This window comes from Streptomyces sp. NPDC093591 (assembly GCF_044764885.1).
Lineage (GTDB): Bacteria > Actinomycetota > Actinomycetes > Streptomycetales > Streptomycetaceae > Streptomyces.
Genome location: NZ_JBIWIY010000017.1, coordinates 227,517 through 282,600 on the forward strand (window position 1 = coordinate 227,517; position 55,084 = coordinate 282,600).

Genomic DNA, 55,084 nt, shown 5'->3' on the forward strand with positions numbered 1-55,084 from the left:
CAGTTCGACCCCGGGCTGGACGCCGAGCACCGGCAGATAGGCCTTCTGCGCGATGTCACCGAGTCCGATGCAGCCGACCTTCACGGGGTGTTCTCCTCTGGTGGGTGCCTGCCGGGGCCTTCCCCGCAGCATACGGCGCCTGTGTGGGCCGCCGGCCGGCGATGCCCGCGAAGCCCCTGGGGGACGGCAGGGCCCGGCCTCGCACCGCGCCCGGTCACCGTCACCTTGACGGCCTGGCGGGCTACGACACGTCGACGCGGCAGGCCGACTCGCGTGTACGGCGAGATCGTCGGCGCGGGCGGCGGACGGTCCTCGATGACGATTGCCACGCCGCCCCGGCGTCGGCGGTCCGGCGGCGCGGCATCCCCCACTTGGGCGACGCTTGAGCGCGGGCCCTGGCGACCGCGATGAGTTCGACGGACCCGGCCCGGCACGTGCCGTCCCTGGTCGGCTGGGCGGAGGGGCTGATGTTCGACCGCGTGGCCGGGTCCATCGGCACCGAAGCGCCGGGACTGGCGGAGGCGCGGGCAGGACCGCGCGAGCTGCCGGTCGGCTGCCCGGCCGACGACACCGGGCATTCGGGCACTCGGGCACTCGGGCACTCGCAGAACTCCTGGCACCCGCCGCGACCGTAAAACTCCTGGTGGCCTCACGGGAGTTGAGCGAGGATTCGGGAATGACCATAGAACGCAATGAGCCCTCCGCCACCGCCGACGAGCGCACCATGCTGGAGGGCTGGCTGGACTACCACCGGCAGACCCTCGCCTGGAAGTGCGAGGGCCTGACCGACGCCCAGCTCAAGACCGCCTCCGTGGAGCCGTCCGAGCTGACCCTGCTGGGGCTGGTGCGGCACATGGCTTTGGTGGAGCGGTACTGGTTCCACGAGATCCTCCTGGGCGAGGACCTCGGAGTGCTCTACGCGACCGACGAGGACCCGGACGGCGACTTCCACTTCTCCGAGACCGACACCTGGGAAGAGGCGCACACCACCTGGCGGGCCGAGATCGAGAACGCCCGGCGCAACATGGCCGGTGTCGGTCTCGACGAGATCTCCAAGGGGCGGAGCCGACGCACCGGCGAGCAGTTCAATCTGCGCTGGATCATCACCCACATGATCGAGGAGTACGCCCGCCACAACGGCCACGCCGACCTGATCCGCGAGCGCCTCGACGGCGCCACCGGCGACTGACGTCAGCCGCGAGGGGCCCGCGCCGCCCGTACGGGGACAGAGATCACCCGTCCGGAGCAACCTCTGCTCGTCCGGAGTCCCAACGGCAGCCGGAACCAGCAGAGTTGCGCGGGTGCATCGAACGACGACCACCGCAACGCTCCTGGTCACCGTGGCCGTCTCGGCCCTCTCGGGCTGCGTGACGATCCCGCGCTCACCGTCGCCCGGCCCGCCGACGGCACCGTCCCAGCCACCGGCGACCCATCCGGGCGAGGAGGCGGACCCGCGGATCGTGCAGGCACCGGCTCGCGAGGCGCTGGCGCACACCGGACCGTCCCCCAGCCCGGCCCCCACCACGCCCGCCGCACAGTCCGCGTCCCCCACCGCCCCGTCGGCGGCGCACACACCAGGAGCCCCGCGCTCGCACACCCATCCCCGTCCCCACCCCCATCCCCGCCACCAGCACCGGGAACCCCACCGCCCTGCCGTCGACACCCCGAAACGGCCGCACATCGAGACCCCCGACATGCCCGAGTCGGTCCGCAACGAGGTCCCGAGAGGGAACGCGGACCTCTGCACGCTGGGCAAGAAGTACGGCGGCTGGAGGGCGGACAGCCCCGAGTCGAGGATCTGCGAGCAGACGTACGGCCATTGAGGTGCGCGGCCGCTACGGCCCCTCCCCCAGCCACGCCTCCAATCGCCGCAGCTCCGCCCGCACCCCGTCCCCGTAGCTGTCGTCCCGCAAGGCCCCCACCGCTCCGCGCGCCCGGCGCAGATGCACCCGGGCGGCCTCCGCGCGGTCGAGCTTCACATAGTCGGCGGCCAGATTCAGATGCAGCGAGGGGTACAGGGCCCGGACGGCAAGCGCGCCGCCGGCGCCCTCGGCCTCGGTCAACGCCCGCAGATCCCAGGCCAGTTCGTCCGAGGGGTCGTCCTGGGTGTCCGCCAGGTAGTGCGCCAGCGTGCAGCGGTGCAGTGGGTCGCCGTCCTCGCCGAGCTCGGTCCACAGGTCCAGCAACCGGCGACGGGCCTCCTCACGGTCCCCGGCGTGATGCAGAATGACGACCTGCCCGATCCGCGTCAGCACCGCGTCCGGCGCCGCCTGCTCCTGTTGCTCCGCCACCGCGTCCTCCGGGCCCTCGTCGGCTGGTCCCTCCCGACGCTAACGGCCCGCACCGGCAATCCCCGTCAGGCGGCTCCGTACGGCACCGGGCCGGACCGGCGAAGGACCGGCCCGGTGGAACGGATCAGCCCAGGTCGGGGATGCGCCAGTCGATCGGCTCGTGCCCCTGCCGGGCCACCGCCTCGTTGATCTGCGTGAACGGGCGGGACCCGAAGAACTTCTTCGCCGACAGCGGCGAGGGGTGCGCCCCCTTGACCACGACATGCCGCGTCTCGTCGATGAGCGGGAGCTTCTTCTGCGCGTAGTTGCCCCACAGCACGAAGACGGCCGGGTCGGGCCGGTGGGCCACGGCCCGGATCACCGCGTCGGTGAACTTCTCCCAGCCCTTGCCCTTGTGCGAGTTGGCCTCACCGCCGCGGACGGTGAGCACGGCGTTGAGCAGCAGGACGCCCTGCTGGGCCCACGGCATCAGATAGCCGTTGTCGGGGACGGGGAGGCCGAGCTCCTCCTTCATCTCCTTGTAGATGTTGCGCAGCGACGGCGGTGTCTTCACGCCGGGGCGGACCGAGAAGCACAGGCCGTGTCCCTGGCCCTCGCCGTGATACGGGTCCTGACCGAGGACCAGGACCTTGACCTTGTCGTACGGCGTCGCGTCCAGGGCGGCGAAGACCTCGTCGCGCGGCGGATAGACGGGACCCCTCGCCCGCTCCTCCTCGACGAACTCCGTCAGCTCCTTGAAGTAGGGCTGCTGCAGCTCGTCACCCAGAACCCCGCGCCAGGACTCGGGCAGCATGGCGATGTCGGTCACGTCAACTTCCTTACGATGTGCGGCGAACGGTGAGAGGTGACCGCCGCGCGGTCACTTCCAGGCCTTTGAACCTACAGGCGGGCACTGACAATCGCCCCGCCCACCGCACATCGGGCCGCTACCAGCTGGTCTTGCGGTACAGCTCCCCCACCAACATGATCGTCGACGGGTCCAGCGCCCGCTCCGCGCCCGAGATCTCCGCGCTCGCGGCCACGTACTGCCGGCCCTGCCACAGCGGCAGCAGTCGCGCGTCCTCGACGAGGATCCGCTGGGCCTCCTCGAAGTCCTTGACCACGTTGGCGCGGTCGCTCTGGGAGCGGGAGTTCGGCAGCAGCGTCTCGGTGATCTTGGGCGTCACGTACGGCGTACCGAGCGCGTTCTGCTTGCCGACGAACGGCGCGATGAAGTTGTCCGCGTCCGGGAAGTCGGGGAACCAGCCACGACCGAACACCGGGTACTCGCCGTTCTGGTAGCCCGCGACGTACGTCTTCCAGGGGCGGCTCTTGAGGGTGATCTCGAAGAGACCGGACTTCTCGAGCTGGCTCTTCAGCTCCTGGAACTCGGCCTTGGTGGCGGAGCCGTAGCGGTCGGTGGTGTACCAGAGCTCGAGCGGGACGGGGGCCGTGATGCCAGCGTCGGAGAGGATCTTGGCGGCCTTGGCCTTGCTGGGCTCGCCGTAGTCGTCGAAGAAGCCCGTGGTGTGTCCGGTCAGCCCCTTGGGGACCATGGAGTACAGCGGCTCGACGGTGTCCTTGTAGACCTTGTGGGCGATCGCGGGGCGGTCGATGACCTGGGCGATGGCCTTGCGGACGGCGGACTTGCCCGCCATGGGGTCCTTGGGGTTGAAGACCAGGTAGTTGATCTCGGTGCCGGAGCCCTCGATCAGCTGGAGTTCGTCCTCGTCGTCGGTCTGGAGGTCGACGATGTCGTCGGCGGCGAGACCACGGATGGCAACGTCGAGTTCCTTGGCGCGCAGCGCGGCGACCATGGTGGGCGAGTCCTGGAAGTAACGGATGGTCACCGCATCGTTCTTGCGCTCCGCGTACCCCCGGTAGCCGTCGTACTTGACGAGCTCGGCCTGCTGGCCCTCGTCGTAGGACTCGAGGGTGTACGGCCCGGAACCGACGATGGTGGCGTCGTCGCGCAGCTTGTCGGCCGGGTAGTCGTCGGGGTCGACGATCGACATGGCGGGCGTGGCGAGTACGAACGGGAAGGTCGCGTCGGCCTTGTTGAGGTGGAAGACGACCTCTCGGTCGTTGAGCACCTGGACCCGGTCGAGGCTGCCCAGCAGACCGGCGGGTCCGCCGTTGACGTTGATCTCCCGGATCCGGTCGATCGAGTGCTTGACCGCCTTCGCGTCGAGAGTGTGCCCGTCGGAGAACTTCAGGCCCTCGCGCAGCTCGCACTTGTACTTCATGTTCGAGCTGTCGGTGAACTGGCAGCTCTCGGCGGCGTCGGGCTCGGGCGTGGTCGCGCCGGAGGGGTAGCTCAGCAGCGTCTGGTAAACGTTCCGGAACAGTTCCCAGGAGCTGTCCCAGGCCGCGGCGGGATCAAGGGTGCTGGGGGCGGCGGTCGTCCCCACGACGATCGCGCCCTCCTCCTCCGTCGAATCGGACGAGAGGACGCCGCACCCTGCCACCAGGGACGATATGGACGCGATGGCCGCCACCTGCCGCAGGCGTCGGATCCGGTTGAACACGCGCACGCTCCTCGATCTGCCATGCCAAGGGTCGGCAAAACATACCGCAGTGTTCCGGCCGGTGGACCTCCGGTCTCAGGAGCACTTGGTCACCTCTGTGTTGACTACGTTGTCAAGGGCTGTTGATCTCCCTTGATACGCAGACACGGGCGCCGCTGGTGTCCAGCGGCGCCCGTGCCCTGAGTCCCGTGTCCTGAGCCCCCTGCGTCAGCCGACGCCGGCGTTGAGGAAGATGCCGCCGTCGACGACGAGCGTCTGCCCGGTGACCCAGTCCGACTGGTCCGAGGTGAGGAACGCGGCGGCGCCGCCGATGTCGGAGGGCACGCCGAGCCGGCCCAGCGGGTAGGACGCTGCGGCCTCCGCCTCGCGGCCCTCGTACAGGGCCTGGGCGAACTTGGTCTTCACCACGGCCGGGGCGATGGCGTTGACCCGCACCTTGGGCGCGAACTCGTGCGCCATCTGCTGGGTGAGGTTGATCATCGCGGCCTTGCTGACGCCGTAGGCGGCGATGAACGGCGAGGGCGCGATGCCCGCGACGGAGGCGATGTTGACGATCGCGCCGCCGTTGTCCTTCTGCCAGGCGTGCCAGGTCTTCTGCGCGAAGCCGAGCGCCGAGATCACATTGGTCTCGAAGACCTTGCGGGCCACGTTCAGGTCGAGGTCGGCGAGCGGGCCGAACACCGGGTTCGTGCCCGCGTTGTTGACCAGGTAGTCGACCCGGCCGAAGGCCTCCATGGCGCGCTCGACGGCGATGGCCTGGTGGGCCTCGTCGTGCGCCTTGCCGGCCACGTAGACGGCGCGCTCCGCGCCGAGCTGCTCGACGGCCTCCTTGAGGGCGTCCTCGCCCCGGCCGGTGATGACGACGCGGTCGCCGCGCGCGACGAGCGCCTCGGCGACGCCGTAGCCGATGCCGCGGCTGGCGCCCGTGACGAGGGCGACCTTGCCGGAGAGTTCAGGCAGTGCAGTCATGTCCGTGTGTCCCCAGTTCCCTAGTCGAGCGGTCCGCCGGCGACGTACAGCACCTGACCGGAGACGAAGCCGGCCGCCTCGCCGGTGAAGAAGGCGATGGCGTTGGCGATGTCCTCCGGCTCACCGACCCGGGCCACGGGGATCTGGGTGGCGGCGGCGGCCTTGAAGTCCTCGAAGCCCATGCCGACGCGCTCGGCGGTGGCCTTGGTCATCTCGGTGGCGATGAAGCCGGGGGCGACGGCGTTGGCGGTGACGCCGAACTTGCCGAGCTCCTTGGCGAGGGTCTTGGTGAAGCCCTGGAGGCCGGCCTTGGCGGCGGAGTAGTTGACCTGGCCGCGGTTGCCGAGCGCGGAGGACGAGGAGAGGTTGACGATCCGGCCGAAGCCCGCGTCCACCATGTGCTTCTGACAGGCCTTGGACATCAGGAAGGCGCCGCGCAGGTGGACGTTCATGACGGTGTCCCAGTCGGCGACGCTCATCTTGAACAGCAGGTTGTCCCGGAGCACGCCCGCGTTGTTGACCAGGATCGTCGGGGCGCCGAGCTCCTCGGCGATCCGCGCGACGGCCGCCTCGACCTGCGCCTCGTCGGAGACGTCACAGCCGATCGCGATGGCCTTGCCGCCGGCCGCGGTGATCTTCTCCACGGTGTCCTTGCAGGCGGCCTCGTCGAGGTCGATCACGGCGACCGCGCGGCCCTCGGCGGCCAGTCGTACGGCGGTGGCGGCGCCGATGCCGCGCGCTCCGCCGGTGACTACGGCGACCCGCTGCTCAGTGGTGGACATGGATGACTCTCCTCGGGTGAGCGACCGCTTAGTACCTTCGATGGACGTGACGCTAGAAGTCCTGGCACGCGGTGTCAACGGCCACCGCGCGCATGTGATCCATTACCTGATCCGTAACCCGATCCGTCACTTCACCAACAGATCGAGCAGCCGCTGCGCCTCGGCCGCCGGATCCGAGGTGAGCCCGGTGTGCACGGGCCCCGGCTGGACGACGGTCGAACGGGGCGCGATCAGCCAGCGAAAGCGCCGGCCGGCGTCGTCGGCCCCGGCCTGCCCGGCAGCGTCGCCGCCCGCGCAGACGCCCTCGACGGCCCGGAGCGCGGCCCGCACCCCGGCGACATCGGCGGCGGGGTCCAGCGCCCGCAGTCGGGGCTCGTCCAGGTGGGTCCGGGCGGCGACGAAGGACCGGGCGCGGCAGTACACGAGCACGCCCGCGTTGAGGCACTCCCCGCGCTCGATGCGCGGGACGACCCGCAGCAGCGCGTACTCGAAGACGTCCTGTGTGCGGGAACGGGTCCCCAGGGTGCGCTCGCTCACTTGATCCCCTCGATGCGTTCGTGGATGACGGCGGCCCGTGCGACCAGCGGCTGCGCGTATGCCTTGCGGAGTGCGTCCGCCGACTCGAATCCCGGCTCGTCCACCAGCCACACGCCGGGGATCTCGGCGGTCACCTCGGCGAGCAGTTCCTCGGTGACCTGCGGCGCCAACTCGGCCGCGGCTGCCCGGACATCCGGGGCGAAGGAGGCCAGGGCGTGGTCGGAGGCGTCGTACGGGCGCGCCGCCGAAGTCTGTGCCCCGGGCCAGTTGTGCTGCCAGATCATGGTCGCGCCGTGGTCGATGAGCCACAACTGGCCCCGCCACATCAGCAGGTTGGGGTTGCGCCAGGAGCGGTCGACGTTGTTCACCAGGGCGTCGAACCAGACGATCCGGCCGGCTTCTTCCGGGCTCACCTCGAACGCGAGGGGGTCGAAGCCGAGCGCGCCGGAGAGGAAGTCCATGCCGAGGTTGGTGCCGCCGCTGGCCTTGAGCAGCCCCTGCACCTCCTGGTCGGGTTCACCGAGTCCCAGCACCGGGTCGAGCTCCACGGTCACCAGGCGGGGCATCCGCAGGCCCAGCCTGCGGGCGAGTTCACCGCAGACGACCTCGGCGACCAGGGTCTTGCGGCCCTGTCCGGCGCCGGTGAACTTGATGACGTAGGTCCCGAGGTCGTCGGCCTCGACGAGCCCCGGCAGCGAGCCGCCCTCACGCAGGGGCGTGATGAAGCGGGTCGCGATGACTTCCTTGAGCATCGCCCCAGGTTACTGGCGCGGAGGCGGGGCACGGGACGGCCCGGGCGGGCGACGGCGAGTTCGCGCCGACAGCAGATCGACAGCCCCGGACAGTGAACCGACAGCTCCGCTTTACCCACCTCTTCGCCGGCCGGGGTCAGGATTTCGACTGCGTCTGAACAGCAGGTCCGCAAGGGCCGTACCTCTCGCCAGATCAAGAAATCCGCGGAAGGAACGTCAGCATGACCAGCGAATCAGTTCAGCCGGTGTCGGGCCCGAGTCGCCGTACCGTCGTGGCGGCGGTCGGCTCGGCGGGGCTCGCCGTTGCGCTGACCGCGTGCGGGTCGGACGACGACACGTCCGGCTCGTCCACCGAGCAGGGTGCCGCCGGCGGTGGCGCGACCACCGAGGCGGGCGGCGGCTCGTCCAGCGAGGCCGGTGCCGGCGGTACGGCGCTCGCGAAGACCAGCGACATCCCGGAGGGCGGCGGCAAGGTCTTCAGCGACGAGAAGGTGGTGGTCTCGCAGCCGACGGCCGGTGACTACAAGGCCTTCTCGACGATCTGCACCCACCAGAACTGTCCGATGACGGACCTGGCGGGTGACACCATCACGTGCGCCTGCCACAAGAGCCAGTTCTCCGTCCTGGACGGCAGCGTGAAGAAGGGGCCCGCCACCGAGCCGCTGGCCGCCAAGCAGATCAGCGTGGCGGGCGACTCGATCACTCTCGCCTGACCTGACGCGGACGCTTGAAGCCGTCCAGTACCTCGTCCGTGGTCGCGACCGTGGCGACCAATGCGAGGGTGTGGCGGATCATCGCGGGGGTGTAGTCGGAGGGCACTCCCGCGATGGCGTCCCGGGGTACGACCACGACGTAACCCCGGTTCACGGCGTCGAAGACGGCGTTGGGGATGGCCACGTTGGCCGAGACACCGGTGACGATCAGTGTGCGGCAGCCGAGGTTGCGCAACAGGGCGTCGACGTCGGTGCCCTGGATCGGGGACAGGCCGTGCAGCCGTCGTACGACGAGGTCCTCCTCGGCGACCTCGATCGGCGCCGCCACGCGGACCGCCGACGAACCGGACAGCTGCTGGACGGGGAGCCGTGCCGCGGCCCGGAACAGGCGGGCGTTGCGGTTGGCGCCGCGGCCGTCGGGGCGGCGTTCGGCGACCGCGTGGACCACCTGGACGCCGTCGGCATGGGCGGCCGCGACCAGCCGGGCGACGTTGGCGAGGGCGCCCGAGGAGCGGGCCTGCTCGGCGAGTTCGGGCAGTGCGCCGTCCGGTCCGACGACGCCCTGCTGGCACTCGACGGTGAGCAGGACGGTGGTCGAGGGGTCGAGGAGGTCGCTGAGTTCGGCGTACGACGGCATGGGTCCCCCTGTGGCCGACGGCGGCGTGGGCCGGGAGCGTAGCCACCTTCGGATGAGGACGGAACCACCATTGCGTGCGGACGGAAGACGACCCATCCTTTTCTGACGTGATGTCAGAGGATCTCTCCTCTGACACGACGTGAGAGAAGAGGGGGCCGTATGACCGTCACTGAGCAGCGCCGGGGCCGGAAGATCATGATGACGCCCGGTGAGCTGGACGAGTTCCTCACCAGCCAGCGCACCTGCCGGGTCGCCACGGTGTCCGCCGACGGCTTCCCGCATGTCAGCGCCCTGTGGTTCGCCTGGGACGGCACCTCGCTGTGGCTGTACTCGGTCGTCCGCAGCAAGCGGTGGGCCGAGATGCGCCGCGATCCGCGGGTCGCCGTCGTGATCGACACGGGCGAGGAGTACGAGCAGCTGCGCGGCGTCGAGCTGTCCGGGACCGTCGAGTTCGTGGGCGAGAGTCCTCGCGTCGGCGAGCTGCGCGCCGAACTCGACGTGCCCGAGACGCTGTTCGCGCGCAAGAACTTCGGCCTCGACGAGATGCCGCACGACGGCCGGCACGCGTGGGTGCGGCTGACGCCCGAGAAGATCGTGTCCTGGGACTTCCGGAAGCTGGGAGCGCTGTAGCCGGCGTCAGGAGACGTTCGCCCCCGCCTCCTGCAGCGCCCGTACCGCCGCCCGGATCGACGGTCGGCGGTCGGCGTCGGCCCGCCAGACGACGTACACATGGCGCCGCACCCGCTGCTTCAGCGGCACGGTCACGACCCCCTCGGGCATCGGGTGCCGTCCCAGCAGCGGTGCGATGCACACACCGAGTCCGGCCGCGACCAGCGCCAGCTGGGTGTGGGTCTCGGGGGCGCGGTGGCCGAGCAGCGGCTCGATGCCCTTGGAGCGCAGGGTGAACATCAGCCACTCGTGGCAGAACTCGCCCTCGCCCCAAGTGATCCACTCGTCCTCGGCGAACTCGGCGAGGTCGACCTCGTCCCGGTCGGCGAACCGGTGCCCCGCGGGCATCGCCACGTCGGCCGGATCGTCCAGGATGTGCGCCTTCACCAGGCCCTCGGGCAGCGCCATCGGCTTGTTGTACCAGTCGAGCACGACGGCCAGGTCGAGGTCGCCGCGGATCACCCCGGCGATGCCGCTCTCCGGCTCCAGCTCGCAACTGCGCACGCGCAGCGCGGGATGCGCCGTGCGCAGGGCGGAGAGCGCGGCCGGGAACAGCCCTCGGGCGCCCGTCGGGAACGCCGCCAGCCGCAGCTCGCCGACGACCTTCCCGCGCTGCGCCTCCAGGTCGGACTGGGCCAGCTCCACCTGCGACAGGATGCGCGCCGCGTGCTCGGCCAGCAGCCGGCCCGCGTCGGTGAGCCGTACACCCCGGCCGTTCTTGGCGAGGAGCTGCTGGCCGACCTCCCGCTCCAGTTTCGACATCTGCTGCGACACGGCCGACGTCGTGATGTGCAGCCCCTCGGCCGCGCCGCTGACCGAGCCGTGCCGGGCGAGGGCGTCGAGGGTGCGCAGGCGCTCCAGATTCAACATGTAAGCAATGCTACGAGATATCACGTGCGAAATCTCGATTGTGCTACGAGATCGGCTGCAGCATCGTTGCTGCCATGACCACCGCCACCGCGTCCCGCAACCCGGCCGAAGCCACCGCCCGCCCACTCCCCCGCGCCCGCCTCGACTGGCGTCTGCGCTTCGCCGCCCTCTCCCTGATCTGGGGCTTCAGCTTCCTGCTCATCAAGGTGGGCACCGACGGCTACGCCCCCTTCCAAGTCACGCTCGGGCGGCTGGTGTTCGGTACGGCCGTACTGGCCGCGGCGATGGCGGTGAAGCGGGAGCGGCTGCCGCGCGGGGCGCGCACGTGGGGGCATCTGACGGTCGCCGCGTTCCTGCTCAACGCGCTGCCGTTCTCGTTGTTCGCGTACTCCGAGCTGACGATCCCGTCCACGCTCGCGGGCATCTGCAACGCGACCTCGCCGCTGTGGGGCATGGCCCTGTCCCTGGTCGCCCTCTCGGAGGACCGGCCGACGCGGGTCAGGGTCGCCGGTCTCGGCATCGGCTTCCTCGGTGTGCTGACGGTGCTCGGGGCGTGGCAGGGCTTCGCCGGGCTGGATGCCAGGGGGACGGCGATGGCGTTGCTCGCCTCGTTGAGCTACCCGATCGGCTGGATCTACGTCCGCCGCACGCTCGCCGGGTCCAGCGCGTCGCATCTGTCGCTGACGGGAGCGCAGTTGTTGCTGGGCACCGTCCAACTGGCCGTTGTGACGCCGGTGTTCACGTCCGTGCCGAGCAGCTTTCCGGTGCTGCCTCTGCTCTCGATCGTGGCGCTGGGTGCGCTGGGTACGGGGCTCGCGGTTCTGCTTCAGTACGGACTGGTCGCGGAGGTCGGGCCGACCACGGCTCAGATGGTCACGTACTTCATTCCGGTCATCGCGACGGCCGCGGGGGTCGCTGTCCTCGGGGAGTCGCTTCGCTGGACCACGCCGGTCGGTGCGGTGATCGTTCTTGTGGGGGCGGCGCTTACTCAGGTGAAGCGGGGCGTCTAGGGGGTGGGGTGCGGGGGGTGTCGGCGCCTGCAGGCCGAGCGTGGCTGGTCGCGCCCACGCGGCGGAGCCGCACATCGACACAGCCCCGCGCCCCCGAAGACGGTTGACCGCACCTGCTCCTGTCTAGACGTAGCCCCTTGCCGGTGCTGGGCCCACCGCCGTCGCCACTGCCTCGGCCAGCGGACCGACCTCATCCGCAGCGAGCGTCGCGATGGTGATCCGGATCCCGGGCGGCGCGTTCATACGGAACCGCGCGCCCGGCGCGACCGCCCAGCCGGCGTGCAGCAGCCGGGCCACCGCGCCCGTCTCGTCGGGCACCGGAATCCACACGTTGAGGCCGCTGCGTCCGTGTGCCGTGATCCCCCGCTCCGCGAGCGCGGCGATCAGCGCGTCCCGGCGACCGGCGTACGCCTGCGCCACCACCCTCGGATCGACAGCGCCGTCGGCCCACAGCCGCGCCAGGACCCGCTGGCCGATGCGGCTGATCCAGCCGGGGCCGAGGCGCTGGCGGCCGCGCACCCGGTCGACGGTGACGGCGTCGCCGGTGAACACGGCGAGCCGCAGGTCCGGGCCGTACGCCTTGGCGGCCGAGCGGACGAACGCCCAGGAGCGGGTGACGCCGGCCAGGGCGTGCAGGGGCAGGTCGACGATGCCGTGGCCGTGGTCGTCCTCGATGAGCAGGACGTCCGGGTGGTCCTTCAGCACGGATCGGAGGGCACGCGCGCGTGCGGCGCTCACGACCGCACCGGTCGGGTTCTGCGCCCGGTCGGTGACGATCAGAGCGCGCGCCCCCGCTTCCAGGGCCCGGCGCACGTCGTCCGGGAGCGGCCCCTCGTCGTCCAATCCGACAGGAACCGTCCGCAGCCCGATGGCCGGGACGAGGTCGAGCAGACTGCCCCATCCGGGATCCTCGACGGCGACGGCGTCGCCGGGCTTGAGGTGGGCCGCGAGGACCCGTTCGATCATGTCGAGCGAGCCGGAGGTGACGGCGATCGGCCCGTCCGGGACGCCGTCGGTGTCGAGCGCGGCCCGCGCGATGCGTGCCAGCTCCGGTTCCACGGCCTCGTCGCCGTACATGACGGGCGCGCGGTCGTTCTGTTCGGCGGCCGCCGCGAACGCCTCGGCCAACGGCGGCAGCAGCACCGGGTCCGGGTTGCCGGTCGCCACGTCCCGTACACCCTCCGGTACGTCCACCCGGATGTACTCGCGCCCGGTCGTGGCCGGTTTGGACCGCACCCGGCTGCCCCGACGCCCCGCCGTCTCGATCACCCCGCGCTCCCGCAGGATGCGGTACGCGGCCGCGACGGTATTGGGATTCACCCCCAGCTCGGCCGCCAACTCCCGCATGGGCGGCAGCAGTTGACCCGGCTCCAGCTCCCCGGCCCCGACCGCGCGCTCGACGCTCGCCGCGATCTCGGCTGCACGTCGCCCTTCGATCCGATATCCTCCTAGCACAAAGCAGATTATGCACTAGTGCAATCTAGAACGCAAGGGAGAGCGTCATGCAGGGGACCCAGCAGCCGACGTCGCCGCCCGCCGCCTACTCGCCGACCGACCGCACCGTGCCCACGCGCTCCCCGGACCGGGCGTCGTACGACAAGGAACTGGTGCACGCGATACTCGACGAGGCCTACGTCTGCCATCTCGGCTTCGTGCGCGACGGCGCGCCGGTCGTGCTGCCCACACTGTTCGGCCGGGTCGGCGAGACGCTCTACGTCCACGGCTCGACGGGTTCGCGCCCGCTGCGGATGACCGGCCGGACCGACCCGGGGCTGCCGGTGTGTCTGACGGTCACGCATGTCGACGCGCTGATCCTGGCCCGCTCCGCCTTCCACCACTCGATCAACTACCGGTCCGTGGTGGTGCACGGCCTCGCGTACGACGTGACGGATCCCGAGGAGAAGCGAGTCGCCCTCGACGCCCTGGTCGACCACGTGGTGCCGGGCCGGTCGGCCGACTCCCGCCCTGCCAACAAGAAGGAGCTGGCCGCCACCGCCGTGATCCGCCTCGACCTGAACGAGGTCTCCGCCAAGCTCCGCACCGGCGGCGTGAACGACGAGCCCGAGGACCTCGCCCTGCCCCACTGGGCCGGCGTCGTTCCCCTGCGCAAGGGCTATGACACGCCCGTCGGGGACCCCGGCCTGGCCCCGGGCACCGAGGTCCCCGACTACCTCGGAGCCCTGTGATGCTGATCCATCCCTGGGACGCGCCCCGCGACGACGCGGAGTGGCAGGCGTGGCTGGGCGTCCACGATTTCGGGCAGCTCGTCGTGAACGGGCTGGACGGCGAGCCGCCGCACGTCCAGCCGCTGCACTTCGCGTACGACGCCGAGCGCGGTGAGGCCGTGACGCACCTGGCCCGCCCCAACCCGATGTGGCCCGCGCTGCTGGCCGCCCCCGAGGTGGTCCTGAGCGTGGTCGACGACTACGCGTACGTGCCGGGCCCTTGGCAGGCCGACCCGGACGGCCCGTCCGAACACGGCGTGCCCACGAGCTTCTACGCGGCGGTCCAACTCCGTTGCCGGGCCCGTCCGGTGGACGACCCGGCGGAGAAGGCCGCGCTCCTCAACCGTCAGGTCGGCCATTTTCAGCCGGAGGGCGGTTCCGCGCGGGTGGCGGTGGGTGAGGTGCCGTACGGGCGGATGCTGTCGGGGATTCGAGGGCTGCGGCTCGAAGTGACCGGCGTACGGGCGAAGTTCAAGTACGCCGGTACGCGGTCCGCGCAGGTGCAGGACCGGATCGCGGCCGGGCTGGCCAGGCGCGGTGGTCCGGGGGATACGGCGGCCCGCGAGCACCTGCTGCGACGGCGAGGAGCCTGAGCATGGGGCCCTGCGAAGAGCCAGGGCCCCACAGGCTCAGACGAGCACCGGTTCCTCCCGCCGGCCTGCGCCCCGTGCCTCCGCGACCGCCAGCCACACGACCGACCCCAGCATGAGCAGGGTGCCGACAATCGTGGCCGCCGTGAGGTGCTCACCGAGCAGGACGACGGCGAGCACCGCCGCGCTCACCGGCTCCAGCAGCATGATCACGGAGACGGTGGCGGACCGGACGACGGCCGCGCCCGCGAAGTAGAGGGCGTAGGCGAGGGCCGTGGGGATCGCCGCGAGATAGGCCAGCAACAGCAGCACCCGGGTGGGGTCGGCGAGGTGCGGCAGCGGTCCCTCACCCAGGGCGAGCGGCAGCAGGCACAAGGCGGCCGCACCGAACGTCCCCACGGCCGTGGCCGAGGCGTCGGCCCGGCCGCTGCGACCCCAACGCCGCGTGAGCAGCGTCACCGCGCACTGTCCGGCGGCGGACATGAGAGCGAACAGCACGCCCAACGGCCGTACCGTCGCGCCCGAATTCCCCAGCACGACCTCCCCCAGTCCGAGAAGGGCGCCGGCCACGGCGACGACGCCCCCGAGTCCGGGTCGCTCCCCCATGGTCAGCCGCGCGCCGAGCGCGATCAGGACGGGACCGGTGCCGAGGGTGACGACCGTGGCCACGGCGAGCCCGGTGGCCGAGACGGCGGCGAAGTAGGCGCCCTGGAACACGGCGAGCCCCAGGCCGGTCGCCGCGCTGCGCAGCACCCTGCGCCCGAGCGATTCGGATGCGGTGGGCCGGAAGCGGGGGCGCAGGAGATGGACGCCGAGCAGCAGGACGAACCCTGCCGCACAGCGCCAGAAGGACAGGGCGACGGGCCCCATGTCACTGCACCGGTAGACCAGCGAGGCCGCGGCGCCGGCCGTCCCCCAGACGGCGCCGGCGACGATCAGATAGAGAAGGCCTCGCCCAACGGGCAGGCCGGAAGCATTCGACACGACTTCTCTCCGCAGACGCGCGGCGGCGCCCCGGAGAGCGGCGGCCGCGCGGAAGTTCGGGAACGGACCTCGCGCGGGGCGCGTCAGGTCCTCGGACTTCGTCTGCGGGCAGCACCGTCACGCCCGGCGTGGGGGTTCGGTCCCCGTGCCGTCCCGGGCGTGGTGTCCGGAGGGCCCGCGTCAGGCGGCCGGCGGAGAGATGATGAGGGTGCCGTGATGCATGGCCCGGAGCCTAGGCGGCCGTTTCCCGGGCCGACAACTCGGTTTCCGTGCCGCCGTCACCGCCCGCCACGGGCCCGGCGGAGCCCTTCGCGGGCGCGGACGACTGCGCGATGAACGCCCCGACGAGGACGACCGCGCCGCCGATGATCTGCGGCGCCGAGAGGTGCTCGCCGAGCAGGAACCAGGCGAGGACGGTGGCGATGACCGCTTCGAGGCAGGCCACGACTCCGGCCACCTGCGGTGAGAGCCGGCGTACGGAGAGCACGCCGGTGACGTAGGCGACGACCGTGGCGAGCAGCACGATCCAGGCCAGCAGCACGGTGGCCGCGACCGGGGTGCCGTTCATGTCGGCGGTGCCCGCGAGGACCGCCCAGTCCATGCTCCACGGGCGGGCGACGACGGTCAGGACGGCGGCGCCGACGAGCAGGCCGTAGGCGATGACGCCGAGCGGGTCGGGCGCCGCCTCGCCGGAGTCGCTGCCCTGGTCGGACAGGACGAAGTAGCCGACCTGGCAGCATGCCGCGCCGAGTGCGAGGAGCAGGCCGAGGGCGTCGAAGCTCAGGCCCGACCAGACCTCGACGACACAGGCCAGGCCGCCGACCGCGAGGACCACGCCGAGCGCGGCGGCACGCGTCACCGGCCGCCGCTGCACGAACCGCACCCAGCCGAGCACGAGGGCGGGGGCGAAGTACTCGACGAGCAGGGCGACCCCGACCGGTATCCGGGAGATCGAGGCGAAGTAGAACGCCTGCACACCGGCCACGCCGAGCAGGCCGAACCCGGCGAGCAGCGCGGGGCGACTGCGCAGCAGTCCGCGGTGGCGTACGGCGAGCGGCAGCATCACCAGGGCGGCGCCGGCCACGCGCAGCCACACCACATGGAGCGGGTCGAGACCCGCTTCGATCAGCGGCTTGGCGGCGACTCCCGACCCGCCGAAGGCGACCGCGGACCCGACCGCCAGACCGAGCCCGACGCCCTTGCCGCGGCCGACCTGACTGCTCTCAGACATACGCACCGGCACATGATGACAGGCGATGACATGAGCGTCATCCCCGATGGCACCTGTCTCGCCGAGTGGACTGCGGTGGCGGGGGCGGAGAAGGTACGCCGGGCGGCCAGGCTCAGCGCGCGGCGGGGACGTGGACCTAGTGGGCCGTTTCGCCGCCGGCCGCGTACTCGTCCCGGCGTTCGTCGATGCGGGCGCGCACCGCGTTCGCGTCGATGCCGGCGCGGGCGAGCACCTCCACCGCGCGGGCCTGCGGGTCCGCCACGATCGCCGCGAGCAGGTCGATGCCGCGGGCCTGTGCATCGCCACGCCGGGCGGCGCGCCGGCAGGCGTGCTCCATGGCGCTCGCCGCCAGCGGGGAGAAGCCCTCGCCGTCCAGTACGACGGGGACGGCGCCGGAGTCCTCGACGGTGCCCTGCCAGCGCAGGCCGTAGCCGATGCTGCGCTGGACGAGGTAGCCGAGCAGGCGGGCGATCTGAGGTCCGTCGCCGAAGACGGCGTAGACGTCCGGGTCGCGTTCCAGGAGCGAGTGCAGCAGATGAGCCGTGTCGATCTGCCGGTCCCCGTCCCTGACCGCCCGGCGGCGGGCACCGGAGATCACCGCTGCCAGCTCGTCGCTGAGCCTGGCATCGTCCGCCGCGGCGTCCGGGCGCCGACAGTCCGGCTCCTGGGCCGACTGCCGGGGAATACGGGGTTGCACATCCCCACCCCATCAACCACTTCGAGCCAAGTCATCCCCGAGAGGAAGCATTTTCGCGTCCCACACAGAGTGGACTCCGGTGGCCGGGATCTCCTCCTTACGGATGAGATCAGGCCGAACGACCCCGAGGGGCGCGCGCCGCCTTGCCGCGCCCCCCGTACGCAACCATGGCGCTCCGTCGCACGTCCCACAGGGACATGGAGCGCAGGTGCTGGCTGGTGGCGTTGCCCGCCGTCGACGGCAGGCAGTACGTCTACCGGGTGTACGCGCCGGAGGACGCCCTGCTCGCCGACCTGTTCTGGGAGGCGTGGCACTGCCATGACGAGAGCGCGTTCCCGCGCGCGTGGGATCTGTTCGACGCGGCGGTGATCCGGCTGGTGGGGTGAGCCGGCGTCTCCACATTTTCTGACGGTTCATCAGTATTGAATGTTCCGCGCCCCGCGGCTACGTTCCGCGACACCGTAGCCCGAGACGAAGGGGTGGTCGCATGGCCGAAGTCAGCGCGGAGGCACATATCGAGGCACCGGCCGAGAAGATCTGGGCGCAGCTGACGGACTGGTCGGCGTACGGACAGTGGAACGCCACCCACACCAGCTTCCCGGGCGGCGGCCCCACGGCGCTCGAAGTGGGCGGGACCTTCCAGGAGAACATGAAGCTCATGGGGTTCCCGGCCGAGGTCGATTGGACCATCGAGGAACTGGAACCGGCGCGGGTGCTCGCCATCCGCGGCAAGGGTCCGATGGCGGTGACCGTGGCCACGCGCTACACCCTGACCCCGGACGGGGACGCCGCCACGGCCGTACGCATCGACGGGGAGTTCACGGGTGCGGCGGTGTCGTTGATGGCGGGCAAGCTGAAGGACTCGGCGACGGCGGCACTGAACGAGTCGCTGCGCAAGCTGGCGGGGCTGGTGGCCTGAACGCCCGTACGGCGCACACGAAGACGCCCCGCGGATCACTCCACGGGGCACCTTCACTCATGGACGGCCTCGGCCACGGCGGGGAGGCCGCCGGCTCTTGCCACTCCTCGCCTCAGTCCTCGTCGGCGAGGATCAGGTACAGCTTCTTGCGGGACTCGTTGATGACGGCGAGCGCCTTCTCGCGCTGCTCCTTGTTGCCCGTCTTCCAGACCTGACCGAAGGCCTCCATCAGACCGAAGCCGGCCTGACGGATCTCCCCGAGGGCCTCCCAGTCGACACCGCGGGAGGCTTCCTCCCAGGGCGCCTCGGGCCCCGCCTCGGCCACCTCGCGGCCCGCCTCGGTGAGCGAGAACAGCTTCTTGCCGCCCTCGGTCTCACTGGCGATCAGGCCCTCGTCCTCCAGGAGCTGGAGGGTGGGGTACACCGAGCCGGGGCTGGGCTTCCACGCCCCGCCGCTGCGCTCGGCGATCTCCTGGATCATCTCGTAGCCGTGCATGGGGCGGTCCTTCAGCAGGGCGAGGATCGAGGCGCGCACATCACCGCGCCGCGCCCTCCCTCGCGGCCCGCCTCGACCACCCCTCGGCCCCCAGGGCCCGGGCCCGAATCCAGGCCCACCGAAACCGGGGCCGCCGCCCGGCCCGAAGGGCCCGAAGGCGCCGCGAAGCCCCTCGAAGCCACCTCGGCCGTGGTGGCCGTGCCCACCGTGTCCACGCTCGAATCCGTGGGAACGCATCGCAATCACTCCATTCCATCGTTGATCTGTCGCGATGCTTCAACGATATATCGGAATAGCTCGCATGACAAGGGAGCCGAGCAAGGGAGCCGATGTCCTGTCTCACTCAATCCAGTCGTTTTCTCAACGAACCGAGTCGTTCAGGCTTCCGTCTCAGCGAACCTAGTCGCGCGGTTGAGCGTGCTGGGGCTGCTGGATGGCTGTGCCGACCGGGGTGGATCACGCGGAACCGTGCGCCGAGTTGTCGTACGTGGACGCGGTGCACGGGCGTCGTCGGCGCCCACTGCGGGACTGTGTGACGGGCCGGTTCGAGGATGTCGCTCCTGTACGTACGTTTCGCTGGTCGCGCGGTGAGCGTCACTTCCCGGGCTGGTACTGGGCGGCGACGACCGGGCGGCACGTCGGCTTCGAGTCGTGGCTGGAGCGGGACCGACTGCTGCTGATGGACTTCGATCCGAGCGTGGTCGGGATCGGCTCGCAGCCGTTCTGGCTCCACTGGCATGACGGCGAACGGGAGCGTCGGCACGCCCCGGACTACTTCGTGCGCCGCGCGGACGGCTCGGCGGTGGTCGTCGATGTTCGAGCGGACGATCGGATCGAGCCGAAGGACGCCGAGGCGTTCGAGGTGACGCGTCTGCTCTGCGGGCAGCCGGGTGGAGGTTCGAGCGGTTGGGGGCGCCGGATGCGGTGCTGCTGGCGAATGTCCGGTGGCTGTCGCGCTACCGGCACCTACAGTGTCTGCACCACCCGGCGGCTGCCCGGCTCCGGAAGATCTTCGCAGCCCCGGGACCTCTCATGGTGGGGGCAGACGCCGCCGGGGATCGACTGTTGACGCTGCCGGTGCTGTTCCACCTCCTCTGGATCCAGGATCTGACCTCCGAGGCGATGACGGTCGAGTTGCTGGGTCCGCGCACGATCGTCCACTTGGCCAACGGAGTTGGCCGGTGACCGGGAAGAGGCGAGTGCCGCAGACGTCCCGCATCGCGGAGTTTCCCGAGGCCGCCGCTGAACAGGCCCGCTGGTGGGAGAGACACATCCTGGAGGTCTGCTTACCGCCAGATGTTCCAGAACGGGCCGAGCCGCGGCCGGAGTTCGATCCGGAACAACACTCGCTGGCCCAGCGAGAGCGGGCCAAGGCGGCCGAGCACCACGTGTCAGCCAGCGGCATCAAGCAGCGGCGCCAGCGCTACCAGAGGGATGGGCTGGTCGGGCTGGCGGATGGCCGGTCGGCCAAGAAGATGCAGGCCTTCCGCCAGGTCGCCCCGGCCGTGGTGGAGGCCATGCGACAGGCGATCGCCGAAACCTCCGACGCATCGTCGAGGACCATCGGCTTCATCATCTGGCGGACGAAACAGATCCTGTCCGACCGGGAGGAGACCGCTGACGTTGAGCTGCCGTCGCGGGCCACGCTCTACCGGTTGTTCGACAAACTCGCCACCGGCACCCACGCCACGGGGTCAGCCCGCGCCCGCCGCTCGATCGCGGCGCGGCCGACCGGGCCGTTCGGCGAAGTGCCGGCCAGTGCTCCCGGCGAGCTCATGCAGATCGACTCCACGCCGATGGACGTGCTGGTGCGGCTGGACGATGGCATCGCCGAGAAGGTCGAACTGACGGCCATGGTCGATATCGCCACGAGGTCGATCACCGCTGCGGTGCTGAGGCCCTCCACGAAGGCCGCGGACGCCTCCGCGTTGCTGGCCCGCAGTGTTGCCCCCGAGATGATGCGCCCGGGATGGGCGGAAGCCCTGCGAATGTCCCGGTCAGCGTTGCCCCACCGGCGGCTGCTGAGCATCGATGAGCGGCTGGAGCAGGCGGCCGCCCGCCCGGTGATCGTGCCGGAGACCATCGTCTGCGACCACGGCAGCGTGTTCATTTCGCACGCCTTTCGGGCGTCCTGCCGTTACCTGGGCATCAATCTGCAGCCGGCGCACAAGGCAACGCCTACCGACAAGGGCACGATCGAGAAGACCCTGGGCTCAGTAGCCACGCTGTTCGCCCAGTTCGTCGCGGGATACACCGGCTCGACGACGGACCGTCGCGGCCGAAGCCTCGAACAAGGACCGCTGTGGTCTCTGCCCGAACTGCAGAACCTCCTCGACGAGTGGGTCATCGCCGTCTGACAGACCAGACCCCACGACTCGCTGCGCGATCCGGACGCACCAGCGCGGGCGTTCTCACCGAACGAGAAGTACGCCACGCTGCTTGAATCCTGCGGATACGTGCCAGTGCCGCTCGGCGGGGAGGACTACGTCGAGTTGCTGCCCGAGCGCTGGCAGGCAATCAACGCCTACGGCATCCGCATCAAGCACCGCACCTACGACAGCCCGGAGTTGAACCCGTTGCGCCGCCAGCGCTCGGGGGTGACGGCGAAGAAAGGTCTGTGGGAGGACCACTACGACCCCTACGACGTCTCACGGATCTGGGTACGCGACTCCCGCGCCGATCGGTGGATCACGGTGCTCTGGAAGCATCTGCACCGCGTCGGCGTCCCCTTCGGTGAGCTGGCCTGGGATCACGCCCCGCGCACAGGTCCCCGGCGACACCGAGGAACAGATCGCGGATGCAGCGGCAGCTCTGATGCGACGGGCCCATGACGGTCCCGCTGCGGAACAGGATCGTCCGGCCAAGCGTTCGCGGCGCGACCGCCGCGTCGCCGCTCATACTCGGGCCACCTCAACCGACCGTCCTGTCCCCACTCCGCCGGTCACCGAGTCCGAACGCAACGACGAATCGGACACCGAGCTCGCCGATGTCATCCCGCTGGGTCTGTTCGACCCGCTCGCCAACCCCTGGAGACGCACGTGACTTCCTCCCACGCAGCGGCCGGACCCACGACAGTGCAGGAGGCCGACGCCGAGGCGAACCGGCAGCTGACCACTCTGGCCGACTGGCGGAGGTTCATCGACGGTCCACCCCCCGCCTCCGGTCCGGCTGCCCTCAGGTGAACTACGGCAGTTGTCACCGACCGAGCGGGGACCTTTACGACGAGGACCGCCTCGACCATCACGCTCGGATGCTCACGGTCTCCACGTCGTTTGTCGAGAAGACTCGGATCTGCGGCCGACGCTTGGTTCTGCTGAACCGACATGCGATCAGCGCCCGCCGCGGGCTGATGGTCTCGGGCCTTCCGGGCACGGGCAAGACCAGCGCCATCGCTCAGCTCGGCCGCGCCCACGAACTTCTCGACCGGGCCCGTCACCCGAAGGTCAGCGATCGCATTCCAGTTCTCTAAATCACCGTTCCGCCTGCTGCGACCGCGCGCATGGTCGCGGCGGAGTTCGCCCGGTTCCTGGGGCTGCCGGTCCGTCCCCGGTCGAACATGACCGACGTCATCGAGGCCGTGGTGGGGGTCTGTACCGATACCCGCACCGGCATTGTCCTCGTTGACGAGATCCACAACATCTCGCAGAGGACTCAGGCCGGCGCCGAGGTCCCCGACACCTTGAAGTACTTCTCGGAGCGTATCCCCGCCACTTTCGTCTATGCGGGGATCGACTTGGAGAGCAGTGAACTGCTGGTCGGTACGCGGGGCGCTCAGATCGCGGGCCGCTTCACTCTCGTCCCCACTGGACCGTTCCCCTACGGCGACGAGTGGAAAGGTCTGATCGCGACCATGGAGGAGACCCTTATGCTCCACGACCACCCGCCGCGCAGTCTGGTCAAACTGGACCGCTCGCTACCTGCATAACCGCACCGACGGGATGATCGGCGCGTTGTCCCACGCCATCCGGGGCGCCGCGATCGACGCGATCCTCAACGGCACCGAGTGCGTCACCAAGGACGGACTCGACGTCATTCCACTGGATTACGCGGCAGAGTCCGTTCTGCCCGCCCGGAAGCCGGCCAGGCAGCGATGACCATCCCGCTTCCTCGCCTGCCGGTCTACGTTCGCCCAGCTGACGGCGACACGTCGCTTCCTACATCCGTCCGACTTGCGCAGGCGAACCATCTCCCGCCTGCCGAGCTGCGTTCCCGCCTCTGCGCGACGGGCTCCGCCGGCCCTCCCCTCGTGGAGAACCTGGCCAAGGTCATGGGACGGCCCCTTGCTGACCTGCAACGAGCGCTGATCGACACGCGATGCGGCGTCTGTTCCCAGCCCCTGCGCTCCCGAATGGTCAAGGGTCGGCCCGCACGGTGGTGTTCCGACCAGTGCCGCGTGATCGCTCGCCGGAAACGCGTCCCGCTCTCGCTCCAGGGCGCCCGTCGGCACGCGGTCCACGCCGCGCCCTGCACCCAATGCAGGACTGTCGTCGAACGCAACCGCCCCTTTCACTGGTGCTCCGAACCTTGCAGGCAAGCCTCCTACAAGGCCCGGTGGGCCAAGGCGCAGTGCGATGGTCTTCCACCCTCAAGTCGTGACACTCGCCGGACTCCTCGCAAGCCGGGAGTGGGAACACCGCGCGGTCGCCACCGGCCACGTCACCTGGCTCGTCGAGCAGATCACAGTCCGCAACATCCTTCTCGGCTACGTCCCCAAGGACCGCAAGGACCCCCCTGATCCAATGGGTTGAGCAGCATTTCTCCACCCACAAGTTCGTCACCTTCCACCCAAGCCGGACGATCTACGACGCGTTCTTCCCCCGCGAAACCATCCCGCCACCGCGCCAGCCCGATGAAGCCGACGCGGAAACACGGTGGAGCCCGTTCTACCCCTACTACCGCTGCTGAGGAGCAATCTCGCTGAGCTTCGAAAGCAGCCAGAGCCTCCGAATAGGGCCTGGGGACCTCTACCCGTCAAGCGGGAAGCGATAGACGGTTGACTGCCTGGTTCGGAAGCCGAGACGCTCATAGAGCCGGTTCGCTGCCGCACGATCCGGCCGGGAGGTGAGATCCACCGTCCGGGCACCCGCCTCGCGAGCAATCCGCAAGGCCTCCTGAGTGAGAAGACCAGCAACTCCCTGGCCTCGCGCCGCACTGTCAACGACCACGTCTTCGATGCGGGCCCGCAAACCAGACGGCAAGGGCAGCATCACCAGAGTCAGGGTTCCGACGATCGTCTCGGACGTCCGGGCGACGAGCACCGTGTTGGCATCGCACGTCACCATCCGCTCGACCGCATCATGGTCAAGGGGCTTTGCCGTCGAGGACAACTGCGGCAACAACCGGCCGAAGGCGTCGACGAGTTCCTGACTCGCTTCCCTGATGATGTCTACACGGATGTCCATGCGGGGAGCCTATCTGTCGCCCAAGAGGCCGAGCCTGCTCCGGCCCGGCGACCTGCCGTCTGTCTCAACGAACCAAGTCGTTGTGTCTCACCCGATCCAGTCCACGCAGGTCAGCGACGCGCAGACGACTAACTTCGTTGAGACAGGACAGCCGAGGGAGCGGAGTCCGTGATCTACTGCCGGCCATGCCGTTGCTGCTGCTCGACCTCGACAACACGCTGGTCGACCGCGACGCCGCCTTCCGCCGCGCCGCCGCCGAATTCCTTGCCGAGCACGGTCTGCCGGCCTCGGACCTCACGTGGCTGATGGCCGCGGACGCCGGCGGCTATACCGCCCGCGACGAGTTGGCCGCAGCCATGACCGACCGGTACGGGGACGCCGTGCCGGGCACCGCCGTCCGCACCCTGCTCGACACCGGCGCCGCCGACCGCGTCCGGCTGGCGCACTCCTCCGGCCGGGCACTGGTGAACGCCCGGATGGACGGCTGGACCTGCGTAATCGTCACCAACGGCCGCACCGTCCAGCAGGAAGCGAAGATCCGCAACACCGGGCTCGACCGACTCGTCCACGGCTGGGTCGTCTCCGAAGCCGTCGGCCGCAAGAAGCCCGACCCGGAGATCTTCCGGGCGGCCGCAGCGGTCGTCGGCGCCTCCCTCTCCGGTGCATGGGTCATCGGCGATTCACCGCACGCCGACATCGCCGGCGCCGACGCGCTCGGGCTGCGCAGCGTGTGGGTCACGGACGGACGGTCCTGGACACAGAGCTCCTACGAGCCCACCCACACGGCTCACGACGTGGCCTCCGCGATCGACCACGCCCTCGGTACGCGGCCCTAGGCTGCCGCCGATCGCGGCCCGTCCTCCCTGCCGCCGGGCACCGAAATCGGTCCAGCACCCCCGAATTGGCCTTGGCCGCCCCCTGCCCACACCCCCTAGCGTCGGCGGCATGCGGATTCGAATCGTCGATGCCTTCACCGACCGCCCCTTCGCCGGCAACCCGGCCGGGGTCCTGCTGCTCGACGCCTTCCCGGAGGACGACTGGCTCCAGAAGGTGGCCATGGAGGTCAATCACGCCGAGACGGCGTTCGCGCACCGGCTGGACGAGGGCGGGGAGGCCGACTGGGCGCTGCGGTGGTTCACCCCGGTCGCCGAGGTGGCCATGTGCGGGCACGCCACGCTGGCCACGGCCCATGTGCTGCACAGCACCGGCGTCCACGAGGGGCCCGTGCGGTTCGCCACCCGCAGTGGCGTCCTCGTCGCCACGCCCCGCGAGGACGGCTCCCTCACGCTCGACTTCCCGACCGCCCCGCTCACGCCGGTCGAGGTCCCGGACGGAGTCGCCCAGGCCCTCGGCGCCGAGCCGCTCGCCGCCTTCGACACCGGCCCGAACGTGGGCGACCTGCTCATCGAACTCGCCGACGAGAAGACGGTCCGCGCCCTGACCCCCGACCACAAGGCCCTCGGCGCCTACTCCGAGCGCGGCATCATCGCCACCGCCCGCGCCGATGACCCCACCCGGGGCCACGACTTCGTCTCCCGCTGCTTCTTCCCGAACGTCGGCATCGACGAGGACCCGGTCACCGGCAGCGCCCACACGGCCCTCGCCCCCTTCTGGTCCGAGCGCCTCGGCCGGGCCGAACTCACCGGCCTGCAGGCCTCCCCGCGTTCCGGCAGCGTCCGCACGGAGCTGCGCGGCGACCGCACGCTGCTGAGCGGGAGCGCGGTGACCGTCATCGAGGGGGAGTTGATCGCCTAGGCGGGCCGACCAGGCGCGACAAAGGGGGCGTACGAGGTCGTCGTACGCCCCCTTGCGCACCCTCCGGGGACTGGGCTCACGCCGTCGGCAGCCAGCCCACCTTCCCGGCCAGCAGCGCGTACCCCACGAACGCCCCTATGTCGAGCAGCGAATGCGCCACCACCAGGGGACCCACCCGGCCCCAGCGCCGGTACAGGTACACGAACACCACGCCCATCGCCATGTTGCCGATGAAGCCGCCGATGCCCTGGTAGAGGTGGTACGAGCCGCGCAGTACGGAACTGGCCACCAGCGCGGTGCCGGGCGTCCAGCCCAACTGGCCCAGCCTGCGCAGCAGATAGCCGACGACGATGACCTCTTCGAGGATCGCGTTCTGTAGCGCGGACAGGATCAGCACCGGGTACTTCCACCACACGTCGGGCAGCGCCTCGGGCACCACGGTGAGGTTGAAGCCGAGCCCACGGGCGGCCAGGTAGAAGGCGATTCCGGCGCTGCCGATCACCGCCGCGATCGCCGCGCCACGGCCGAGGTCCGGCCACGGACGGGCCCGGTCGAAGCCGAGAGTGCGCAGGCTCGCTCCCTCGCGCAGCAGGAAGTGCGCGACGAGGGCGACCGGGACCAGCGCGGTGGTGATCCCGAAGAGCTGCCAGGCGAGATCCAACCAGGGACGGCCCGGCGCGGCCGAGGCGTTGAGGGTGGCGGCCTGGTCCTTGAGGCCCCCCGGTTTGGTGACCGATCCGACAAAGCTGATCAGGGCGGACACACCACTCGCACCGAGCGAAAGCCCCAGAACGAGCAGCGTCTCATCGCGGAAAGTCCGCCGCGAGGGCCGCTCATGCGGAAAAGAACCGGCCACGGGGCCTGCCTCGCCCTGCACACCTGCCTCCAGTTGAGTAATCCCGCCCGCCGTTTGCCTGCCGTACGGCCGGACTCCGGCACGAGGTTCAGCAGGGGCGACAGGTAGGGGCACCACCGTCATGGGACGTCACAGCTTGCCCGATCAGTATGGGACGGGCGGCAGCGCCCCCCGCCGACGCGCCCCCCGCCGACGCGCCCCTCGGCGACGCGCCCGCCGCCGTACGGTGGTCGTCGCGACGGTCCTCGTCCCGGCCGTCGCAGCCGGTACGGTCACCGCGGTCGAGCGCGGGCTGCTGCCCTTCGGCTCCTCCTGCCAGGACGTCCCGGTGCGGCTCACCCTGGCGGCCCAGCCCTGAGCGCCCGGTCCCCCTCCTCATGATCGTGACCCATAAGGCGATCAGGGAGGCTGAACCCGGACGGGAGCGGGAGCGCCCGGGCCCGCAGGGCTGACGGGACCCGCCCAGGCCGGTCGCCCGGCGTTCGTCCGCGCCGTCACCCCAGCGGCACCGGCTCCAGCAACCCCACCGGCCAGGTGTGCACCGGGTCCCCGCGGTGCATCAGGTCCCGGTACCGGCGGGTCGTCGCCGCCAGTGCCGCCTCCCGGGTCAGCCCGGACTCCAGGGCCCGGTGGAAGGTGGCCGACTGCCAGGACGCCCCGTTCATGCGCCTGCGGCACCGCTCCTCGATGACGCCCAGGTAGAGATCCCGGTCGGCCGGCTCGACTCCCCAGGCGTCCAGGCCGACCTCGGCCAGGGGCAGCAGTTCGTCGCGTACGAGGCTCACCGCGTCGACCTCGGCCGTCCCGCCGTAGCGCCCCCGCCGGGGCCAGCGCAGCCGGGCGTCGATGCCATGTTCGCAGGCCGCGTCGAAGTTGGCGGCCGCCGCCTCGAAGGGCAGCCGGGTCCACACCGGCCGCGGCTCCTCGGCGAGGGCGCGGACGACGCCGTAGTAGAAGGCCGCGTTGGCGATGACGTCCGTGACGGTGGGCCCGGCGGGCAGCACGCGGTTCTCCACGCGCAGGTGCGGGACGCCGTCGGCGATGCCGTAGACCGGGCGGTTCCAGCGGTAGACGGTGCCGTTGTGCAGGACGAGCTCGGCGAGCTTGGGTACGCCGCCGGCGTCGAGGACCTCGAGCGGGTCCTCGTCGTCGCAGATCGGCAGCAGGGCCGGGAAGTAGCGCAGGTTCTCCTCGAAGAGGTCGTGCGCCGAGGAGATCCACCGCTCCCCGAACCAGGTGCGCGGCCGCACGCCCTGGGCCTGGAGTTCGGGCGGGCGGGTGTCGGTGGACTGCTGGAACAACGGCGGGCGGGACTCGCGCCACAGCTCCCGCCCGAAGAGGAAGGGCGAGTTGGCGCCCACGGCGACCTGCGCCGCGGCGACCGCCTGGGCCGCGTTCCACACGTCGGCGAAGCGGCCCGGGGTGACCTGGAGGTGCAGTTGGACGGAGGTGCAGGCGGCCTCGGGCGCGATGGACTTCGACGTGCACGTCAGATGCTCCACGCCGTCGATGTCGAGCGTGAAGTCCTCGCCGCGGGCGGCCACGATCTGGTCGTTGAGGAGGGCGTAGCGATCGACGTCCGAGAGGTTCGAGGAGACGAGGTCGTCGCGGTCGAGGGTCGGCAGAATGCCGATCATCACGATTCCCGCGTCGAGCTCACCCGCTTTTCGGTCGGCATATGCCAGGGACGTACGGAGTTCCTCGGCGAGCCGGTCGAATACCCTCCCCTGCAATCGATGTGGGGCTATGTTGACTTCCAGATTGAACATGGCGAGTTCTGTTTGGAAGTCACGGCTCGCGATCCGCTCGAGTACCTGCGCATTCAACATTTTCGGCATGCCGTCGGCGCCGGTGAGATTCAACTCGATCTCCAGCCCCATGAGGTTCTTGGGGCGGTCGAACCGCTTGGCCTCCAGCAGCCGCTCCAGGCCCGTCAGGCACTGCCGCAGCTTCCGGCGGTAGCGCTGGCGATCGGACAGATCGAACCGACCTGCCACGACCTTCTCCCCCATCGAAGCTTCCCTCCTCGGATGGGCGGACCGAGGACCGGGCCGCCGGTCTCCCGGGTCAGGTGGGATGATGCCCAGCCGAAGCGATCGATAACGTCCCGCGCGAGGTCGGCGCCCGCTAGGCTGTCGGACGTGACCGGCGGCACATTCACCAGGCATGGACCACTGTGCAGTTTCGGTCGGCTCACGAACTCGTGAAAAACGCCGACGAGAATTGGCCGACCGCACCCGGGGCATTTTTCGAGGTCATCGCCGCGCGGGCGACCGAGAATCGGGATGATTCCCGCATACCGCCGACCGAATGGACCCTTGCCGGGTGCACCAAAAGCGGTTAGATGAAACACCGTCTGAACACTCGTCGTATAAACTCCGCAATCAAGGCAGAGGGTTGGCGCCCGCGGTCCAGGACCTGCCGTCCAGGTGACGTACGACAGGCCTCACCCGCACCTCTCACCCCAGACCCCGGCCCCCGCCTCTCTGACCTTCGTGAGCTGACAGCGCCGTCCGCCCCCGCCCCGCCCTCGCGCCACCGTGCCTGTCGAATGAGAGAGGCGACCCACCATGCCGCTGCATGTCCCCCCGGCTCCCGCGCCCGCCCTTCGCTCCGTCCTCACCGCGCTCGGCTCGCCCACCGCGGTCCTCGAGGCCCGAACTCCCTCCCTGCGCGCCGCCCAGGGACCCGCGACACCCGAACTCCCGCTGCCCGTCCATGTCGTGGACGAGATCACTCCGGCGGGCGTGTCCGCGACCCGGCTGGCCGGCTGGCGTTTCCTGATCCGCTGCGGCGACCGGGCGGTGGCCGCGGCCGAGACCCGGCTGACGCCCGACGGCTGGGCCTTCTCGCACTTCTTCGAGGGGCCCTACATCGCCTCCACCGAGCGGGCGCTGCGCCAGGCCGAGACGATCACGCAGGCCTACCAGCCGCGCCTGCTGTCGTTCCCCGGCCTCTACATGCTGACCCTCTGGCTGCACGGCGACTGCGCCGCGGACGGCACCACCGGGCACCCCGACGGCACGGACATCCTCGTGCCGCTGGCCCCGGCCCCGCCCGGCATCGCGGCCCATGTGCCGCACCGGGTCGCCGAGCTGCTCCCGGTGCTGACGCACAGGGCGACCCCGGCTCCGCTGCCTCCGCTGCTCGGCTCGCCCGCCTGACAGCACACCGCGCGAACGGCCCCGTACCCCGCTGCCCTATTCGGCAGCGGGGTACGGCGGTGTTTGCGGTGGAATCGGGGCGGTGGGATTAGGCTCGTGTCGGACAACAAAACACGCACGCACGAATCGCAAATAACTCGTACGAGCGAGAATGCGCTCGAATGAGCCCCGCTAGTCCCCCGCCTCCTGCGGACTAGCCCCATCCGACCACGTCGAACCACCCGAAGTGACGGGGGAGTTGGGATGAACCGTCCGCGCGAGTGAGGCGTCATCAATCTGTGAGAAGCGGTGCTGCGAAATCCCTGCGGATTGACGCCCGTGGGGCAACACTGGGTTCCGACCGACCAATCATCAACGGGGGGCGGCCATGAACGAGGCTTCACGCCGCGAAACCGACACCACAGTCACTTCACACATCACGACAGAGCGAAAGATCCCCTCCATGTGCCAGCACCAGCCACCGTGCCCCTCAGCCGACTCCACCGACCGGGAATCCGCCCGTCTCGTGGCGCACCACCCGGAGCAGGGATGGAGCCTGCTGTGCAACGGTGTTCTGCTCTTCGAGGACACCGGTGAGCTTCTGCCGGACGGCCAGATCATCGCCCCGCACCGTCCGCTGGGCGCCGGCAAGGTGGTGACCGCCGCGTAACACCTGCCGGTGGAACACGCCGGTCAGACCCGCACCACCGGGCGGCGCGACGGACGCCCGGCGTACCCCAGGGGCCGGTCGCAGACCCTGACTGCGAGCCGGCCCCGACGTGCGTCCGGGGCCGGTCACACACCGTAGCGGGTACCTACTTCAGCGCCATCCGCAGCGCGAAGTAGGCCGGCTTGGGGTTCAGTTGCTCGTCCCACGGCAGGGCCGCGCCCTCACCCTCGAAGAACGCCGGGATCCAGGAGTATTTGTCCGTATAGTCCCAGACCGTGATGCCCACGCACCGGCGCACCGCGAGGCAGGCGTCGGTCAGGTCCGCGTACCACTCGGCCTGCTGGGCCAGCTTCTCCTCAGTCGCGGGGAGGATCATCCGGATGTCCACCTCGGTGAGCGAGGTGTCGAGTCCGAGCCTGGCGAAGCGGCGGAGGTTGTCCTCCAGGGTGGTCGGATATCCGTACTGGAGCGCCAGATGGGCCTGCAGGCCGATGCCGTCGAGCGGGACACCGTCGGCCTTCAGCTCCTTGGCGAGGTTGTAGTAGGCGTCGCTCTTCGGGCCGATCGACTCGATGTTGTAGTCGTTGAGGTAGAGCTTCACCTTCGGGTCGGCCTGGCGGGCCCAGCGCAGGGCGTCGGCGATGTAGCCGGGGCCGAGCGTCTTGTAGAAGATCGTCTCGCGGTATGTGCCGTCCTCGTTGAACGCCTCGTTGACGACGTCCCAGGCGAAGACCTTGCCCCGGTAGTGCCGTACCTCCGTCTGGATGTGCTTCTTCAGTACGGCCCTCAGCTCGGCCGCCGTCCACTCGCGGCCGGTCAGCCAGCCGGGCAACTGGCTGTGCCAGACGAGGGTGTGGCCCCGTACCTTCTGGCGGTTGGCGCGGGCGAGGTCGACGATCTCGTCCCCCTTGGAGAAATCGAACACGCCCTGCTGGGGCTCGGTGGCGTACCACTTCATGCCGTTGCCCGGCGTGATCTGGTCGAACTCGCTGCCGAGGATCGCCTTGTACGGCTCGTCGACGAGCTCGGGGTTGTCGGTGGCGCTGCCGAAGTAGCGGCCGTGGCGCTGGGCCAGCTCGGCGAGGGTGGGCTGCTTGCCGTGCCGTTCGTCCGCCTGCGCCGCCGGTCCGGTGGCCACGCCGGCCGCGACCAGCACGGCGGCGAGGGTCCCGGCGAGTCTGAGCCGGGTGCGGGAGCGGGTGGTCGTAGTGCGCATGGTGCGACTCCTCACGGTTCGGTGGTGTGTTGAGCCGTACGTCCGCCTGCGCGCGTCACCCCTTGGTGGCGCCGGCGGTGAGGCCGCCGACGAGCTGGCGCTCGGCGACCGAGTAGAAGGCGAGGGCGGGGACCATGGCCAGCACGAGGTAGGCGAACACGCGGGCGTAGTCCCCCGAGTACTGGCCCTGGAACTGCTGGACGCCGAGCGGCAGGGTCCACCAGGTCGAATCGGTGAAGACCAGCAGGGGCAGGAAGAAGTTGTTCCAGCTGGTGACGACGGCGAGGACCGAGACCGTGCCGAGCGCCGGACGCGCCATGGGCAGCAGGACCCGCCAGAAGAAGCCGAGCGGTCCGCACCCGTCCAGCGTGGCCGCCTCCTCCAGCTCGCCGGGGATCTGCCGGAAGAAGCCGCGCAGGATGATGATCGTCATCGGCAGCCCGAAGGCGGCCTGCGGAAGGATCACGCCCAGCGGGTTGTCGAGCAGCCCCATGGAACGCAGCAGCAGGAACAGCGGCAGGGCCGCCACCGCGAACGGGAACATCAGCCCCATCGTGAACAGCGTGAACAGAAACTCCCGCCCGCGGAAGGCGAACCGGGCGAAGGAGAACGCGGCCAGCGCGGACACGGCGACCACGAGCACGGTCGTCGCCACCGCGATCAGGGTGCTGTTGCCGAGCAGCCGCCAGAAGTCCCCCGAGCCGAGGATGCCGCGGTAGTTGGAGAACACCCATGGGCCGGGCAGCCCCACGGGGTTGCGGGAGAGCTGGTCGGTGGACTTGAAGCCGGACAGGACGGCGTACAGGAGGGGTAGGCCCATCACGGCGCCGACGAGGACGAGGATCACGTGCAGGGGCAGGCTCTTCGCGCCGCTCTTCGGACCGGCCTTCCTACCCGTCTTCCTGCCGGACATGACCGTCACTTGGCGTCTCCCCTCATCGTCGTGGTGGCCCCTTGGAGGTCTCGGCGGAGCACGAACCGCTGGTAGGCGAGGGCGAAGACGAGGCTGATGCCGAACATGACCACGCTGATCGCGCTGGCGTAGCCGACCTGGTAGCGCTTGAAGCCGTACTGGAACATGGTCACGGCCATGGTCTCGGAGTGGTGGTCGGGGCCGCCCGCGGTGGTCACCCACACCAGGTCGAAGAGCTGGATCGCCCCGATGACGGACAGGAAGACGCTGATGCGCAGGGTGGGTGCGAGCAGCGGCAGGGTGACGCTGCGGAAGCGCTGCCAGGCGTTGGCGCCGTCGATCAGCGCGGCCTCGGTCAACTCCCGGGGGATGGCCTGGAGTCCGGCCAGGTAGAGCATCATGTGGAAGCCGAAGTACTTCCAGGTCATGACCAGGAAGAGCGTCGCCATCACCGTGGACGGGTCGGCGAACCACTCCCCGCCCAGCCCGTCCAGGCCGACATAGCCCAGGAGATGGTCGGCGAGGCCGTCGTCGGGGGCGAAGACCATGCTGAACAGCACGCCCGTGATCGCCTCGGACAGCACGTACGGCGCGAAGAACAGCATCCGGTACACCGCCCGGCCGCGCAGCCTCTGGTTGAGCAGTACGGCCATGGCGAGCGCGAACGGCAGCTGGACGGCCACCGACAGTGCGACCAGGAGCAGACAGCGCCACAGGTCCCCGAGGAAGACGGGGTCCGCGAAGAGCCGGGTGAAGTTGTCGGTGCCGATGTAGTCGGAGGGCATGCCGAAGCCGCCCCAGCGGAAGAAGGCCGCGTACAGCGCGAACAGGATCGGCAGCAGCACCAGGACGAGGAAGAGCACCAGCGCGGGTACCTGGAACGCGACCGCGGTGAGCCAGTGCAGCGCGCGCCGCCGGCCCCGCCCTCTTGCCGCGTCGGCGGACGAGGGCGGAACGTCGGCACCGGGACCGTCGGGGCCGGTCCGCTTGTCCGGCAGGAACGTGGAGGTCATCGCCGGCTACTGCTCTTCCTTCGTGGCCCGCGTGATCGACTCGGTGACCTGCTGGGGGGACCTGGACCCGGCGATGAGCGCGGCGACGCTGTCGTTGACCTCCTGGCCGACGGCGGGCGCGTACGACTGGTCGAGATAGAGCTGGAAGCCGGTGGCGGCCTTCAACTGGGCCTGTACGGCCTTGATGTTGGGGTCCTTGATGGCGCTCTCGGCCGCCGGCACGACCGGGAGGATGCCGGTCTTGGCGACCAGTTCCCGGTCGGTGGCCTCCGAGGCGAAGAACTCGAGGAAGTCGACGGCGGCCTGCGGGGCTCCGGTGCGCAGGGCATGTCCGCCGCCCCCGCCGAACACCTCGGTGATCGCACCCTTGCCGCCCTCGACCGCGGGGAACGGGAAGAAGCCGAGGTCGTCACCGAGGCCCTTGCCGGCGTCCGCCTGGACGACGGGCGCCCACTGGCCCATGAGTTCCATCGCCGCCTTGCCGTTGCCGACGGTCGCGGCCTGGCCCGTGGGTGTGTTGTAGGCGGCGCCGAGGAAGCCCTTCTGGAACGGCTGGAGGTCGACGAGCTCCTGGAGGTGCTGTCCGGCCTGGACGAAGGCGTCGCCGGTGAAGTCCTTGTCGTCGTAGGCCTTCTGCAGGGCTGAAGCGCCGGCGGTGCGCATCGCGAGGTAGGCCCAGTAGTACATGCCGGGCCACTTCTCCTTGCCCGCCAGGGCCAGCGGGGTGGTGCCCTTCGCCTTCAGTTCGCGCACGGCGTCGAGGAAGCCGCTCCAGGTGGTCGGCGGCTCGGTGATGCCCGCGTCCTTGAAGAGCGCCTTGTTGTACCAGAAACCGATCATGCCCATGTCGAACGGGATGCCGTACACCTTCTCGTCGAGGATGTACGGCTCCTTGGCGACCGGCAGCAGGCCGTCGGCGAATGCCTTCGTCCGGTCGGTGAGGTCCTCGACGAGTCCGGCGTCGACCTGCTGCTTGAGCACGCCGCCGCCCCAGGTGTGGAAGATGTCGGGCAGCTTCCCCGAGGCGATCAGTGCGGTCAGCTTGGATTTGTAGGCTTCGTTCTCCAGCTGGACGATCTTTATCTTCACCTTGGGGTTCTGGGCCTCGAACTTCTTGGCCAGCGCCGCCCAGACGCCCCTCGTCGGCTCGGCGGTGGAGATGTTCCACCATTCGATGGTGGTCGTCCCGTCCGACGACCCTCCGTCCGCGTCGCCGCCGCAACCGCTCAGTGCCGTCATGCTCAGACCGGCCACGGCGGAGGTGGCGAGGAAGCCGCGGCGGGACAGTCCCGGGTCGCCCATCATGCACTCCTTGGGTACGGGACGGCCCGTCCACGGCCGTCCACTGGATCGAAAGTTTCGGAGTTGATCCAGAAAGCTGCGTCGTTGCCGCACCCTAGAGACAGCTGCCAAACGGTGGCAACCCCTTGTACGCGGTGAATCTTCCGCCGACTGTGACTGTGGTGGCTGGCAGGGGTTACGGTTCGCATGGACGCACAGCCCATCTCGAAACATTCGGCTTGCTGGACGAACCTTACGGCGTGGGATGCAGGGGCGGGACGAGAGCGCCGGACCTACAGGCCGACGTCGCGGCTGCGGATGTCGTCCAAGGACTCGCGGCGGATCAGCAGCCGGGCGTGGCCGTCGGCCACGGCGGCCACCGGCGGGCGGCCGACCAGGTTGTAGCCGGAGGCCATGGACAGGTGGTAGGCCCCGGCGGCCGGGACGGCGAGCAGGTCTCCGGGACGGACGTCGGCGGGCAGGTCGACATCGGCGACGACGTCGCCCGCCTCGCAGTGACGGCCCACCACGGTCACCGGCGTCGGCGCGGCGGTGCTGTGCCGGCCCACGAGTCGGGGCGCGTACCGGACGCCGTACAGGGCAGGCCGGGGGTTGTCGCTCATGCCGCCGTCGACGGCGACGTACGTATGCGAGCCGGTGCGCTTGACGGCGAGGACGCGGTAGAGCGCGATCCCCGCCGGGCCCGCTATCGCCCGCCCGGGTTCGATGATGAGGCGCGGCACAGTGAGCCCCGCTGCCGTGCACCCCTCGATCAGCTCCGCACGCACCCTGCGGGCCAGCAGGGGCAGGTCCAAGGCCGGCTCACCGGGCCGGTAGGCGATGCCGTGGCCGCCGCCCAGGTCGAGTTCGGGCAGGGCCAGGCCGTGCTGCTCGTACAGGCGGGCCATGAGGCCCACCATGCGCCGTACGGCGGCCAGATAGGGCTTCACGCTGGTGATCTGTGAGCCCAAGTGGCAGTGCAGGCCGGTCAGTTGAAGCTGGGGCTGGTCGAGGATGCGGGCGATGGCGTGCTGCGCGTACCCGTCGGCGATGGACAGACCGAACTTCTGGTCCTCGGTGCCGGTGCGGATCTTCTCGTGCCCGCCGGCGCTGATGCCGGGCACGACGCGGACCATCACCTTCTGGTGGCCGCCGGTCCCGACCGCCGCGGCCAGCCGGGCGATCTCCGACGGGCCGTCGATGACGATACGGCCGACCCCGAGACGCAGGGCGGTCTCCAGGTCGTGCGGGGACTTGGCGTTGCCGTGCAGCACGATCCTGTCCGGCGGGAATCCGGTGGTGACCGCGAGTTCGAGTTCGCCGGCCGAGCAGACGTCGAGTCCGAGTCCCTCCTCGTCCATCCAGTGGACCATCGCCCGGCACAGGAACGCCTTGGCCGCGTACAGGACTTCGGCGGCGGGGAAGACGTGCCGGTACGTACGGCAGCGTTCACGCACCTCGGCCTCGTCCAGGACGTAGACGGGAGTGCCGAAGCGATCGGCGACCTCGGCCAGGGGTACGCCGCCGACGGAGAGGGCGCCCGGCCGGGGCTCGGCCGTGGAGGCGGGCCACACGGACAGGGCGTCGGCGCCGGAGGGGATCGCGGGTTCGTGGAGGGTGGTCATGGTGTGGTCCCCTCAGCCGAGCCGCAAGGCGGGAACAGGGACGACGGACTCGACCGGCGCGGGAGCCGGTGCCGTGAACTGGGGATCCAGCGTGAGGGTGGTGACACCGAGCGGTGCCGTCAGGGCGCGCAGCGCGGGCTCGGCGAGCGCGATCCACGCCTGGCCCGGGCCGAGCGTGGCGATCAACTGGCGTTCGGAGGTGAAGGCGACGGCCGTACGGTCGCCGAGAGCTGTGCGGAAGAGGCGCGTCACCCACCCCGATGGTCCCGACCGGACCGGAACGTACAGAGGTCCGGCCGGGAACCGATCAGAGGACTCCGGGTCTTCGTCGGACAGGATGGCTGGCATGGGGTGCCTCCGGATGGATCCGCGTGGATCGGGCGAGATCGAAGGGGGTTCGGGGGAGGTGGACCGGACGAGTAGTCCGGCAGCCCCGGACGCGGGGAGGCGACCGGGGCTTGCCACTGACGCTATGCCCGTCGACCGGGGTTTCGGACGGGCCCTGACGCGATGCTGACGGCGATCGGTCGGATGCTGACGGCTCGCTGACACACAGCCCGGTCGGCCGGGGACGGGTCCGACAGAAACCGCTCGCGGGCGCGGACGGAGCACCGTGAAGCACCGTGAAGCACCGTCAATAACCTTGGAGAAGCCGGCCGCTACCCCGCCGCAGCGCCTGTGGCTCCATGTCGACCAGCTCGACCTGGTCGGCACGGCGTATCACCTCGTCCGGCACGGTCTCCTGCTGCCGGACGCCGGTGATCGACTCCACCACGTCCCCCAGGGACTCCAGATGCCGGATGTTGACCGTGGAGATCACGTCGATGCCGGCGGCCAGCAGTTCCTCCACGTCCTGCCAGCGCTTGGCGTTGCGCGAGCAGGGGATGTTGGTGTGGGCCAGCTCGTCCACCAGCGCCACTCGGGGACCGCGGGCCAGGACGGCGTCGATGTCCATCTCCGTGAAGGAGGTGCCCCGGTACTCCAGCTCCTTGCGCCGTATCTGCTCCAGACCGTGCAGCATCACCTCGGTACGCGGCCGATGGTGGTGCTCCACGAACGCGACCACGCAGTCGGTGCCGCGCTCGATCCGCCGGTACGCCTCGGACAGCATCGCGTACGTCTTGCCGACGCCGGGTGCCGCGCCGAGGTAGATCCGAAGCCTGCCGCGTGCCATGTTCACCCTTCGAAGCGGTAACCCATGCCGGGTTCGGTGATGAGATAGCGGGGGTGTGAGGGGTCCGCCTCGAGTTTTCGGCGCAGTTGGGCCATGTAGACCCGCAGGTAGTTGGTCTTGCCGCTCCGGGACATGCCCCAGACCTCCTGGAGCAGGTACTTCTGCGGGACGAGGCGACCGGGGTTGGTCACCAGGATCTCCAGCAGATGCCACTCGGCCGGGGTGAGGCGTACGTCGCGGCCGACCCGTACGGCCTTCTTGGCCAGCAGGTCGATGGTGAACGCGTCTGTCTCCACCCGCGCCGTCGCGGGGACGCGGGATGCGTCCTCGGTACGCCGGACGGCGGCCCGCAACCGGGCCATGAGCTCGTCCATGCTGAAGGGCTTGGTGACGTAGTCGTCGGCTCCCGCGTCGAGTGCGGCCACCTTCTCGCCGGATGCCTGACGGGCCGACAGCACCAGGATCGGCATACGGGACCAGCCGCGCAGGGCCCTGATGACGTCGACCCCGTCCATGTCGGGCAGGCCGAGGTCGAGCATCACCACGTCCGGCTGACGCGCGGCCGCCAGCCGGAGGGCCGTGGTGCCGTCGGGCGCCGCGTCCACTCCGTACCGGCGTGCCTGCATGTTGATCACGAGTGCTCGTACCAGCTGGGGGTCGTCTTCCACGACCAGCACCCGGGTCATCGGTCAGGCGCCCCTGACCAGGTCCTTGAGCGCGATGTTGAGCTCCAGGACATTCACCCGGGGCTCCCCCATGAAGCCGAGTGTGCGTCCCTCGGTGTGCGCGTCGACCAGCTTGCGCACCTGGGCGACGGACAGACCGTTCCTCTCGGCGACCCGGTGGATCTGGAGGTCGGCCTACTGCGGGGAGATGTCCGGGTCGAGTCCGGAGGCGGAGGACGTCACGGCGTCGGCGGGCACGTCGGCCGGCTCGACCTGGTAGTCGTCGGTGGAGTTCTCCTTGACGACTTTGGCCTTCGCCTCGGTCACCCACTTGATCAGCTCCGGGTTGTCCCCGGAGCGGTTCGTGGCGCCGGACAGGATCAGCTCGTACTGGATGTTGACCGAGTTCTCCCCCAGTCCGTTGGCCGGGCGGGGCTGGAAGTAGTCCAGGCTGCAGCCCTGTTGACCGATCAGCGAGGAACCGACGAAAAACAGCGTCGATACCCGCGATCGACCGCCATTGACGCGTCCCTTACGGCGCGCTGCGCGGCTTTGACGGGACTCATACGCCCGACTGCGGCGAGGCCGAGGACACCATCCACTCCGGCGCCGGGCGTGTCCGCGGTCCACGGCGCGGTGGGGCCTGCAGGAGAGTGGGTGTTCTCCCTGACAGGTCTCGCTCCCCCGTGCGGGCGCGGGCACCGTCCGTCCAGCAGCAGAGCGCTGAAGCGCCGCACCATGACGCTGCGTGTCCGCCGTCACAAGACAGCCGCGCAGCCCCCGTCCGGCCCATCCGGTGCCCGAACAGCCCCGGAGCTCGACTCTTGAGGTGCGCCGACGCCGACACGGCGAGTCTTAACGGAAGCTTGACGCCCACAGCCCCCTGATCCGTGGGCCCATGCGTCACTCTCTGTTTACGCTGGTGCCGCCGTCCGCGTGATGGCCGGATCCGCACGCCGCACATCAGGAGCACGCCGATGGCCACCACCGAACACCCCCCGCCCAGTCGCCTGCGCGCCTGGATGCTGGAGGGCCTGTCCGACATGGGCAAGGGGCATGGCCGACAGGCGGAGCGGCCCGAACCCGAACCCGAGCACAAGGGCCAGCCCTGGTACCGCGTCATGTGCCTCACCGGCGTCGACTACTTCTCGACCCTCGGTTACCAGCCGGGCATCGCCGCGCTCGCCGCCGGCCTGCTCTCCCCGATCGCGACCATCGTCCTGGTCGTGGTCACCCTGGCGGGCGCCCTGCCGGTCTACCGCCGCGTGGCCGAGGAGAGCCCCCACGGCGAGGGCTCGATCGCGATGCTGGAACGGCTCCTGACCTTCTGGAAGGGCAAGCTGTTCGTCCTGACCCTGCTCGGCTTCGCCGCCACCGACTTCCTGATCACCATCACCCTGTCGGCGGCCGACGCCTCGACCCACCTGGTCGAGAACCCGCACCTGAACAGCGCCCTGCACGACCAGCAGATGCTGATCACCCTCATTCTCGTGGCCCTGCTCGGCGCGGTCTTCCTCAAGGGCTTCCTTGAGGCGATCGGCGTCGCGGTCGCCCTCGTCGGCATCTACCTCGCACTGAACGCCGTCGTCGTGGTCGTCGGCCTGTACCACGTCCTCACCGAGGGGCACGTCGTCGCCGACTGGTCCAGCGCCCTCACGGCCGAACACGGCAACGTCTTCGTCATGATCGGCGTCGCCCTGGTCGTCTTCCCCAAGCTCGCCCTCGGCCTCTCCGGCTTCGAGACCGGCGTCGCCGTGATGCCCCACGTCAAGGGCGACCCGGCCGACACCGAGGAACGGCCGACGGGCCGGATTCGGGACACGAAGAAGCTGCTCACCACCGCCGCCCTGATCATGAGCTGCTTCCTGATCACCACGAGCTTCATCACCACACTCCTCATCCCCGAGAAGGAGTTCGAGTCGGGCGGCCAGGCCAACGGCCGCGCGCTGGCGTTCCTCGCACACGAGTACCTCGGCGGTGCCTTCGGCACGATCTACGACGTCTCGACGATCGCCATCCTGTGGTTCGCCGGCGCCTCCGCCATGGCCGGCCTGCTCAACCTGATGCCCCGCTATCTGCCCCGCTACGGCATGGCCCCGCACTGGGCACGCGCGGTGCGCCCGATGGTCATCGTCTTCACGCTCATCGCCTTCCTGGTCACCTGGATCTTCGACGCCGACGTCGACGCCCAGGGCGGCGCGTACGCCACAGGCGTGCTGGTCCTGATCAGCTCCGCCGCGATCGCCGTGACGATCGCGGCCCACAAGGCCGGTCAGCGCACATGGTTCCTCGCCTTCGCGGTCATCTCGGCGGTGTTCCTCTACACGACCGTCATGAACGTCATCGAGCGCCCCGACGGTGTGAAGATCGGCGCCTGCTTCATCGCCGGCATCATCGTGGTCTCGCTCCTGTCCCGGCTGGCCCGCGCCTTCGAACTGCGCGTGACCGACGTGGCGCTCGACGACATGGCGGAACGTTTCATCCGGGACATGGCCAGCCGCAAGATCCGGTTCATCGCCAATGAGCCCGACCGGCGGGACACCGCCGAGTACCGCGACAAGATCGAGCAGATCCGGGCGGACAACGACATCCCCGACCAGGAGGACTTCGTCTTCGTCGAGGTGACGGTCACCGACCCGTCCGAGTTCGAGTCCGGCCTGACCGTACGCGGCGAAGTCCTGCACAACCGCTACCGCGTCCTGACCCTGGAATCATCGTCCGTCTCCAACGCCCTGGCCGCACTGCTCCTGCACGTCCGCGACACGACCGGCCGCATCCCGCACGTCTACTTCGAGTGGACCGAGGGAAACCCCTTCGCGAACTTCCTGCGCTTCTTCCTCTTCGGCCAGGGCGAGGTCGCCCCGGTCACCCGCGAGGTGCTGCGCGAGGCGGAGCCGGACCGGGACCGCAGGCCCCGGGTGCACACCGGCTGAAACGGCCGCGGCCATCAGGATCGCGTCAAGGTTGCACCGTAAGGCGTCAGACCACCGTCAACGGCGGCCGTTCCGGCGCCAGGGCCCCTACCGTCTGCACCGTGCCGTCCGGAGGAAGCAGACCGCGTCCGGCCCCGACCGGCGACCGCCACTGGCGTGTCAACGCTCGCTTCGCCATGGGCTGCGCTCTGGCCTTCCTCGGCATGGCCCTGCTGGTCGACTTCGACGCGCAGACCCTGACCCCGCCCCGTGCCCTGCTGTGGCTGGTGCTGACGGCCGTGGTCTTCACGATCCTGCTCCCGCAGCGCGTGACCGCGGGCCCGGGATGGCTGGCGGTACGGGGGCTCGTACGACGGCAGGCGGTGCGCACGGACGCGCTGGTGACGGTACGGCAGTACGGCGACATCTCGGCGCATCTGACCCTGTGCGACACGGACGGCCGCCGCCTGGAACTGGACCCGCGGATCCTCGTCGCCAACCCGCTGCTGTGGCACGAGGTGGACACCGGGGTACGCCGCTCACGCCAACGCGGGACGCTGCGCGAGGGCGCGGACGTACTGGAGCGGCTGGGGCATCAGATCGACGACGCGACGACGCAAGCGGTCCTCAAGGCGTCGGGGATCTCCTGATCCCCGCACTACGGTAGGGAACGACCCAAAAGCCTCAACCAATGACAAACCCCTACCCCACCCCATGCGAGGCGTCCTCCATGACCCTGACCATCCGCAACCAGCTCCCCGGCACGATCACCGCCATCACCCCCGGCGAGGTCATGGCAACGGTCAAGCTCCGCCTCGCCGGCGGCCAGGACCTCACGGCGGCGATCACCCGGGAGGCCGTCGAGGACCTCGGCCTGGCCGAAGGCACCGCCGTGAACGCCCTCGTGAAAGCGACCGAGATCGCCCTCGCCACGGCCCCGATCGACGGCCTGTCCATCCGCAACCGGCTTCCCGGCACGATCACCGGCATCGCCACGGGCGGCGCGATGGCGTCGGTCAAGATCGCCGTGGAGGGCGGAGCCCTGACCGCGGTCATCACCAGGGACGCCACCACCGACCTCGCCCTCTCCCCCGGAGCCCCGGTCGTCGCGCTCATCAAGGCGACCGAAGTGGCCCTGGCGACGGCGTGACGCGGAAGGGCTCCGCCCGGCCCGGTACGGCCAGGGCGGAGCCCTTCCTTCACCTGCGCCCCTGCGTCAGCCCTCGTACGCGTCCAGCGGCGGGCAGGAGCACACGAGGTTCCGGTCGCCGAAGGCCTGGTCGATCCGGCGCACCGGCGGCCAGTACTTGTCGGCGGCCGCGACCCCCGCCGGGAACACGGCCTCCTCACGGCTGTAGGCGTGCTCCCACTCCCCGCCCAGCGCCCCGGCGGTGTGCGGCGCGTTCCGCAGGGGGTTGTCGTCGGCGGGCCACTCACCCGACCCGACCTTCTCAATCTCCGCACGGATGGCGATCATCGCGTCGCAGAACCGGTCGAGTTCGATCAGATCCTCGGACTCGGTCGGCTCGATCATCAGCGTCCCGGCCACCGGGAACGACATCGTCGGCGCGTGGAAGCCGTAGTCGATGAGCCGCTTGGCCACGTCGTCGACGCTGACACCGGTCGCCTTGGTGAGCGGCCGCAGGTCGATGATGCACTCGTGCGCGACGAGTCCGCCGGGCCCGGTGTAGAGCACCGGGTAGTGCGGCTCCAGCCGCTTGGCGATGTAGTTGGCGGACAGCACGGCCACCTGTGTGGCCCGCTTGAGTCCCTCGCCGCCCATGAGCCGGACGTACGCCCACGAGATCGGCAGGATCCCGGCGGACCCCCAGGGCGCGGCGGAGATCGGTCCGACGCCCGTCTCCGGACCGGCCGCGGGCTGCAACGGGTGGTTCGGCAGATACGGCGCCAGATGCGCACGCACACCCACGGGCCCGACCCCCGGGCCACCACCGCCATGCGGGATGCAGAAGGTCTTGTGCAGGTTCAGGTGCGAGACGTCACCGCCGAAGTGCCCGGGCTTGGCAAGCCCCACCAGGGCGTTGAGGTTGGCACCGTCGACGTACACCTGCCCACCGGCCTCGTGCACCTGCGCGCAGATGTCGGCGACATGCTCCTCGAACACACCGTGCGTCGACGGGTACGTGATCATCAGCACCGACAGCTCGTCCCGGTACTGTTCGATCTTGGCCCGCAGGTCCTCGACGTCGATCTCACCGTCCTCGGCGGTCTTCACGACGACGACCTTCATGCCGGCCATGACGGCGCTGGCGGCATTGGTCCCATGGGCGGAGGACGGAATCAGACACACGGTCCGCTGCTCGTCCCCGTTGGCCCGGTGGTACCCGCGTACCGCGAGCAGCCCGGCCAGCTCGCCCTGCGACCCCGCGTTGGGCTGCAGCGACACCTTGTCGTAGCCGGTGACCTCGGCGAGACGTTCCTCCAGCTCACGGATGAGGGTCAGATAGCCCTGCGCCTGCTCGGCCGGCGCGAAGGGGTGCAGCTGCCCGAACTCCGGCCAGGTGACCGGCTCCATCTCGGTCGTGGCGTTGAGCTTCATGGTGCAGGACCCGAGCGGGATCATGCCGCGGTCCAGCGCGTAGTCGCGGTCGGCGAGCCTGCGCAGGTAGCGCAGCATCGCGGTCTCGGAGCGGTTCTGGTGGAAGACGGGGTGCGTGAGGTAGTCGTCGCCACGCAGCAGCCCGCCCGCAAGCGCGTCCTCGGTCACCGCGTCCAGCGCCTCGATGTCCCCCTCGACCCCGAACGCCGTCCATACGGCGCCGAGTTGGGCCCGCGTGGTGGTCTCGTCGCAAGCGACGGAGACGTGGTCGGCGTCGACGAGGTGCAGGTTGACGCCGTTCTGCCGGGCGGCGGCGACGATCTCGGCGGCCTTCGCGGGCACGCGCACGGTCAGCGTGTCGAAGTAGGAGCCATGCACGACCTCGACCCCACCCGCCGTGAGACCGGCGGCGAGGACGGAGGCGTACCGATGCGTCCGCCGGGCGATGCCCTTCAGCCCCTCGGGTCCGTGATACACGGCGTACATCCCGGCCATCACGGCGAGCAGCACCTGAGCGGTGCAGATGTTGCTGGTCGCCTTCTCACGCCGGATGTGCTGCTCACGCGTCTGCAGAGCCAGCCGGTACGCCTTGTTCCCGTCCGCGTCCACGGACACACCCACGAGCCGCCCCGGCAGGCTGCGCGCGAACTTCTCGTGTACGGCCATGTAGCCGGCGTGGGGCCCGCCGAAGCCCATCGGCACACCGAACCGCTGCGTCGTCCCGACCGCGATGTCCGCCCCGAGCTCACCGGGCGACTTCAGCAGCGTCAGCGCGAGCAGGTCGGCGGCGACGGTGACGAGGGCACCAAGCTCATGGGCCTGCTCGATGACGGGCTTGATGTCCCGTACGACACCGGAGGCGCCCGGGTACTGAAGGAGCACGCCGTTGATCTCACGGGCGGCGATGTCGGCCGGAATTCCGCCACTGAGGTCGGCGACGACGACCTCCACGCCGGCCGGCTCGGCCCGGGTCTCGATCACGGCGACGGTCTGCGGCAGCACGTCCGCGTCGACCAGGAACAGCCCCTTCTTGTTCTTCCCCATGCGCCGGGACAGGGCCACGGCCTCCGCGGCCGCCGTCCCCTCGTCGAGCAGCGAGGCACCGGAGGTCGGCAGCCCGGTGAGCTCGGCGACCATGGTCTGGAAGTTGAGCAGCGCCTCGAGCCGCCCCTGCGAGATCTCGGGCTGATACGGCGTGTAAGCGGTGTACCAAGCCGGATTCTCCATGACGTTCCGCAGAATGACCGGCGGCGTGAAGGTCCCGTAGTACCCGAGCCCGATCATCGAGTCCAGCACCTGGTTGCGATCGGCGAGCGACCGCAGCTCGGCGAGCACCTCGGCCTCGGTACGCGCTCCCGGCAGATCAAGGGAGTCGGCGTTCTTGATCACATCCGGCACCGCGGCGGCGGTGAGCTCATCGAGCGAGCCATACCCGATGTGGGCCAGCATCTTGGCCCGAGCCTCATGATCAGGACCGATATGACGCTGCTCGAAAGGGATCCCCTGTTCGAGCTCGGAGAGCGGAATGCGATGGGCGGTCATTACGGAGGCCTCCTGGTCTGACACGACCTTCGAGGGGCACCACGGCACGGGTACCCGGACGGCCTCCCCCTCTGTCATCTCAACCTGAGAGCTTCACCGGGATCGCCACAGGGGCTCCCGGCTTTCACCGTCGGTGAGAGCGGAAGCCGTCGACACCCGCCCTGCTTTCCAGAGTGACCTCGTCCGTGCGGTACGTGTGCCTGAGAGATTCCGGGGAGGATTTGCTCCTTCGGCGCCTCCGGATGGTGTCCGGAGGACTCTCCCGCACGGGGTCAGCAGCCGCTAGCAAGCGTACCAGCGGGGTCAACGCACGAACCTTCGAGTGGCCGCGCTCACCAAAGTGCCTTTTCGTAGTGCTTACGGATGAGTTGCGACCAAGTGGAGGGCCCGTGCAGACCGACATCGATCCGCGCAACCTGATCGGCCGCAAGGCCTTCGACCGCAACGGCACCAAGATCGGCACCATCGACGAGGTCTATCTCGACGACGCGACCGGAGTGCCGGAGTGGGCCGCGATACGCACAGGCCTGTTCTCCCGGGACGCCTTCGTCCCTCTGGAGCCCAGCGAAATGCTCGAGGGCAGCCTCCATGTCCCCTTCGACCGAGCCCTGATCAAGGACGCCCCCGACTTCGGCGTGGGCCGCCACCTCTCCCCCGAACAGGAACTCCAGCTCTACCACCACTACGGCCTCGACGTGACCCCTCCCGCCCCACCCCCGGACCGAGACTTCGGCAACTTGGCCGGCACGGAAACCCCAGAAGACAACGGCCCCCGAACAAGCCACCCCCACCCCTGATCACACCCGACCACACCAGGCACCTGTCCCCACGAACCACCCCACAGCCCCACCGCAGAACAGACCGCCGACTGACACAACTGCGGACACCCCAAGGCCGCGCACCGCCGGAGCGCCCCTACCCACGTCCCCCTACAGGACGCACCGTCCCAGCCAGCGCAGCTACAGTCCGCCAACGCATACAGCTGCCGAGGCCCCACCCGTACAGGACACGCCGCCCAGCCTGCGCAGCTACAGCCTGCCGACGCACACGGCTGCGAGGCGCCTCCAGCACGAGCCGCCCAACGTAAGCAGTTGCCGACGCCCCCGCAGAACGCGCCGTCCCAGCAGTCCGTAGCCACGGATGCGCCTACCGGTCGGCCCGCGGCGTGCGTACCCGCCGCGACGCCCCTACAGGACGGCCTGCCACACTTGCGTAGCTGGTCGAGATGCACGAGCGCCGCACCGCCCGGCACCTCAGCCGCTGGTGGCGCGCCTCCTGCCGGTGTGATCAGGGGCGGCAGTCAGGGGCCGTCAGGCGGCGGCGAACTGTGGGTAGAGGGCGACTGGATCGGCCGCCAGTCCGGCCTTGACCTGCCGCGAGACGTCATCGACCAGGACGGCCGGCCCAAGCGTGCGCAGCCTCGCACAGCCCCTACAGGACGGCGCCCAGCTGCGCCCGCCCCGCAAAAGGGACCCTCTCCAGCGGTCACACTGCCGACACAACCACACGACGAACCGCCCTACCCCGCCAGCCATATCAGCGAGCGCCGCGACGCTCCGACCGCCCACCCCCGCAACCAGCACGCGACTGCAGCAGACACCGCCGCTCAGCGCCCCCAGCTGCGGGCAGTCGTGCCGCTGGGGCGGCACGGGTGGGCGCAGCGGCACCCCGCCAACGCGGGCAAGCGTCCCCCACCCCCACGGCGGCGCCCCCAAGCCGACCCACGCCAGCCATGCAACCGCACGACAGCTCCAACCCCGCCCCCTCCTATCCAGACGCCACAGACGCCTCCCCCACGCCCCCACCGTCCCTCTCCGGCAATTCGCAGTCCCCCGCCTCTAAAACCCCACCGGCCCCAGACTCCTCACCCTCACTGCCACCCCCACCCCCTCCAGGTCTCCTCCGCACCAACGGCAACGGATCCGCCGCCTCCAACCCCGGATCATCAACCCGAAACGTCCGCACCCGCCCCGGCTCCGACGACTCAGGCGTCTCAAACCGCACAGTCACCCGCCCAAGCCCACTCCCCTGCACCCATCCATGCCCGTACTCGGCATGCCGCACATCGTGCCCCGCAGGCCACCGCCGTTCGACAGGCACAGCCTGCCGCTCCTCCGCAGGCTCCTCATGGCCGTCGCCCTCCTCGTCGGAATGCTCAACCAGCTCCCCCGCGGCCTGCGCGAACAGATCCTCCTGCGTGTAGTCGGCCAACCCACTGACCCCAACCCCCAGCAGCCGCACACCCCCCGTCGTATCCACGGAGTCCAGCAGCCGCGCCGCAGCCTCCCGCACCACCGCCGGATCATCCGTGGGCCCACGCAGCGTCTCGGAACGGGTCAACGTGGAGAAGTCGTACCGCCGCACCTTCAGCACGATGGTCCGCCCGGACAACCCCGCCCCCCGCAACCGCCGCACACAACGATCGGCAAGCCGCTGCACCTCCAACCCCACCCGAACCCGGTCGTGAATGTCCACGTCATACGTGTCCTCGACCGACACCGACTTGGCCTCCCGCTCCGCCACCACCGGCCGCTCGTCGTGGGCCAGCGCCATGGCGTACAGGGCCTGCCCATGAGCCTTGCCCAGCAGCCGAACGAGCTCGTCCTCACCCGCCTCGGCGATCTCCTCGACCGTGTGGATCCCGGCACGCCGCAGATGATCCCCCGTCGCCGGGCCCACCCCCGGCAGCGTCCGCACGGACATCGGCCCGAGCAACGTCCGCTCGGTCCCCGGCTCGATCACCACCAGCCCATCGGGCTTGGCCTGCTCCGAGGCGATCTTCGCCAGCATCTTGGACGCGGCCAGACCCACCGACCCCGCGAGCCCGGTGACCGCCCGTATGTCGGCGCGCAGCCTCGCCCCCACCAGCCGCGCCGATCCCTCGTCCCAGGCCGCTCCCCCGGCCTCCAGATCCACGAAGGCCTCGTCCAGGCTCAGCGGCTCCACCAGCGGCGACAGCTCCCTCAGCAGCGCCATCACCTGCTCGCTGATGTCACGGTAGATCCCGAAGCGCGGCACGAGATACGCGGCATTCGGCGCCAGCCGACGTGCCTGGGCCATGGGCATCGCCGAATGAACCCCGAACACCCGCGCCTCATAGGACGCGGTGGCCACGACTCCCCGCGGCCCGAGCCCGCCCACGATCACGGCCTTCCCGCGCAGGCTCGGCTTGGATGCCTGCTCCACCGAGGCGTAGAAGGCATCCATGTCGAGATGCAGGATCGTAGGCGCTTTCCTCACATCTACGATGCTGCCTCACGCCACTGACAATGCCCTGCTACGACCGCCTGGCCGCGACCCGCCGGAGCTCGCCCCACCCGCCACGCCCCCGCGAGGCACCCCGGCGAAGGCCAAAGGCCACAAGGACCGCTCAGCCGGCCCGGTTACGCCGCCGAGCCAGCTCGTCGGCCGGATTGTGCCCGACCAGCGTCTCCCCGGTGTCGATCCGCTCCCCGTGCAGCTGCGACAAGGCAGCCTCGACGTCCCGCCACACCACACCCACGGCGATCCCGAAGATCCCCTGCCCACCCTGGAGCAGCGCGTGGACCTCGTCCGGCGAGGTGCACTCGTACACCGTCGCACCGTCGCTCATCAGCGTCATGCGCTCCAGATCACAAAAGCCCCGCTCCCGCAGATGCTGCACGGCGGTACGGATGTTCTGCAGCGACACACCGGTGTCGAGGAACCGCTTGACGATCTTCAGTACGACGACGTCCCGGAAGCTGTAGAGCCGCTGGGTCCCCGACCCGTACGCGGGCCGCACGCTCGGCTCGACGAGGCCGGTCCGCGCCCAGTAGTCCAGTTGCCGGTACGTGATGCCGGCGGCCGCACACGCCGTCGGACCGCGGTAGCCGATCTGCTCGGTCTCCATGGACGCCGCCCCTCCGCCGCTGCTCGGCACGGCCGTCGGTCGCTGCGTAGCGTGATCGGCCGCGCTGCCCTGAAGCGGGCTCTGAAGCGGGTACGGGCCGCTCGCCCCGAAACCGCGTCCGGGGGCACCCCCAGCCGTACCGTCGCCGCTGCTTCTCACGCCGACCTCCGTCCTTGACCTGCCTTCTCGACGGTAGGCAGTCACCAGGGGTGCGTCAACGATCGCCACACTCGGCACGCCGAGTGATAATCACCCTAGGAGTGGTTTCCCGTACCCCACCGCGGGGAAAGGCTAGCCGAATGCGCTCGGAGCAGGGCGTAGGACGCTCGCGCTCGCCGCTGGCAAATACCGGCATTTGAGCCGTAACCGACTGTGGGCCGCACCACCACGGACCGCGAGCCCGCCGGCCGCCGCCCACCTGCCTCACTGACTGCTGGTGCCGAAGTCCTCGGGCGAGATCTGATCGAGGAACTCGCGGAACTTCTCCACCTCGTCCTCCTGCTCGTCCGGGATCGCGATGCCCGCGTCGTCGAGCACCCCGTCACTGCCGTAGATCGGCGTCCCGGTGCGCAGGGCCAGCGCTATGGCATCGGACGGGCGGGCGCTCACCTCGACGCCGCTGGCGAAGACCAGCTCGGCGTAGAAGACGCCCTCACGCAGGTCCGTGATGCGTACCTCGGTGAGCTCCTGGCCGACGGCCTCCAGCACGTCCTTGAACAGGTCGTGGGTCAGCGGTCGCGCGGGGGCCATGCCCTGCTGGGCGAAGGCGATGGCCGTCGCCTCCCCCGGCCCGATCCAGATGGGGAGGTAGCGGTCGCCTCCCACTTCGCGCAGGAGCACGATCGGTTGGTTGGAGGGCATTTCGACCCGGACACCTACGACATCGAGCTCGTTCACACAGCAACCCTAGGCCGTGCTCGGGACGTTTGGGTAGTCGGGCCGAGAACGGGTGGCCGATCCGGCCTTCCTCGGGTAGGCGCGCTCAGGGCAGCCGTACCCCGAGAGCGGTCTGCACCAGCGCGGCGTGCAGCTTCACCGTGAGCCCCGCCAGCTCCTTCGCACGCGCCTCGGCGTGTGCCCTGGTCTGCGGATTGCGGTGCCGCCTCAGCGGGGCCACGACCTGGTCCACAAGCCCGGCCTCCCGGTCGGCGGCGCCCTTCATCACCCGCAGATGCCTCGGCTCGATCCCGAAGCGCCCCAGCTCGGCGACGAGCGAGGCCACGGTGACCGCCTCCGCGTCGTACGCCCCGTCCGGCAGCGGAGTGATCAGCCCGTACGACTCCCACTCCTCGAGCTCCTGCTCACCGATCTCGGCGGCGGCGAGCAGTTGGTCCCGCCCGATCCGGGCCGCCGTGCGCCTCTCGCCCGGCTCCAGGACTGCTTCACCGTCCCGCTGACGGCCCAGAGGCGGCAGCGGTACGGCCTCCCCACGCTCCATGGCATCCAGGTGCTCACGGATCACCTTGAGCGGCAGATAGTGGTCCCGCTGCATCCGCAGAACGTGTCCGAGCCGCTCGACGTCCTGCGCGCTGAACTGGCGGTACCCCGAGGGGGTCCGCTGAGGCTCGACGAGGCCCTCCGACTCCAGAAAACGGATCTTGGAGATGGTGATGTCAGGGAATTCCTCGCGCAGCACGTTCAACACCGTGCCGATGCTCATCAGCCGACCGTCCGTGGCGGCGATGCCGTGCCCGGCACCGCCGCTCGGTGATTTCAGCATGGACCTTCCCTGGGTCTCCCCGGACGGGCTCCGGGGGAGGGTCAGTAGCCCCGCTGGCTCGCGTAGAACACCAGACGGTACTTGCCGATCTGGACCTCGTCGCCGTTGTTCAGAGCGACCTGGTCGATCCGCTCACGGTTGACGTACGTGCCGTTCAGACTGCCGACGTCGGCCACCGTGAACGAGCCGTCCGGGCTGCGACGGAACTCCACGTGCCGACGCGAGACCGTCACGTCGTCCAGGAAGATGTCGCTCTGCGGGTGCCGCCCGGCCGTCGTCAGATCGCTGTCCAGGAGGAAGCGGCTGCCCGAGTTCGGCCCGCGGCGCACCACCAGAAGCGCGGAACCCAGCGGCAGCGCGTCGACGGCCGCCTGGGCCTCGGGAGACAGCGCCGGGATCTGCGTCTGGCCGGTGGCCTCGGCGTCGTAGGCCTCAAGGCCTGAAATGGAGATCGTGGAGGTCGTCTCGGACGGGCGCTCGGCGGCCGCACCGGCCCGCAGCGGCGCGCCGCAGTTGGAACAGAAGCGGCTGTTCTCCGCGTTGCGGTTACCGCACCTCGTACACACCAGGGCCGACATCGGGGAAAACCCTCCACCCGTACTTGAGGTTGACGGTTGCCCGAAACCTATGCCGCCGGACTGGGCAGGGTCAACTGACGGCGCGCCCTGACCACCGGGAATGTCGCCGCCCGGCCCAGGCACCTGGTCCCTGAACAGCGGGCGCTGGCCTTCCTCGTCCCCCTGTGCGCGATGACGAGCAGTGGCATTGTCCCTGCCCTCTCGCGCGCTCTTGCCGAACAACTTCGCAAACAACTTCACGGGCGATTCCCCTTGACCGAAACAGACCCGCCCGTGGGGCAGGACGAACCCTGACTGCACTCTCCGAAAGACCCGGACACCCTCACAACGTCCGTCTCCACCAGACAGTTTCCACCACGCACCACCCATTCGGTGCGCCGACCCCCCGCAACCTCATGCCCTCGCCGGATGTCCCCCATGCACCCCCGGTTCACTGGGAGGACGACCGAGCGTAGTCAGGCCGCTTCGCCGCTCGCAAGGCGTCCACGACGATCTTGTCCGACCGCTCGATGGTCACGGTGGCCTGCTCCTTCTCGAGAGTCTGCACCACGCCTCCAGGGATGTTGAGCGCTGGTTCGAGATCCTGCGGTTTGCCGATGACCTTGAAACGATAGGGCGCGTTGATCTTGTTCCCGTCGACGCTCACGCTGTTGCCGGAATCTGTCAGATAGGTGTCCGCGACAACGCGTACGCCGTTCACCTGGATCGCCTCCGCACCGGCCGCGCGCAACTCCTGGATCGCGTCGAGCAACATGTCCGCCTCGACCGTCCCCTTCGTGTCGTCGATGGTCATCGTGATTCCGGGTCCCTGCGCGGCCACCGTGCCCGCCAGGATGCCGAGTTGCCTCTCCTTCTCGACCGTCTGCTTGCGGGCCTCCTCGGCCTGGTTCGAACTGTTCTCCAGTTCGTCGCGCTGCTTCTCGAGACCTTGCTTCTCGTCCTCAAGACGCTGAGTACGGTCATCCAGTTCATCGAGGATGCGAACCAGATCTTCCTGACGTGCGCCTCGCAGGGCGCTGTCACCGTCGCTGTTGGAGGCGACCTGGACGGCCAGACCGAAGCCGAGGCCGAACAGCAGCAGGGCGACGATGAGTTGGGCCCGGGTCACACGCGGCGGCCACAGTCCCTTCGCCAGCCGTTGCCGCCCGGTGAGCCCGCTCCCCTGCTCTTCAGGGGCGTCTGCGGCCTCGGACACGCCGGACGACGCGTTGGCGGCAGGCACCTCTTCGGGCAGTTCCTTGCGCAACCGGTTCTCGGGCGTCTCGTCGTGCTTGCTCATCGGCCTCACGCCCGGAACACGTGCCGGCGAATGGCCGCGGCGTTCGAGAAGATGCGGATGCCGAGCACGACGACGACGCCGGTGGACAGCTGGGCACCCACGCCCAACTTGTCGCCCAGGAACACGATCAGCGCGGCCACGACCACATTGGACAGGAACGACACGACGAAGACCTTGTCGTCGAAGATCCCGTCGAGCATGGCCCGCAGGCCTCCGAAGACGGCGTCGAGAGCCGCCACGACGGCGATCGGCAAGTAAGGCTCGACAACCGCCGGAACCTCGGGCCGGACCAACAGGCCGGCCACGACTCCCACGACGAGGCCCAGTACGGCGATCACGATGTGCCCTTCTCGGTTTTCTCGGTGTTCGGCTGTGCTGTACGTACGATCACACTCGGTGCGGCGGGCAGGCGGAGGTCGTCCTGCACGGAAATGCTGGTCCTGACCCCGAAGTTCTCCTGCAGGGCGTGCAGATACAGCCCGTCGGCGCTGTCCTGGAACCTGGTGCTGAGCCGCTCCCCGTCCCCCACCGCGAGCACCGTGTACGGCGGAACCAGCGGCTTGTTGTCGACCAGTATCGCGTCACCCGCGGCCCTGATCGCCGACAGGGCGGTCAGGCGCTGCCCGTTGATCGAGACGGCCTCGGCGCCCGACTCCCACAGCCCGTTGACCACACGCTGCATGTCCCGGTCGCGCACCCGTCCGGTGTCGGAGAACCCGGACGTCCCGCGCGGTTCGCCGTCGCCGCCCGTGCTTGCTTCCTTGGCGTCGTTCACGACCAGCTTCACACCGGGCCCGTGCACCTCGACAGCGCCCGCCAAGATGCCCACGAGCTCCGCCTGGTCACTGTCGCCGGTCGTCTTCAGCGCCTCGCGCTGCCGCGCGCTCACATCGTCGCGCAGCTTGTCGACGGTGTCCTCCAGCTTGTCCGCCGCCGCGGTCTCACGGTCGATGCGGTCGATCAGTTCCTCGCGCTCCTTGGCCATGACGGGCGCCGCGACCCGCGCCTGCGCCGCTCCCACGGTCACCACGAGCGCCGCGAGCACCAGTCCGGCGGCAAGACCGAGCTTCGCCCTCAATGTCTTGGGCAGGCCCCCGTCGCCCGCCGCCTTCTTCCTGGCAGCGGCCTCGGCGTACCCGTCGTCGAGACTGTGATCCATGACGTTGGTGAGCAGCGACATGGACGCGTCCGGGCGCGAGGGGCGCGTGGGTGTGCTCCGAACGGGGGGCTGCGGCATGCCGCACATCGTCGCACGTCGCGACCAATACCTCCGAATGGCCCCACCGGCGTGCCGGACAGGTCCCCGGGGACGCCTGTCCGGCACGCACGCGCGTACTGGCGCCTAGCGGCCGGCGCTGTCCACGACCGCCGCCCACTCGTCGAGCAGGGCCTGCGCGGACGCGTCGTCCGGGCCTTCGGCCCACAGATGGGTGACCGCCTCGGCCGGGTCGGGCAGCACCATCACCCAACGCCCGTCGGTCTCCACGACCCGAACGCCGTCGGTCGTGTCGACGAAGCGATTCCCGGCCGCCTCCACGACCCGCCGCATGACCAGTCCCTTGACGGCCCAAGGAGTCGCAAGATCTCGCTTGATGACATGCGCCCGCGGAATCCGCGCGTCGATCTGGCTGAGCGTGAGCTGCGTCCGCGCCACCAGCCCGATCAGCCGTACGAAGGCCGCCGTACCGTCGAAGACGCTGCTGAACTCAGGGACGATGAAGCCGCCCCTGCCGTCCCCGCCGAAGATCGTCGTGTCATCACCACCGACCCGGGTCAGATCATCCGGCGACGTGGTCGTCCACTCCACCTGAGTCCCGTGATAAGCCGCCACCTGCTCGGCGATCCGCGTGGTGGTCACCGGCAGCGCCACGCGCCCGCTGCGCCGCTCCGCGGCCACGAGATCGAGCATGACGAGCAGGGCCCGGTCGTCCTCGACGATCCGCCCCTTCTCGTCGACCAGCGACAGCCGCTCACCGACGGGATCGAACCGCACTCCGAACGCCGCCCGTGCGGACGCCACGATCTCGCCC

The 55,084-nt window shown here is 69.9% G+C and carries 60 protein-coding genes, 3 pseudogenes and 1 riboswitch (2 of these 64 only partly in view); of the genes and pseudogenes, 26 read left to right on the forward strand and 37 right to left on the reverse strand.

Translation table 11 applies throughout. From position 1 onward, the window contains the following. Positions 1 to 84, reverse strand: the 5' portion of a protein-coding gene (locus ACIREI_RS32720; RefSeq protein WP_403340527.1) for a Gfo/Idh/MocA family protein. Its footprint begins 822 nt before the window's first position; only the first 84 of its 906 coding nucleotides appear in the window; its start codon is at positions 82 to 84; its stop codon lies beyond the left edge, outside the window. A 323-nt stretch (positions 85 to 407) separates the two neighbouring features. Between ACIREI_RS32720 and ACIREI_RS32725 the strand changes: the two genes are divergently transcribed. The 3 genes from ACIREI_RS32725 (at position 408) to ACIREI_RS32735 (ending at position 1,823) form a co-directional block, all read left to right on the forward strand. Continuing rightward, positions 408 to 635, forward strand: a complete 228-nt coding sequence (locus tag ACIREI_RS32725; protein ID WP_403340529.1) for a hypothetical protein — start codon at positions 408 to 410, stop codon at positions 633 to 635. A 41-nt stretch (positions 636 to 676) separates the two neighbouring features. Further along, the gene (locus tag ACIREI_RS32730) at positions 677 to 1,189 is read left to right on the forward strand and encodes a DinB family protein (protein ID WP_403340532.1); all 513 of its coding nucleotides are present in this window, start codon (positions 677 to 679) and stop codon (positions 1,187 to 1,189) included. A 112-nt stretch (positions 1,190 to 1,301) separates the two neighbouring features. Continuing rightward, the gene (locus tag ACIREI_RS32735; RefSeq protein WP_403340535.1) at positions 1,302 to 1,823 is read left to right on the forward strand and encodes a hypothetical protein; all 522 of its coding nucleotides are present in this window, start codon (positions 1,302 to 1,304) and stop codon (positions 1,821 to 1,823) included. Positions 1,824 to 1,835: 12 nt separating this feature from the next. On the opposite strand, the gene ACIREI_RS32740 is transcribed toward ACIREI_RS32735, so the two are convergent. The 7 genes from ACIREI_RS32740 to ACIREI_RS32770 form a co-directional block, all read right to left on the reverse strand. Next, a complete protein-coding gene (locus ACIREI_RS32740) occupies positions 1,836 to 2,291 on the reverse strand; it encodes a hypothetical protein (protein WP_302002270.1) in 456 nt (151 codons plus the stop codon). 124 nt (positions 2,292 to 2,415) lie between these two features. Continuing rightward, a complete protein-coding gene (gene ung / locus ACIREI_RS32745) occupies positions 2,416 to 3,099 on the reverse strand; it encodes a uracil-DNA glycosylase (RefSeq protein WP_403340536.1) in 684 nt (227 codons plus the stop codon). A 118-nt stretch (positions 3,100 to 3,217) separates the two neighbouring features. Then, positions 3,218 to 4,798, reverse strand: coding sequence for an ABC transporter substrate-binding protein (locus tag ACIREI_RS32750; protein ID WP_403340538.1), 1,581 nt, complete (start codon positions 4,796 to 4,798; stop codon positions 3,218 to 3,220). Positions 4,799 to 5,005: 207 nt separating this feature from the next. Then, entirely contained in the window at positions 5,006 to 5,767 is a 762-nt protein-coding gene (locus ACIREI_RS32755; protein ID WP_403340541.1) for an SDR family oxidoreductase, read from the reverse strand. 20 nt (positions 5,768 to 5,787) lie between these two features. After that, positions 5,788 to 6,549 carry a 3-oxoacyl-ACP reductase FabG gene (gene fabG / locus ACIREI_RS32760; RefSeq protein WP_403340543.1) on the reverse strand — a complete coding sequence of 254 codons (762 nt, stop codon included), beginning with the start codon at positions 6,547 to 6,549 and terminating at the stop codon, positions 5,788 to 5,790. A gap of 126 nt (positions 6,550 to 6,675) precedes the next feature. After that, on the reverse strand, positions 6,676 to 7,086 hold the full coding sequence (locus ACIREI_RS32765) for a DUF3037 domain-containing protein (protein WP_403340545.1): 411 nt from the start codon (positions 7,084 to 7,086) through the stop codon (positions 6,676 to 6,678). Continuing rightward, positions 7,083 to 7,838, reverse strand: a complete 756-nt coding sequence (locus ACIREI_RS32770) for a HipA family kinase (RefSeq protein ID WP_403340548.1) — start codon at positions 7,836 to 7,838, stop codon at positions 7,083 to 7,085. The genes ACIREI_RS32765 and ACIREI_RS32770 overlap by 4 nt, the downstream gene beginning before the upstream one ends. 221 nt (positions 7,839 to 8,059) lie before the next feature. Here ACIREI_RS32770 and ACIREI_RS32775 point away from each other — a divergent pair, with 221 nt between their 5' ends. Then, positions 8,060 to 8,551, forward strand: coding sequence for a Rieske (2Fe-2S) protein (locus ACIREI_RS32775; RefSeq protein ID WP_403340551.1), 492 nt, complete (start codon positions 8,060 to 8,062; stop codon positions 8,549 to 8,551). Here the strand turns inward: ACIREI_RS32775 and ACIREI_RS32780 are convergent. After that, on the reverse strand, positions 8,538 to 9,188 hold the full coding sequence (locus ACIREI_RS32780) for an isochorismatase family cysteine hydrolase (RefSeq protein WP_403340553.1): 651 nt from the start codon (positions 9,186 to 9,188) through the stop codon (positions 8,538 to 8,540). The two genes, ACIREI_RS32775 and ACIREI_RS32780, sit on opposite strands and share 14 nt — an antisense overlap. Before the next feature lie 159 nt (positions 9,189 to 9,347). Between ACIREI_RS32780 and ACIREI_RS32785 the strand changes: the two genes are divergently transcribed. Beyond that, positions 9,348 to 9,818, forward strand: coding sequence for a pyridoxamine 5'-phosphate oxidase family protein (locus ACIREI_RS32785; RefSeq protein ID WP_302002262.1), 471 nt, complete (start codon positions 9,348 to 9,350; stop codon positions 9,816 to 9,818). Positions 9,819 to 9,824: 6 nt separating this feature from the next. Here ACIREI_RS32785 and ACIREI_RS32790 read toward each other — a convergent pair whose 3' ends face one another. Beyond that, complete coding sequence (locus tag ACIREI_RS32790; RefSeq protein ID WP_403340557.1) at positions 9,825 to 10,727, reverse strand: LysR family transcriptional regulator; 903 nt, start codon at positions 10,725 to 10,727, stop codon at positions 9,825 to 9,827. 74 nt (positions 10,728 to 10,801) lie between these two features. Between ACIREI_RS32790 and ACIREI_RS32795 the strand changes: the two genes are divergently transcribed. Next, positions 10,802 to 11,737 (forward strand): DMT family transporter, encoded by a 936-nt coding sequence (locus tag ACIREI_RS32795; protein ID WP_403340560.1) that lies wholly within the window; start codon positions 10,802 to 10,804, stop codon positions 11,735 to 11,737. Positions 11,738 to 11,860: 123 nt separating this feature from the next. Here ACIREI_RS32795 and ACIREI_RS32800 read toward each other — a convergent pair whose 3' ends face one another. Next, on the reverse strand, positions 11,861 to 13,192 hold the full coding sequence (locus tag ACIREI_RS32800) for an aminotransferase class I/II-fold pyridoxal phosphate-dependent enzyme (RefSeq protein ID WP_403340563.1): 1,332 nt from the start codon (positions 13,190 to 13,192) through the stop codon (positions 11,861 to 11,863). Between the two features lie 47 nt (positions 13,193 to 13,239). Here ACIREI_RS32800 and ACIREI_RS32805 point away from each other — a divergent pair, with 47 nt between their 5' ends. Next, positions 13,240 to 13,923, forward strand: a complete 684-nt coding sequence (locus ACIREI_RS32805; RefSeq protein ID WP_403340566.1) for a pyridoxamine 5'-phosphate oxidase family protein — start codon at positions 13,240 to 13,242, stop codon at positions 13,921 to 13,923. Further along, positions 13,923 to 14,555 (forward strand): FMN-binding negative transcriptional regulator, encoded by a 633-nt coding sequence (locus ACIREI_RS32810; protein ID WP_403340568.1) that lies wholly within the window; start codon positions 13,923 to 13,925, stop codon positions 14,553 to 14,555. The genes ACIREI_RS32805 and ACIREI_RS32810 overlap by 1 nt, the downstream gene beginning before the upstream one ends. Positions 14,556 to 14,591: 36 nt before the next feature. Here ACIREI_RS32810 and ACIREI_RS32815 read toward each other — a convergent pair whose 3' ends face one another. From ACIREI_RS32815 to ACIREI_RS32825, 3 genes are all read right to left on the reverse strand, one after another. Next, positions 14,592 to 15,536, reverse strand: a complete 945-nt coding sequence (locus tag ACIREI_RS32815; protein WP_403340570.1) for a DMT family transporter — start codon at positions 15,534 to 15,536, stop codon at positions 14,592 to 14,594. A 232-nt stretch (positions 15,537 to 15,768) separates the two neighbouring features. Beyond that, complete coding sequence (locus ACIREI_RS32820; protein WP_403340573.1) at positions 15,769 to 16,767, reverse strand: EamA family transporter; 999 nt, start codon at positions 16,765 to 16,767, stop codon at positions 15,769 to 15,771. 136 nt (positions 16,768 to 16,903) lie between these two features. Then, a complete protein-coding gene (locus ACIREI_RS32825; protein WP_403340576.1) occupies positions 16,904 to 17,464 on the reverse strand; it encodes a Clp protease N-terminal domain-containing protein in 561 nt (186 codons plus the stop codon). A gap of 218 nt (positions 17,465 to 17,682) precedes the next feature. On the opposite strand from ACIREI_RS32825, the gene ACIREI_RS32830 reads away from it, so the two are divergent. After that, positions 17,683 to 17,850 carry a hypothetical protein gene (locus ACIREI_RS32830; RefSeq protein ID WP_107083922.1) on the forward strand — a complete coding sequence of 56 codons (168 nt, stop codon included), beginning with the start codon at positions 17,683 to 17,685 and terminating at the stop codon, positions 17,848 to 17,850. Between the two features lie 101 nt (positions 17,851 to 17,951). Further along, positions 17,952 to 18,383: an SRPBCC family protein gene (locus ACIREI_RS32835; RefSeq protein WP_403340579.1), complete on the forward strand. Its 432-nt coding sequence runs from the start codon at positions 17,952 to 17,954 to the stop codon at positions 18,381 to 18,383. Between the two features lie 112 nt (positions 18,384 to 18,495). Here ACIREI_RS32835 and ACIREI_RS32840 read toward each other — a convergent pair whose 3' ends face one another. Further along, entirely contained in the window at positions 18,496 to 19,116 is a 621-nt protein-coding gene (locus tag ACIREI_RS32840) for a PadR family transcriptional regulator (protein WP_403340582.1), read from the reverse strand. Between the two features lie 196 nt (positions 19,117 to 19,312). Between ACIREI_RS32840 and ACIREI_RS32845 the strand changes: the two are divergent. The 7 genes and pseudogenes from ACIREI_RS32845 to ACIREI_RS32875 all read left to right on the forward strand — a co-directional run bounded on the left by ACIREI_RS32845 (position 19,313) and on the right by ACIREI_RS32875 (position 23,627). After that, positions 19,313 to 20,064, forward strand: a pseudogene (locus tag ACIREI_RS32845) (TnsA-like heteromeric transposase endonuclease subunit). Between the two features lie 14 nt (positions 20,065 to 20,078). Further along, entirely contained in the window at positions 20,079 to 21,236 is a 1,158-nt protein-coding gene (locus ACIREI_RS32850; protein WP_403340585.1) for a hypothetical protein, read from the forward strand. A gap of 99 nt (positions 21,237 to 21,335) precedes the next feature. Beyond that, positions 21,336 to 21,710, forward strand: coding sequence for a Mu transposase C-terminal domain-containing protein (locus ACIREI_RS32855; protein WP_403340588.1), 375 nt, complete (start codon positions 21,336 to 21,338; stop codon positions 21,708 to 21,710). Positions 21,711 to 22,129: 419 nt separating this feature from the next. Further along, positions 22,130 to 22,348, forward strand: a complete 219-nt coding sequence (locus tag ACIREI_RS32860; RefSeq protein WP_403340591.1) for a hypothetical protein — start codon at positions 22,130 to 22,132, stop codon at positions 22,346 to 22,348. Positions 22,349 to 22,378: 30 nt separating this feature from the next. Next, positions 22,379 to 22,804, forward strand: coding sequence for a hypothetical protein (locus tag ACIREI_RS32865; RefSeq protein WP_403340593.1), 426 nt, complete (start codon positions 22,379 to 22,381; stop codon positions 22,802 to 22,804). A gap of 25 nt (positions 22,805 to 22,829) precedes the next feature. Beyond that, on the forward strand, positions 22,830 to 22,973 hold the full coding sequence (locus tag ACIREI_RS32870) for a hypothetical protein (RefSeq protein ID WP_403340596.1): 144 nt from the start codon (positions 22,830 to 22,832) through the stop codon (positions 22,971 to 22,973). Positions 22,974 to 23,471: 498 nt separating this feature from the next. Beyond that, the gene (locus ACIREI_RS32875; protein WP_403340599.1) at positions 23,472 to 23,627 is read left to right on the forward strand and encodes a hypothetical protein; all 156 of its coding nucleotides are present in this window, start codon (positions 23,472 to 23,474) and stop codon (positions 23,625 to 23,627) included. 216 nt (positions 23,628 to 23,843) lie between these two features. Here ACIREI_RS32875 and ACIREI_RS32880 read toward each other — a convergent pair whose 3' ends face one another. Further along, a complete protein-coding gene (locus ACIREI_RS32880; protein WP_403340602.1) occupies positions 23,844 to 24,281 on the reverse strand; it encodes a GNAT family N-acetyltransferase in 438 nt (145 codons plus the stop codon). 185 nt (positions 24,282 to 24,466) lie between these two features. Here ACIREI_RS32880 and ACIREI_RS32885 point away from each other — a divergent pair, with 185 nt between their 5' ends. Next, the gene (locus tag ACIREI_RS32885) at positions 24,467 to 25,117 is read left to right on the forward strand and encodes an HAD family hydrolase (RefSeq protein ID WP_403340605.1); all 651 of its coding nucleotides are present in this window, start codon (positions 24,467 to 24,469) and stop codon (positions 25,115 to 25,117) included. Between the two features lie 109 nt (positions 25,118 to 25,226). Further along, complete coding sequence (locus tag ACIREI_RS32890) at positions 25,227 to 26,036, forward strand: PhzF family phenazine biosynthesis protein (protein WP_403340608.1); 810 nt, start codon at positions 25,227 to 25,229, stop codon at positions 26,034 to 26,036. Positions 26,037 to 26,112: 76 nt separating this feature from the next. On the opposite strand, the gene ACIREI_RS32895 is transcribed toward ACIREI_RS32890, so the two are convergent. Then, entirely contained in the window at positions 26,113 to 26,913 is an 801-nt protein-coding gene (locus tag ACIREI_RS32895) for a CPBP family intramembrane glutamic endopeptidase (protein WP_403340610.1), read from the reverse strand. A gap of 115 nt (positions 26,914 to 27,028) precedes the next feature. On the opposite strand from ACIREI_RS32895, the gene ACIREI_RS32900 reads away from it, so the two are divergent. Beyond that, complete coding sequence (locus ACIREI_RS32900; RefSeq protein ID WP_403340613.1) at positions 27,029 to 27,250, forward strand: hypothetical protein; 222 nt, start codon at positions 27,029 to 27,031, stop codon at positions 27,248 to 27,250. 136 nt (positions 27,251 to 27,386) lie between these two features. Here ACIREI_RS32900 and ACIREI_RS32905 read toward each other — a convergent pair whose 3' ends face one another. Continuing rightward, the gene (locus ACIREI_RS32905) at positions 27,387 to 28,904 is read right to left on the reverse strand and encodes a glutamate--cysteine ligase (protein WP_403340616.1); all 1,518 of its coding nucleotides are present in this window, start codon (positions 28,902 to 28,904) and stop codon (positions 27,387 to 27,389) included. Positions 28,905 to 29,462: 558 nt separating this feature from the next. Here ACIREI_RS32905 and ACIREI_RS32910 point away from each other — a divergent pair. Next, the gene (locus ACIREI_RS32910) at positions 29,463 to 30,056 is read left to right on the forward strand and encodes a hypothetical protein (protein ID WP_403340618.1); all 594 of its coding nucleotides are present in this window, start codon (positions 29,463 to 29,465) and stop codon (positions 30,054 to 30,056) included. 442 nt (positions 30,057 to 30,498) lie between these two features. Next, on the forward strand, positions 30,499 to 30,705 hold the full coding sequence (locus ACIREI_RS32915; protein ID WP_403340620.1) for a DUF5999 family protein: 207 nt from the start codon (positions 30,499 to 30,501) through the stop codon (positions 30,703 to 30,705). A 145-nt stretch (positions 30,706 to 30,850) separates the two neighbouring features. Here the strand turns inward: ACIREI_RS32915 and ACIREI_RS32920 are convergent, their stop codons facing one another. From ACIREI_RS32920 to ACIREI_RS32960, 9 genes and pseudogenes are all read right to left on the reverse strand, one after another. Next, positions 30,851 to 31,921 (reverse strand): endo-1,4-beta-xylanase, encoded by a 1,071-nt coding sequence (locus ACIREI_RS32920; RefSeq protein ID WP_403340622.1) that lies wholly within the window; start codon positions 31,919 to 31,921, stop codon positions 30,851 to 30,853. A gap of 55 nt (positions 31,922 to 31,976) precedes the next feature. After that, a complete protein-coding gene (locus ACIREI_RS32925; protein WP_403340703.1) occupies positions 31,977 to 32,834 on the reverse strand; it encodes a carbohydrate ABC transporter permease in 858 nt (285 codons plus the stop codon). 5 nt (positions 32,835 to 32,839) lie between these two features. Further along, a complete protein-coding gene (locus tag ACIREI_RS32930; protein ID WP_403340624.1) occupies positions 32,840 to 33,847 on the reverse strand; it encodes a carbohydrate ABC transporter permease in 1,008 nt (335 codons plus the stop codon). A gap of 6 nt (positions 33,848 to 33,853) precedes the next feature. Continuing rightward, positions 33,854 to 35,149 (reverse strand): extracellular solute-binding protein, encoded by a 1,296-nt coding sequence (locus ACIREI_RS32935; RefSeq protein WP_403340627.1) that lies wholly within the window; start codon positions 35,147 to 35,149, stop codon positions 33,854 to 33,856. 272 nt (positions 35,150 to 35,421) lie between these two features. Further along, positions 35,422 to 36,753, reverse strand: a complete 1,332-nt coding sequence (lysA, locus tag ACIREI_RS32940; RefSeq protein WP_403340630.1) for a diaminopimelate decarboxylase — start codon at positions 36,751 to 36,753, stop codon at positions 35,422 to 35,424. Positions 36,754 to 36,765: 12 nt separating this feature from the next. Then, positions 36,766 to 37,101, reverse strand: a complete 336-nt coding sequence (locus ACIREI_RS32945; RefSeq protein WP_403340633.1) for an SAV_915 family protein — start codon at positions 37,099 to 37,101, stop codon at positions 36,766 to 36,768. Between the two features lie 316 nt (positions 37,102 to 37,417). Then, positions 37,418 to 37,927: pseudogene (locus ACIREI_RS32950) on the reverse strand (histidine kinase); the annotation flags it as partial. A 2-nt stretch (positions 37,928 to 37,929) separates the two neighbouring features. Beyond that, positions 37,930 to 38,613: a response regulator gene (locus tag ACIREI_RS32955; protein WP_403340636.1), complete on the reverse strand. Its 684-nt coding sequence runs from the start codon at positions 38,611 to 38,613 to the stop codon at positions 37,930 to 37,932. Between the two features lie 3 nt (positions 38,614 to 38,616). Continuing rightward, positions 38,617 to 39,078, reverse strand: a pseudogene (locus ACIREI_RS32960) (potassium-transporting ATPase subunit C); the annotation flags it as partial. Between the two features lie 491 nt (positions 39,079 to 39,569). Between ACIREI_RS32960 and ACIREI_RS32965 the strand changes: the two are divergent. From ACIREI_RS32965 to ACIREI_RS32975, 3 genes are all read left to right on the forward strand, one after another. Next, positions 39,570 to 41,525, forward strand: a complete 1,956-nt coding sequence (locus ACIREI_RS32965) for an amino acid transporter (protein WP_403340639.1) — start codon at positions 39,570 to 39,572, stop codon at positions 41,523 to 41,525. A gap of 176 nt (positions 41,526 to 41,701) precedes the next feature. After that, positions 41,702 to 42,154 carry a hypothetical protein gene (locus ACIREI_RS32970; protein WP_403340705.1) on the forward strand — a complete coding sequence of 151 codons (453 nt, stop codon included), beginning with the start codon at positions 41,702 to 41,704 and terminating at the stop codon, positions 42,152 to 42,154. An 80-nt stretch (positions 42,155 to 42,234) separates the two neighbouring features. Beyond that, positions 42,235 to 42,654, forward strand: a complete 420-nt coding sequence (locus ACIREI_RS32975) for a molybdopterin-binding protein (protein WP_403340642.1) — start codon at positions 42,235 to 42,237, stop codon at positions 42,652 to 42,654. Between the two features lie 66 nt (positions 42,655 to 42,720). Here the strand turns inward: ACIREI_RS32975 and gcvP are convergent, their stop codons facing one another. Then, positions 42,721 to 45,606: an aminomethyl-transferring glycine dehydrogenase gene (gene gcvP / locus ACIREI_RS32980; protein WP_403340645.1), complete on the reverse strand. Its 2,886-nt coding sequence runs from the start codon at positions 45,604 to 45,606 to the stop codon at positions 42,721 to 42,723. A 178-nt stretch (positions 45,607 to 45,784) separates the two neighbouring features. Further along, positions 45,785 to 45,881: riboswitch (glycine riboswitch) on the reverse strand. A gap of 114 nt (positions 45,882 to 45,995) precedes the next feature. Between gcvP and ACIREI_RS32985 the strand changes: the two genes are divergently transcribed. After that, positions 45,996 to 46,403: a PRC-barrel domain-containing protein gene (locus tag ACIREI_RS32985; protein ID WP_403340647.1), complete on the forward strand. Its 408-nt coding sequence runs from the start codon at positions 45,996 to 45,998 to the stop codon at positions 46,401 to 46,403. Positions 46,404 to 47,373: 970 nt separating this feature from the next. On the opposite strand, the gene ACIREI_RS32990 is transcribed toward ACIREI_RS32985, so the two are convergent. From ACIREI_RS32990 to ACIREI_RS33030, 9 genes are all read right to left on the reverse strand, one after another. After that, entirely contained in the window at positions 47,374 to 48,846 is a 1,473-nt protein-coding gene (locus ACIREI_RS32990; RefSeq protein ID WP_403340650.1) for a DNA polymerase IV, read from the reverse strand. Between the two features lie 130 nt (positions 48,847 to 48,976). Then, entirely contained in the window at positions 48,977 to 49,636 is a 660-nt protein-coding gene (locus tag ACIREI_RS32995) for a MerR family transcriptional regulator (protein WP_403340653.1), read from the reverse strand. A 264-nt stretch (positions 49,637 to 49,900) separates the two neighbouring features. Further along, the gene (locus tag ACIREI_RS33000) at positions 49,901 to 50,374 is read right to left on the reverse strand and encodes a bifunctional nuclease family protein (RefSeq protein ID WP_004002801.1); all 474 of its coding nucleotides are present in this window, start codon (positions 50,372 to 50,374) and stop codon (positions 49,901 to 49,903) included. 85 nt (positions 50,375 to 50,459) lie between these two features. Further along, positions 50,460 to 51,197, reverse strand: a complete 738-nt coding sequence (locus tag ACIREI_RS33005) for a MerR family transcriptional regulator (protein ID WP_403340656.1) — start codon at positions 51,195 to 51,197, stop codon at positions 50,460 to 50,462. Positions 51,198 to 51,238: 41 nt separating this feature from the next. After that, positions 51,239 to 52,144, reverse strand: coding sequence for an FHA domain-containing protein (locus ACIREI_RS33010; protein WP_403340659.1), 906 nt, complete (start codon positions 52,142 to 52,144; stop codon positions 51,239 to 51,241). Positions 52,145 to 52,205: 61 nt separating this feature from the next. Beyond that, the gene (locus ACIREI_RS33015) at positions 52,206 to 53,054 is read right to left on the reverse strand and encodes a DUF881 domain-containing protein (protein WP_403340662.1); all 849 of its coding nucleotides are present in this window, start codon (positions 53,052 to 53,054) and stop codon (positions 52,206 to 52,208) included. Positions 53,055 to 53,059: 5 nt separating this feature from the next. Continuing rightward, positions 53,060 to 53,392, reverse strand: coding sequence for a small basic family protein (locus tag ACIREI_RS33020; protein WP_003988855.1), 333 nt, complete (start codon positions 53,390 to 53,392; stop codon positions 53,060 to 53,062). Beyond that, positions 53,389 to 54,300 carry a DUF881 domain-containing protein gene (locus tag ACIREI_RS33025; protein ID WP_403340665.1) on the reverse strand — a complete coding sequence of 304 codons (912 nt, stop codon included), beginning with the start codon at positions 54,298 to 54,300 and terminating at the stop codon, positions 53,389 to 53,391. The genes ACIREI_RS33020 and ACIREI_RS33025 overlap by 4 nt, the downstream gene beginning before the upstream one ends. A 96-nt stretch (positions 54,301 to 54,396) precedes the next feature. Continuing rightward, a protein-coding gene (locus ACIREI_RS33030) for a sugar phosphate nucleotidyltransferase (protein ID WP_403340668.1) crosses the window boundary here: on the reverse strand, positions 54,397 to 55,084 show its 3' portion. It continues 1,808 nt past the right edge of the window; the window shows 688 of its 2,496 coding nt (coding positions 1,809–2,496); its start codon lies beyond the right edge, outside the window; it ends in the stop codon at positions 54,397 to 54,399.

Coding starts and splice junctions, on each gene's coding strand:
- ACIREI_RS32965 (WP_403340639.1), top strand. CDS start 39,570: ATGGCCACCACCGAACACCCCCCGCCCAGTCGCCTGCGCGCCTGGATG.
- ACIREI_RS32935 (WP_403340627.1), bottom strand. CDS start 35,149: ATGGGCGACCCGGGACTGTCCCGCCGCGGCTTCCTCGCCACCTCCGCC.
- ACIREI_RS32925 (WP_403340703.1), bottom strand. CDS start 32,834: ATGTCCGGCAGGAAGACGGGTAGGAAGGCCGGTCCGAAGAGCGGCGCG.
- ACIREI_RS33010 (WP_403340659.1), bottom strand. CDS start 52,144: ATGGGTGGTGCGTGGTGGAAACTGTCTGGTGGAGACGGACGTTGTGAG.
- ACIREI_RS32770 (WP_403340548.1), bottom strand. CDS start 7,838: ATGCTCAAGGAAGTCATCGCGACCCGCTTCATCACGCCCCTGCGTGAG.
- ACIREI_RS32975 (WP_403340642.1), top strand. CDS start 42,235: ATGACCCTGACCATCCGCAACCAGCTCCCCGGCACGATCACCGCCATC.
- ACIREI_RS32785 (WP_302002262.1), top strand. CDS start 9,348: ATGACCGTCACTGAGCAGCGCCGGGGCCGGAAGATCATGATGACGCCC.
- ACIREI_RS32730 (WP_403340532.1), top strand. CDS start 677: ATGACCATAGAACGCAATGAGCCCTCCGCCACCGCCGACGAGCGCACC.
- ACIREI_RS32910 (WP_403340618.1), top strand. CDS start 29,463: ATGCCGCTGCATGTCCCCCCGGCTCCCGCGCCCGCCCTTCGCTCCGTC.
- ACIREI_RS32915 (WP_403340620.1), top strand. CDS start 30,499: ATGTGCCAGCACCAGCCACCGTGCCCCTCAGCCGACTCCACCGACCGG.
- ACIREI_RS32725 (WP_403340529.1), top strand. CDS start 408: ATGAGTTCGACGGACCCGGCCCGGCACGTGCCGTCCCTGGTCGGCTGG.
- ACIREI_RS32930 (WP_403340624.1), bottom strand. CDS start 33,847: ATGACCTCCACGTTCCTGCCGGACAAGCGGACCGGCCCCGACGGTCCC.
- ACIREI_RS32970 (WP_403340705.1), top strand. CDS start 41,702: ATGGGCTGCGCTCTGGCCTTCCTCGGCATGGCCCTGCTGGTCGACTTC.
- ACIREI_RS33015 (WP_403340662.1), bottom strand. CDS start 53,054: ATGAGCAAGCACGACGAGACGCCCGAGAACCGGTTGCGCAAGGAACTG.
- ACIREI_RS32885 (WP_403340605.1), top strand. CDS start 24,467: ATGCCGTTGCTGCTGCTCGACCTCGACAACACGCTGGTCGACCGCGAC.
- ACIREI_RS32755 (WP_403340541.1), bottom strand. CDS start 5,767: ATGACTGCACTGCCTGAACTCTCCGGCAAGGTCGCCCTCGTCACGGGC.
- ACIREI_RS32795 (WP_403340560.1), top strand. CDS start 10,802: ATGACCACCGCCACCGCGTCCCGCAACCCGGCCGAAGCCACCGCCCGC.
- ACIREI_RS32880 (WP_403340602.1), bottom strand. CDS start 24,281: ATGGACATCCGTGTAGACATCATCAGGGAAGCGAGTCAGGAACTCGTC.
- ACIREI_RS32890 (WP_403340608.1), top strand. CDS start 25,227: ATGCGGATTCGAATCGTCGATGCCTTCACCGACCGCCCCTTCGCCGGC.
- lysA (WP_403340630.1), bottom strand. CDS start 36,753: ATGACCACCCTCCACGAACCCGCGATCCCCTCCGGCGCCGACGCCCTG.
- ACIREI_RS32905 (WP_403340616.1), bottom strand. CDS start 28,904: ATGGGGGAGAAGGTCGTGGCAGGTCGGTTCGATCTGTCCGATCGCCAG.
- ACIREI_RS32790 (WP_403340557.1), bottom strand. CDS start 10,727: ATGTTGAATCTGGAGCGCCTGCGCACCCTCGACGCCCTCGCCCGGCAC.
- ACIREI_RS33025 (WP_403340665.1), bottom strand. CDS start 54,300: ATGTGCGGCATGCCGCAGCCCCCCGTTCGGAGCACACCCACGCGCCCC.
- ACIREI_RS32840 (WP_403340582.1), bottom strand. CDS start 19,116: ATGCGTTCCCACGGATTCGAGCGTGGACACGGTGGGCACGGCCACCAC.
- ACIREI_RS32945 (WP_403340633.1), bottom strand. CDS start 37,101: ATGCCAGCCATCCTGTCCGACGAAGACCCGGAGTCCTCTGATCGGTTC.
- ACIREI_RS32860 (WP_403340591.1), top strand. CDS start 22,130: ATGCTCACGGTCTCCACGTCGTTTGTCGAGAAGACTCGGATCTGCGGC.
- ACIREI_RS32865 (WP_403340593.1), top strand. CDS start 22,379: ATGGTCGCGGCGGAGTTCGCCCGGTTCCTGGGGCTGCCGGTCCGTCCC.
- gcvP (WP_403340645.1), bottom strand. CDS start 45,606: ATGACCGCCCATCGCATTCCGCTCTCCGAGCTCGAACAGGGGATCCCT.
- ACIREI_RS32805 (WP_403340566.1), top strand. CDS start 13,240: ATGCAGGGGACCCAGCAGCCGACGTCGCCGCCCGCCGCCTACTCGCCG.
- ACIREI_RS33005 (WP_403340656.1), bottom strand. CDS start 51,197: ATGCTGAAATCACCGAGCGGCGGTGCCGGGCACGGCATCGCCGCCACG.
- fabG (WP_403340543.1), bottom strand. CDS start 6,549: ATGTCCACCACTGAGCAGCGGGTCGCCGTAGTCACCGGCGGAGCGCGC.
- ACIREI_RS32955 (WP_403340636.1), bottom strand. CDS start 38,613: ATGACCCGGGTGCTGGTCGTGGAAGACGACCCCCAGCTGGTACGAGCA.
- ACIREI_RS32810 (WP_403340568.1), top strand. CDS start 13,923: ATGCTGATCCATCCCTGGGACGCGCCCCGCGACGACGCGGAGTGGCAG.
- ACIREI_RS32835 (WP_403340579.1), top strand. CDS start 17,952: ATGGCCGAAGTCAGCGCGGAGGCACATATCGAGGCACCGGCCGAGAAG.
- ACIREI_RS32820 (WP_403340573.1), bottom strand. CDS start 16,767: ATGTCTGAGAGCAGTCAGGTCGGCCGCGGCAAGGGCGTCGGGCTCGGT.
- ACIREI_RS32920 (WP_403340622.1), bottom strand. CDS start 31,921: ATGCGCACTACGACCACCCGCTCCCGCACCCGGCTCAGACTCGCCGGG.
- ACIREI_RS32780 (WP_403340553.1), bottom strand. CDS start 9,188: ATGCCGTCGTACGCCGAACTCAGCGACCTCCTCGACCCCTCGACCACC.
- ACIREI_RS32775 (WP_403340551.1), top strand. CDS start 8,060: ATGACCAGCGAATCAGTTCAGCCGGTGTCGGGCCCGAGTCGCCGTACC.